Annotated in this window: 52 protein-coding genes, 1 tRNA gene and 1 pseudogene (1 of these 54 running past the window's edge); 21 read left to right on the plus strand and 33 right to left on the minus strand. The window is 69.9% G+C overall.

The annotated features are described in order from the left end of the window. Nucleotides 1-106: 106 nt before the first annotated feature. The gene (locus H7I87_RS07475; protein WP_011725287.1) at nt 107-2,182 is read right to left on the minus strand and encodes a serine/threonine-protein kinase; all 2,076 of its coding nucleotides are present in this window, start codon (nt 2,180-2,182) and stop codon (nt 107-109) included. 225 nt (nt 2,183-2,407) lie between these two features. Between H7I87_RS07475 and H7I87_RS07480 the strand changes: the two genes are divergently transcribed. The 5 genes from H7I87_RS07480 to H7I87_RS07500 all read left to right on the plus strand — a co-directional run bounded on the left by H7I87_RS07480 (nt 2,408) and on the right by H7I87_RS07500 (nt 7,776). Next, a complete protein-coding gene (locus H7I87_RS07480) occupies nt 2,408-5,008 on the plus strand; it encodes an ATP-binding cassette domain-containing protein (protein ID WP_023861760.1) in 2,601 nt (866 codons plus the stop codon). Nucleotides 5,009-5,105: 97 nt separating this feature from the next. Next, a complete protein-coding gene (locus H7I87_RS07485) occupies nt 5,106-5,570 on the plus strand; it encodes a ribonuclease FAU-1 family protein (protein ID WP_011725289.1) in 465 nt (154 codons plus the stop codon). Next, on the plus strand, nt 5,567-6,565 hold the full coding sequence (gene ligD / locus H7I87_RS07490) for a non-homologous end-joining DNA ligase (protein WP_011725290.1): 999 nt from the start codon (nt 5,567-5,569) through the stop codon (nt 6,563-6,565). Before H7I87_RS07485 ends, ligD begins: the two co-directional genes overlap by 4 nt. Beyond that, the gene (locus H7I87_RS07495; RefSeq protein WP_011725291.1) at nt 6,565-7,353 is read left to right on the plus strand and encodes an Fpg/Nei family DNA glycosylase; all 789 of its coding nucleotides are present in this window, start codon (nt 6,565-6,567) and stop codon (nt 7,351-7,353) included. The genes ligD and H7I87_RS07495 overlap by 1 nt, the downstream gene beginning before the upstream one ends. Nucleotides 7,354-7,362: 9 nt before the next feature. Next, nucleotides 7,363-7,776, plus strand: coding sequence for a hypothetical protein (locus H7I87_RS07500; RefSeq protein WP_003876239.1), 414 nt, complete (start codon nt 7,363-7,365; stop codon nt 7,774-7,776). Nucleotides 7,777-7,786: 10 nt separating this feature from the next. Here the strand turns inward: H7I87_RS07500 and coaE are convergent, their stop codons facing one another. From coaE to polA, 5 genes are all read right to left on the minus strand, one after another. Next, a complete protein-coding gene (gene coaE, locus H7I87_RS07505; RefSeq protein WP_011725292.1) occupies nt 7,787-9,010 on the minus strand; it encodes a dephospho-CoA kinase in 1,224 nt (407 codons plus the stop codon). Nucleotides 9,011-9,022: 12 nt separating this feature from the next. Continuing rightward, a complete protein-coding gene (rpsA, locus tag H7I87_RS07510) occupies nt 9,023-10,465 on the minus strand; it encodes a 30S ribosomal protein S1 (RefSeq protein WP_003876237.1) in 1,443 nt (480 codons plus the stop codon). 103 nt (nt 10,466-10,568) lie between these two features. Next, on the minus strand, nt 10,569-12,095 hold the full coding sequence (locus H7I87_RS07515; protein WP_023861762.1) for a carotenoid oxygenase family protein: 1,527 nt from the start codon (nt 12,093-12,095) through the stop codon (nt 10,569-10,571). A 17-nt stretch (nt 12,096-12,112) separates the two neighbouring features. Continuing rightward, nucleotides 12,113-12,742, minus strand: coding sequence for a TetR family transcriptional regulator (locus tag H7I87_RS07520; protein WP_011725294.1), 630 nt, complete (start codon nt 12,740-12,742; stop codon nt 12,113-12,115). 12 nt (nt 12,743-12,754) lie between these two features. Beyond that, nucleotides 12,755-15,415, minus strand: a complete 2,661-nt coding sequence (gene polA / locus H7I87_RS07525) for a DNA polymerase I (RefSeq protein WP_042791613.1) — start codon at nt 15,413-15,415, stop codon at nt 12,755-12,757. A 188-nt stretch (nt 15,416-15,603) separates the two neighbouring features. On the opposite strand from polA, the gene H7I87_RS07530 reads away from it, so the two are divergent. Next, nucleotides 15,604-16,044, plus strand: a complete 441-nt coding sequence (locus tag H7I87_RS07530) for a Zn-ribbon domain-containing OB-fold protein (RefSeq protein ID WP_003876233.1) — start codon at nt 15,604-15,606, stop codon at nt 16,042-16,044. After that, on the plus strand, nt 16,041-17,255 hold the full coding sequence (locus H7I87_RS07535) for a lipid-transfer protein (RefSeq protein ID WP_003876232.1): 1,215 nt from the start codon (nt 16,041-16,043) through the stop codon (nt 17,253-17,255). The genes H7I87_RS07530 and H7I87_RS07535 overlap by 4 nt, the downstream gene beginning before the upstream one ends. Nucleotides 17,256-17,365: 110 nt before the next feature. Here the strand turns inward: H7I87_RS07535 and H7I87_RS07540 are convergent, their stop codons facing one another. Further along, on the minus strand, nt 17,366-17,980 hold the full coding sequence (locus tag H7I87_RS07540) for an ANTAR domain-containing response regulator (RefSeq protein ID WP_009977356.1): 615 nt from the start codon (nt 17,978-17,980) through the stop codon (nt 17,366-17,368). Nucleotides 17,981-18,074: 94 nt separating this feature from the next. On the opposite strand from H7I87_RS07540, the gene H7I87_RS07545 reads away from it, so the two are divergent. After that, nucleotides 18,075-18,151, plus strand: a tRNA-Leu gene (locus H7I87_RS07545). 297 nt (nt 18,152-18,448) lie between these two features. Here the strand turns inward: H7I87_RS07545 and H7I87_RS07550 are convergent. Next, entirely contained in the window at nt 18,449-18,694 is a 246-nt protein-coding gene (locus H7I87_RS07550; RefSeq protein WP_080555747.1) for a hypothetical protein, read from the minus strand. 149 nt (nt 18,695-18,843) lie between these two features. Here H7I87_RS07550 and H7I87_RS07555 point away from each other — a divergent pair, with 149 nt between their 5' ends. The 6 genes and pseudogenes from H7I87_RS07555 to cydC all read left to right on the plus strand — a co-directional run bounded on the left by H7I87_RS07555 (nt 18,844) and on the right by cydC (nt 26,877). Continuing rightward, entirely contained in the window at nt 18,844-20,175 is a 1,332-nt protein-coding gene (locus tag H7I87_RS07555) for an adenylate/guanylate cyclase domain-containing protein (RefSeq protein ID WP_011725297.1), read from the plus strand. 27 nt (nt 20,176-20,202) lie between these two features. Beyond that, entirely contained in the window at nt 20,203-20,796 is a 594-nt protein-coding gene (locus H7I87_RS07560) for an HdeD family acid-resistance protein (RefSeq protein ID WP_010949157.1), read from the plus strand. An 86-nt stretch (nt 20,797-20,882) separates the two neighbouring features. Continuing rightward, nucleotides 20,883-22,355: a cytochrome ubiquinol oxidase subunit I gene (locus H7I87_RS07565; RefSeq protein WP_023861764.1), complete on the plus strand. Its 1,473-nt coding sequence runs from the start codon at nt 20,883-20,885 to the stop codon at nt 22,353-22,355. Between the two features lie 33 nt (nt 22,356-22,388). Further along, a complete protein-coding gene (gene cydB / locus H7I87_RS07570; protein ID WP_009977361.1) occupies nt 22,389-23,429 on the plus strand; it encodes a cytochrome d ubiquinol oxidase subunit II in 1,041 nt (346 codons plus the stop codon). 86 nt (nt 23,430-23,515) lie between these two features. Next, nucleotides 23,516-25,114: a thiol reductant ABC exporter subunit CydD gene (cydD, locus tag H7I87_RS07575; protein WP_031348035.1), complete on the plus strand. Its 1,599-nt coding sequence runs from the start codon at nt 23,516-23,518 to the stop codon at nt 25,112-25,114. Then, a pseudogene (cydC, locus tag H7I87_RS07580) lies at nt 25,101-26,877 on the plus strand (thiol reductant ABC exporter subunit CydC). The gene cydD and the pseudogene cydC overlap by 14 nt, the downstream one beginning before the upstream one ends. On the opposite strand, the gene H7I87_RS07585 reads toward cydC, so the two are convergent. The 10 genes from H7I87_RS07585 to H7I87_RS07630 all read right to left on the minus strand — a co-directional run bounded on the left by H7I87_RS07585 (nt 26,790) and on the right by H7I87_RS07630 (nt 37,865). Beyond that, nucleotides 26,790-28,187, minus strand: a complete 1,398-nt coding sequence (locus tag H7I87_RS07585) for a bifunctional lysylphosphatidylglycerol flippase/synthetase MprF (RefSeq protein ID WP_011725301.1) — start codon at nt 28,185-28,187, stop codon at nt 26,790-26,792. The pseudogene cydC and the gene H7I87_RS07585 overlap by 88 nt on opposite strands. Nucleotides 28,188-28,328: 141 nt before the next feature. Next, nucleotides 28,329-29,231 carry an acyl-CoA thioesterase II gene (locus H7I87_RS07590; protein WP_011725302.1) on the minus strand — a complete coding sequence of 301 codons (903 nt, stop codon included), beginning with the start codon at nt 29,229-29,231 and terminating at the stop codon, nt 28,329-28,331. A gap of 72 nt (nt 29,232-29,303) precedes the next feature. Next, nucleotides 29,304-30,722, minus strand: a complete 1,419-nt coding sequence (pyk, locus tag H7I87_RS07595; RefSeq protein WP_003877740.1) for a pyruvate kinase — start codon at nt 30,720-30,722, stop codon at nt 29,304-29,306. A gap of 66 nt (nt 30,723-30,788) precedes the next feature. Continuing rightward, nucleotides 30,789-31,142: a DUF2752 domain-containing protein gene (locus H7I87_RS07600; RefSeq protein ID WP_011725303.1), complete on the minus strand. Its 354-nt coding sequence runs from the start codon at nt 31,140-31,142 to the stop codon at nt 30,789-30,791. A 107-nt stretch (nt 31,143-31,249) separates the two neighbouring features. Then, the gene (locus H7I87_RS07605; protein WP_011725304.1) at nt 31,250-32,572 is read right to left on the minus strand and encodes a prolipoprotein diacylglyceryl transferase; all 1,323 of its coding nucleotides are present in this window, start codon (nt 32,570-32,572) and stop codon (nt 31,250-31,252) included. Continuing rightward, the gene (gene trpA, locus H7I87_RS07610) at nt 32,569-33,384 is read right to left on the minus strand and encodes a tryptophan synthase subunit alpha (RefSeq protein ID WP_003876219.1); all 816 of its coding nucleotides are present in this window, start codon (nt 33,382-33,384) and stop codon (nt 32,569-32,571) included. Before trpA ends, H7I87_RS07605 begins: the two co-directional genes overlap by 4 nt. Then, nucleotides 33,381-34,652 carry a tryptophan synthase subunit beta gene (gene trpB / locus H7I87_RS07615; RefSeq protein WP_011725306.1) on the minus strand — a complete coding sequence of 424 codons (1,272 nt, stop codon included), beginning with the start codon at nt 34,650-34,652 and terminating at the stop codon, nt 33,381-33,383. The genes trpA and trpB overlap by 4 nt, the downstream gene beginning before the upstream one ends. A gap of 71 nt (nt 34,653-34,723) precedes the next feature. Next, nucleotides 34,724-35,542, minus strand: coding sequence for an indole-3-glycerol phosphate synthase TrpC (gene trpC / locus H7I87_RS07620; RefSeq protein WP_003877736.1), 819 nt, complete (start codon nt 35,540-35,542; stop codon nt 34,724-34,726). 113 nt (nt 35,543-35,655) lie between these two features. Further along, nucleotides 35,656-36,336, minus strand: a complete 681-nt coding sequence (locus H7I87_RS07625; protein WP_009977372.1) for a TIGR02234 family membrane protein — start codon at nt 36,334-36,336, stop codon at nt 35,656-35,658. Then, nucleotides 36,333-37,865: an anthranilate synthase component I gene (locus H7I87_RS07630; protein WP_011725308.1), complete on the minus strand. Its 1,533-nt coding sequence runs from the start codon at nt 37,863-37,865 to the stop codon at nt 36,333-36,335. The genes H7I87_RS07625 and H7I87_RS07630 overlap by 4 nt, the downstream gene beginning before the upstream one ends. A 172-nt stretch (nt 37,866-38,037) precedes the next feature. Between H7I87_RS07630 and H7I87_RS07635 the strand changes: the two genes are divergently transcribed. After that, entirely contained in the window at nt 38,038-38,496 is a 459-nt protein-coding gene (locus H7I87_RS07635; RefSeq protein ID WP_009977375.1) for a peroxiredoxin, read from the plus strand. 3 nt (nt 38,497-38,499) lie between these two features. On the opposite strand, the gene H7I87_RS07640 is transcribed toward H7I87_RS07635, so the two are convergent. The 9 genes from H7I87_RS07640 to hisD all read right to left on the minus strand — a co-directional run bounded on the left by H7I87_RS07640 (nt 38,500) and on the right by hisD (nt 46,244). Further along, the gene (locus tag H7I87_RS07640; RefSeq protein ID WP_003877734.1) at nt 38,500-39,606 is read right to left on the minus strand and encodes a calcium:cation antiporter; all 1,107 of its coding nucleotides are present in this window, start codon (nt 39,604-39,606) and stop codon (nt 38,500-38,502) included. 102 nt (nt 39,607-39,708) lie between these two features. Further along, the gene (gene hisI, locus H7I87_RS07645; RefSeq protein ID WP_011725309.1) at nt 39,709-40,056 is read right to left on the minus strand and encodes a phosphoribosyl-AMP cyclohydrolase; all 348 of its coding nucleotides are present in this window, start codon (nt 40,054-40,056) and stop codon (nt 39,709-39,711) included. After that, on the minus strand, nt 40,053-40,850 hold the full coding sequence (gene hisF / locus H7I87_RS07650) for an imidazole glycerol phosphate synthase subunit HisF (protein ID WP_009977378.1): 798 nt from the start codon (nt 40,848-40,850) through the stop codon (nt 40,053-40,055). Before hisF ends, hisI begins: the two co-directional genes overlap by 4 nt. A 1-nt stretch (nt 40,851) precedes the next feature. Further along, nucleotides 40,852-41,652, minus strand: a complete 801-nt coding sequence (locus H7I87_RS07655) for an inositol monophosphatase family protein (protein WP_009977379.1) — start codon at nt 41,650-41,652, stop codon at nt 40,852-40,854. Between the two features lie 6 nt (nt 41,653-41,658). Next, the gene (priA, locus tag H7I87_RS07660; RefSeq protein WP_009977380.1) at nt 41,659-42,390 is read right to left on the minus strand and encodes a bifunctional 1-(5-phosphoribosyl)-5-((5-phosphoribosylamino)methylideneamino)imidazole-4-carboxamide isomerase/phosphoribosylanthranilate isomerase PriA; all 732 of its coding nucleotides are present in this window, start codon (nt 42,388-42,390) and stop codon (nt 41,659-41,661) included. Between the two features lie 20 nt (nt 42,391-42,410). Further along, nucleotides 42,411-43,031 carry an imidazole glycerol phosphate synthase subunit HisH gene (hisH, locus tag H7I87_RS07665; protein WP_009977381.1) on the minus strand — a complete coding sequence of 207 codons (621 nt, stop codon included), beginning with the start codon at nt 43,029-43,031 and terminating at the stop codon, nt 42,411-42,413. Next, entirely contained in the window at nt 43,028-43,651 is a 624-nt protein-coding gene (gene hisB, locus H7I87_RS07670) for an imidazoleglycerol-phosphate dehydratase HisB (RefSeq protein WP_003876207.1), read from the minus strand. Before hisB ends, hisH begins: the two co-directional genes overlap by 4 nt. After that, nucleotides 43,648-44,844, minus strand: a complete 1,197-nt coding sequence (locus tag H7I87_RS07675) for a histidinol-phosphate transaminase (protein WP_023863951.1) — start codon at nt 44,842-44,844, stop codon at nt 43,648-43,650. The genes hisB and H7I87_RS07675 overlap by 4 nt, the downstream gene beginning before the upstream one ends. After that, a complete protein-coding gene (hisD, locus tag H7I87_RS07680) occupies nt 44,841-46,244 on the minus strand; it encodes a histidinol dehydrogenase (RefSeq protein ID WP_011725311.1) in 1,404 nt (467 codons plus the stop codon). The genes H7I87_RS07675 and hisD overlap by 4 nt, the downstream gene beginning before the upstream one ends. Nucleotides 46,245-46,375: 131 nt before the next feature. Between hisD and H7I87_RS07685 the strand changes: the two genes are divergently transcribed. After that, nucleotides 46,376-46,789 carry a nitroreductase family deazaflavin-dependent oxidoreductase gene (locus tag H7I87_RS07685; RefSeq protein WP_009977387.1) on the plus strand — a complete coding sequence of 138 codons (414 nt, stop codon included), beginning with the start codon at nt 46,376-46,378 and terminating at the stop codon, nt 46,787-46,789. A 120-nt stretch (nt 46,790-46,909) separates the two neighbouring features. Here the strand turns inward: H7I87_RS07685 and nadC are convergent, their stop codons facing one another. The 3 genes from nadC to nadA are packed head-to-tail and all read right to left on the minus strand — an operon-like array spanning nt 46,910 to nt 50,405. Then, nucleotides 46,910-47,764, minus strand: coding sequence for a carboxylating nicotinate-nucleotide diphosphorylase (gene nadC, locus H7I87_RS07690; RefSeq protein WP_167380269.1), 855 nt, complete (start codon nt 47,762-47,764; stop codon nt 46,910-46,912). A 2-nt stretch (nt 47,765-47,766) separates the two neighbouring features. Next, a complete protein-coding gene (locus H7I87_RS07695) occupies nt 47,767-49,359 on the minus strand; it encodes an L-aspartate oxidase (protein WP_033724797.1) in 1,593 nt (530 codons plus the stop codon). Then, nucleotides 49,356-50,405: a quinolinate synthase NadA gene (nadA, locus tag H7I87_RS07700; RefSeq protein ID WP_011725314.1), complete on the minus strand. Its 1,050-nt coding sequence runs from the start codon at nt 50,403-50,405 to the stop codon at nt 49,356-49,358. The genes H7I87_RS07695 and nadA overlap by 4 nt, the downstream gene beginning before the upstream one ends. Nucleotides 50,406-50,451: 46 nt before the next feature. On the opposite strand from nadA, the gene H7I87_RS07705 reads away from it, so the two are divergent. Continuing rightward, nucleotides 50,452-51,177: an NUDIX hydrolase gene (locus H7I87_RS07705; protein WP_023869408.1), complete on the plus strand. Its 726-nt coding sequence runs from the start codon at nt 50,452-50,454 to the stop codon at nt 51,175-51,177. 161 nt (nt 51,178-51,338) lie between these two features. Continuing rightward, nucleotides 51,339-52,679 carry a lipase family protein gene (locus H7I87_RS07710; protein WP_031354158.1) on the plus strand — a complete coding sequence of 447 codons (1,341 nt, stop codon included), beginning with the start codon at nt 51,339-51,341 and terminating at the stop codon, nt 52,677-52,679. Here the strand turns inward: H7I87_RS07710 and H7I87_RS07715 are convergent. The 3 genes from H7I87_RS07715 to bioB are packed head-to-tail and all read right to left on the minus strand — an operon-like array spanning nt 52,645 to nt 54,642. Further along, a complete protein-coding gene (locus tag H7I87_RS07715) occupies nt 52,645-53,322 on the minus strand; it encodes a DUF2567 domain-containing protein (RefSeq protein WP_033724796.1) in 678 nt (225 codons plus the stop codon). The genes H7I87_RS07710 and H7I87_RS07715 overlap by 35 nt on opposite strands. Then, nucleotides 53,319-53,555 (minus strand): biotin synthase auxiliary protein BsaP, encoded by a 237-nt coding sequence (gene bsaP, locus H7I87_RS07720; protein WP_023881798.1) that lies wholly within the window; start codon nt 53,553-53,555, stop codon nt 53,319-53,321. The genes H7I87_RS07715 and bsaP overlap by 4 nt, the downstream gene beginning before the upstream one ends. Before the next feature lie 49 nt (nt 53,556-53,604). Continuing rightward, on the minus strand, nt 53,605-54,642 hold the full coding sequence (gene bioB, locus H7I87_RS07725; RefSeq protein ID WP_009977401.1) for a biotin synthase BioB: 1,038 nt from the start codon (nt 54,640-54,642) through the stop codon (nt 53,605-53,607). A gap of 130 nt (nt 54,643-54,772) precedes the next feature. Between bioB and H7I87_RS07730 the strand changes: the two genes are divergently transcribed. The 3 genes from H7I87_RS07730 to H7I87_RS07740 all read left to right on the plus strand — a co-directional run. Next, nucleotides 54,773-54,964, plus strand: coding sequence for a hypothetical protein (locus H7I87_RS07730; protein WP_011725317.1), 192 nt, complete (start codon nt 54,773-54,775; stop codon nt 54,962-54,964). 112 nt (nt 54,965-55,076) lie between these two features. Beyond that, on the plus strand, nt 55,077-56,909 hold the full coding sequence (locus tag H7I87_RS07735; protein WP_033724795.1) for a hypothetical protein: 1,833 nt from the start codon (nt 55,077-55,079) through the stop codon (nt 56,907-56,909). A gap of 3 nt (nt 56,910-56,912) precedes the next feature. Further along, nucleotides 56,913-57,076, plus strand: partial view of a hypothetical protein gene (locus H7I87_RS07740; RefSeq protein ID WP_023881800.1) — the start only. 199 nt of this gene lie beyond the right edge of the window; 164 of the gene's 363 nt are visible here — the first part of the coding sequence; its start codon is at nt 56,913-56,915; its stop codon lies off the right edge, out of view.

Genomic DNA, 57,076 nt, shown 5'->3' on the forward strand with positions numbered 1-57,076 from the left:
CCGGAAGGACAACGTGTCTCCCAAACTCGCTAGCGCATCCGCTAGCGAGTTTGAAACTCACCTCATGGTGTCCCGAGACCCGGAACCCCGAGGCGCCGAAAGACAACTACCCAGCGGGACGCGTCCACGTGCGGGTGACCGGATCGCACTGCAGCAGGTAGCCGTCACTGGAGGTGCTCATGGCGAACACCGAGGTGCCCGGCCGGTCACACGAGCTGCCGGCCGCGTGCACGCCCATGGTGATCGGCGCCTTGGCCCAGCTGCTGCCCTCGCAGACGATCTGCTCGTTGTTGGTCGGGTCGTAGGCGACCTTGCCGACATCGCTGCACAGCCCGCCCAGCACCGGCGGCGCCGGCGCGGTCGCGGTGGGCGAGGCGTTGATCACCGAAGCGGGATCGGCCACGGTCACTCCCGGCGGCACGTCGCCGACCCGGGTGGCCACCACCGGCACCCGCACCACCGCCCCCTGAGCACCGCACTCGTTGCTGAGCACCGTCTCGGTCTCGGTGCCGCGCAGCGTCCCGTCGCTCTGCGGCGCCAGCGACCGAGCGATCGTCTCCTGCTGAGTCGCCCCGGCCGGCCCGCCGGGCCGGGTGCAGCCCACCCGTTGCTGTTCGGGCGCCCCCTGCCAGTAACCGCCCACGAAGCGCAGCGTGTCCGTCTGGTCCCCGTCGGGACCGCCGGCCGCTTGATGGGTGGCGTCGTCCAACCGCGTCCCGGTGGCCGCACACCCGCTGCTGGTGCACGCCGACCGGAAGGCCCACCAGTTGGTACCGGCTCCGTCGTGGCGGATCCCGATGCCGTTGGTGGTGCGCTTGGTCTGGTCGTAGTCCAGCTTGTAGGTCCCGTTGAGCACCGGTCCGCCCGCGATGGGCGCGGCGACGGCGGCGGGCGGCGACGGTTTCGACGCGAGCGCGGGGTTGGCCGGCGGGGCACCGGGCTGAAACGAGTAGAGCACCGACCAGGTCGCCGCGACGGCGACGAGCACCGCGCACACCAACGCGGCGGCCCACCGGGTTTGCGGCGAGAACCGGTGCGTCACGGCGGCGATGACACGGCCCGGCCCGCGCCGGCGATGCGCCGGCGACGCGACGGTGCGCGACCGGGCATCAGGGCCGATCGCGGCGGCGCCGTCGCACTCCCGGCTGACGGCGGCGGCGAACGCGCGACACCGGTCGAACCTGTCCTCGGGCACCTTGGCCAGGGCCTGGCAGAACACCTCGTCCAGCGCGGCCAGCTCGGGCCGGAAATCGCTGAGCCGGGGCGGGTCCTCGTGCAGATGCTGACCGATCACCGCAATCGGGTTGGAGTGCTGGAACGGCGGCGCACCGGTGAGCAGATGGAAAGCCGTTGCGGCCAAGGCATATTGGTCTGCCCGGCCGTCGATGGGCGAACCCGTCAGCTGCTCGGGCGCGGCATACGCCACCGTCCCCACCGCGACGTTGGTTTCGGTGATCCCGCTGATGTCGCCCAGATGCCGCGCAACCCCGAAGTCCGCCAACAAGATTCGCCGCTCCCCCGCTTCGGGATGGGTGAGCAGGATGTTGGCCGGCTTCACATCACGGTGCAGTAGGCCGCGGGCGTGCGCGTAGTCCAGCGCCCCCGCCACCGCCTGCACGATGGCCGACACCTCGTCCAACGGCATGCCGTCGGCGTAGCTCTCTTTGACCAGCCGCGAGGCGTCGGTGCCCTCGACGTAGTCCATCGAGATCCACAGGTGGCCGTTGAATTCACCGCGGTCGTGGACGCCGACGATGTGCGGATGCCACAGCGTCGCGGCCAGATCGGCCTCCCGGTTGAATCTTTCGCGAAACTCGGGATCGACCGTCACCGCCTCGGCGAGCACCTTGATCACGTCGCGGCGCGGCAGCCGGGGATGCAGAGCCAGGTACACCTCGGCCATACCGCCGGCGCCCAGCTGCCGCAAAATGGTGTACCCGGCGAACGACGCTCCGTTGCCTATCGTCAGTCGCGGCCCGCCGGGCTCGCTATTCCCTTGCGCCGCTGCGGGTTCCGGGTGCGGACGGGAATCGACCGGCGGGATCCGGCGAAACAGCTGCCCGATGGGCATGCCGGGCAGCGACTGAAAGCCCGCGCGCAGCGCCGCGCGGGCCTGTCGCGGGTTGCTCAACAGTCGCCGCCCGGCCCCGATGCGCCGGGTAGTTCCCTTGTGCTCGTTCACGTCTGCCTCACCCCCTCGTCACCGGTCGCCTCCACTGTGATGCGGATCGCACCCGCGGCTGGTCCGGACGCAGTCTGCGTGCACCCCTCCCGTTCGAATAATGCCGCACGCCAGTGGGCGATTCGCCTCGGCAGGTTATGAAAGCGCTGTGAGTGACCGAACCGAAACAAAGGGAAGTCACAGCCGCTACTCATGGAGGCACTGTCGACGCGGGCCGATACTTGAGTGGTGACTCGACCCGCCCCGCCCATCCTGACAATTCGGCACGACGGGTCCCAACGATCCTTCGCGGCCGGCCACGAGGTGGTCGTCGGACGCCACGTGCAGGCCGATGTGCGCATCCCGGATCCGCGGATCTCGCGTGCGCATCTGATCCTGCGTTTCGAGCAGGGCCGCTGGCTGGCGATCGACAACGGCTCGCTCAACGGCACCTACCTCAACGGCTACCGGATGCCGGTCGTCGACATCCACGACGGCCAGAGCATCCACGTCGGAAACCCGCACGGCCCGCGGCTGACCTTCGCGCTGGGGCCGCAGCAGGGTCACGCGGGCCACCCGGGCCGGCCCCGGCCGAGTCATGACTCCGGGCCGCCGACCCTGACCTGGACCGCGATCGCCGAGCAGACCAACCCGACGCGCCCGCCGCGGCGCCCGGTGCCGCCCCGCCGGCCGGCCCGACCGCCGAGCACACCGCCGGAGGAACGCACCGTCATCGTCCCCGGCTCGCCGGCCCGATCGCGCGTCGGCCCCGCGAGCGCTCCGGCCGGGCCACCGCGGACATCGCCCACGCCGGCAACGGAATTCACCGTGATCGACGCCAAGACCGCCGACGTGTCGAACCTGGCGACGCGGTTCGTGAAACTGCTGTCCCCGCGCGCCTCCTCGGCCGCGGGCACGGCCGGCGCCATGACGATCGGCCGTGCCGCCGACAACGACATCGTCGTCGCCGACGTCCTGGCGTCGCGCCACCACGCGACGCTGGTGCCCACGGCGCTGGGCACCGAGATCCGCGACAACAGCGTCAACGGAACCTTCGTCAACGGCACCCGGGTGGGTTCGGCGATCCTGTCCGACGACGACGTCGTCACCATCGGCAACGTCGACCTGGTCTTCCGCGACGGCACGCTGACCGAACGCGGCCAAACCGCAACGCGCAGCGGCGGTCTCGAGGTGCGCAACGTCACCTACGTCGTCGACGAGGGCAAGCAGCTGCTCGACGACATCTCGCTGACCGCGCGGCCGGGAACGCTGACCGCGGTGATCGGCGGGTCGGGCGCCGGAAAGAGCACCCTGGCCCGGCTCATCGCCGGCTACACGACGCCGAGTTCGGGCTCGGTGACGTTCGAGGGGCACAACATTCACGGCGAGTACGCCTCCCTGCGCAGCCGGATCGGCATGGTGCCGCAGGACGACGTGGTGCATCGCCAGCTGACCGTCAACCAGGCGCTCGGCTACGCCGCCGAACTGCGGCTGCCGCCCGACACCGGCAAGGCCGACCGCGCCCGGGTGGTCGCCCAGGTCCTCGAGGAACTCGACCTGACCAAGCACGCCGACACCCGCGTCGACAAACTGTCCGGTGGGCAGCGCAAACGCGCCTCGGTGGCCCTCGAACTGCTGACCGGGCCGTCGCTGCTGATCCTCGACGAACCGACCTCGGGCCTGGATCCCGCGCTGGACCTTCAAGTCATGACGATGCTGCGCCAGTTGGCCGACGCCGGCCGGGTGGTGCTGGTGGTCACCCACTCGCTGTCCTACCTGGACGTGTGCGACCAGGTGCTGCTGATGGCTCCGGGCGGCAAGACGGCCTACTGCGGCGCCCCCGACCGAATCGGCCCGGCGATGGGAACTACCAACTGGGCCAAGATCTTCACTCAGGTCGGCGCCGATCCCGAGGAGGCCAACCGCCGCTTCCGGGAACAGCGCGAGGCCCAGCAACGGTCCCACAAATCCGACCGCGCCGACGAGCCCGAAGATCTGGGCGAGCCGGTGCATACCAGTCTGCGGCACCAGATTTCGACGATCGCGCGCCGGCAGGTCCGGCTGGTGGTGGCCGACCGCGCCTACTTCGTCTTCCTGGCGCTGCTGCCGTTCATCCTGGGTTCGCTGTCATTGACCGTGCCGGGCCACAACGGATTTCGCGTTCCGGCGCCCGCGGCCGGGACACCCGACGAGGCCGCGCAGATCCTGGCCCTGCTGCTGCCGGCCGCGGCATTCATGGGAACCGCGTTGACGATTCGCGATCTGGTCGGCGAACGCGCCATCTTCCAGCGCGAGCAGGCGGTGGGCCTGTCGACCACCGCCTACCTGCTCGCCAAGACCGCGGTGTTCTGCGGGTTCGCCGTGCTGCAGTCGGCGATCGTGACGGCGATCGTGGTGATCGGCAAGGGCGCCCCGACGCGCGGCGCGGTGCTGTTCGGCCATTCCACCGCCGGCGCCGTCGCCGAACTGTTCGCCACGGTCGCGGCGACGTGTGTCGCCTCGGCCGTTCTGGGCCTGGCCATCTCGTCGCTGGTCCGCTCCAGCGAGCAGATCATGCCGCTGTTCGTCGTCACCGTGATGGCGCAGCTGGTGCTGTGCGGCGGCATGGTGCCGGTGACCGGCCGGCTGGGCCTGAACCAGTTGTCGTGGGCGATGCCGGCGCGCTGGGGCTACGCCGCGGCGTCGGCCACGGTGGACCTGCGCCATCTGGTTCCCGATTCGCTGCTGTCGCAGGATCGGTTCTGGCTGCACACGCCGGGGACCTGGCTGCTCGACATGGGCATGCTGGCCGCGCTGGCGCTGTGTTACGCCGTCTTCGTGCGGTGGAAGATCCGGTTGCGCCGGTGAGGAATCGGTGAACGGCCGGTAGGGTGACATCATCCACCCTCCCAAGCATGAGACGTTCGACCTGCGGGCCCGCACCAACACCGATCCGAAGGGCATCGTGCGGACCGTCGACGAGTATGCGGTGCGGCCGTGGGGCCTGTACCTTGCCCGCCCCACCCCCGGCCGCGTCCAGTTCCATTACCTCGAGTCGTGGCTGCTGCCGTCGTTGGGCTTGCGCGCCACGGTTTTTCACTTCAATCCTGGGCACGAACGCGATCACGACTACTACCTGGACGTGGGCGACTACCTGCCCGGGCCCACGGTGTGGCGTTCGGAGGACCACTACCTGGACATCGAGGTCCGCACCGGCATCCGCGCCGAGCTGACCGATGTCGACGAGTTGCTCGATGCCCTCCGGCACGGCCTGCTCACCCCGGAGGTCGCCGAACGGGCGATCCAACGTGCGGTGGCCGCCGTCGACGGGCTGGCCCGCAACGGCTATGACTTGACCCGGTGGCTGAGCGAGATCGGCATGGAACTGACCTGGCGGGGACGCGCCGCGGCGCCGGAGCCGGCGCCGTGACCGACTTCGCCGCGCTGCCCGATTCCGTGCGTGCCGCGCTGCGCGACGAGCCCGTGCCCCAGTGGTGCTCGCCCACGCTGGCCACCCTCACCGAGCAGCGATTCTCCGACCCGCACTGGATCTTCGAGCGCAAGTTCGACGGCATGCGCTGCCTGGCCTTCCGCGACGGCGACCGGGTCCGGCTGCTGTCGCGAAACCGCAAGCCGCTCAACGGGACCTACCCGGAATTGGTGGAGGCGCTGGCCGCGCAGCGCGAGACGCGCTTCGTGCTGGACGGCGAGGTGGTGGCGTTCGAGGGCCGCCGCACCAGCTTCGCCCGGTTGCAGGGCCGGCTGGGCATCACCGACCCCGACGTGGCCCGGGCATCGTCGGTGCGTATCTACTACTACGTGTTCGACCTGCTGCATCTCGACGGCAAGTCGACCGTCGCGGTGCCGCTGATCTGGCGTAAGAGATTGCTGCGCAAGGCAATCGACTTCACCGATCCGCTGCGCTATGCACCGCACCGGGTCGGGGACGGGATGGCCGCGTACCGGGCGGCGTGCGGTCGTGGTGACGAGGGTGTGATCGCCAAGCGGGCCGAATCGGCCTATGACGGCCGCCGCTCGGAGAACTGGTTGAAGTTCAAATGCGTGCGCGACCAGGAATTCGTGGTCGGCGGCTACACCAGCCCCAAGGGCAAGCGGCTCGAGTTGGGCGCCCTGCTGCTGGGCTACTACCAGGGGGACCAGTTGCGCTACGCCGGCAAGGTGGGCACCGGTTTCGACGAGGCGACGCTACACCGCTTGCACCAGCTGCTGTCCGGGATCGCTTGCGACACAACGCCGTTCACCCGGAGTTTGGTGCCCGAGGCCGGCGCGCACTGGGTGCGCCCGGAGCTTGTGGTCCAGATCGGGTTCACCGAGTGGACCCGCGACGGAAAGCTACGTCACCCCCGCTATCTCGGCATCCGCACCGACAAGGATCCCACCGAGGTGATCCGGGAGACGCGCTGATGCCGGAACTGCCCGACGTGGAGGGATTCCGGCGGCAACTGGCCGACGCGTTGCCGGGGCGACGCGTCCGGCGGGTGAAGGTGCACGATCCCGGGATCCTGCGCAACACCACCGCGACGACGCTGGCCCGCCGGCTGACCGGGCGGCGGTTCGCCGGCCCGCGACGACACGGCAAGTGGCTGGTACTGCCCACCGACGGCCCGACGCTGCTGATCCACAGCGGAATGACCGGCCGCCCCTACTATTGCGCCGACGGTGCCGCCGAGGACCGCTACCAGCGCCTCGTGGTGTCGCTGGACCAGGGCGAACTGCGCTACACCGATCTTCGCAAATTGCGGGGAGTGTGGCTGGCCGACGATCCCGACGATCTGGTGCCCATCACCGGCCGGCAAGGCCCCGACTCGCTGGGTCTTGGCCTGCGCGATTTCCGCGACGCGCTGACGGCGCGCTCGGCCCGGAGGCGGCAGCTCAAATCCGCGCTGATGGAACAGTCGGTGCTCGCCGGGCTGGGCAACCTGCTGGTCGACGAGATCTGCTGGCGGGCCCGGATCCGCCCCACCCGCGCGGTCGCGGACCTGGATGACGACGAGGTGAAGGCGCTGCACCGCGCGATGACGCAGGTGCTGCGCACCGCGGTGCGGCATGGCCGGGTGCCGGGCCTGCCGCGCTGGCTCACCGGCGCCCGCGACGCGCCCGACCCGCACTGCCCCCGCTGCGGCGGCCGCCTGGACCACGCCCGGGTGGGCGGCCGGACCACCCTGTGGTGCCCGCGCTGTCAGCCCGGGTAATCTCGGCGCATGAGCGCCAGCAACCACAGGTTGATGCCGATCGCCGCCCTGATCATCATCGCGGCCGGCTCCCAGCTAAGTCCGGCACCGGCACGGGCGGATCTGCACAACATCACCTACCGGGCCAGGATTGACGCCGTCACCACCGGCAGTCAGGCCACCTTCGTGACCAACGGCGGCCAGACCAACACCGCCGCGCTGAGTTCGATGCCCGGCAACGCCTTCGAGGCCGACACGGTGCTGCCCGACCCGCAGCAGGCCGGGATGCGCATCGTGCTGCACTTCCCCTACGCGGCGAACGTGCACTGCGAAATCGACGTGGACGACGACGTTTTCGTGCAGACCGATCAGATGGTCAGGCCGGCGCCGGGCAACACCGACCCCATGAACGGGGCCCTGCAGTGCGGCGCACCGCTGCCCTGAGGCCCCGCGGCTAGGGTTTCCAGCCCGTCGAGTCGGCCCAATCCCAGGCCCGCCGGTAGGCGTCGCGAAACCACGGCTCCTTGACGGCGACGTAGGCGTCGATGTCACCGTCGGCCTGCTGTTCGGCGCTGCGCTTGACGGCCAGATAGTCCGCCCGAGCATCGGGGTCGGCGGTCAACCAGTCCACGAACAGCAGGGCGAACTGCTGGCCGGGCCAGCCGTCCACCCGGATGTGCACGTTGGTGGGCCGGCCCGGGTCCGCCGAGGCGTGAATCCGCTTGTGCCACAAGGCCGGATCGTCGGTGTGATCGTAGCGCTCGACGGTGCTGCGGGCGTCGGGCTTGGCGACGTCGGCGGTGATGTGTTCGAGGCGAGGGTATCCGGCGGCCAGCAACGGTTCGACGAGTTCGTCGGCGGCGGCCAGGGATTCCACGGTGATCTGGATGTCGATGACGTCCTTGGCCGCGAAATCCGGATCCCCGGGCAACGCCGTGGAGCCGACGTGGTCGACGCGCAGCGCCCGATGGCCGGATGCGGTCTTGAGCCGGTTGACGATTCGCTGCGCCTGGGCCGGCCACTCGGGATCGGGCGGCACCAACCGCACCGGCGCCCGGGCGATCTGACGCGTGCTCAGGTTGTGGGCGAACGGCACGATGCGCTCGTTCCACACCTGCTGGGCCCGTTGCACCAACTCCGCCGGGCTGCCCGAGTTGTCCAGCCAGATGTCGGCGACGGCGCGGCGCTGCTCGTCGCTGGCCTGAGCGGCGATCCGGGCGCGGGCGTCGGCTTCGGCCATGCCGCGCTGCTCGACCAGCCGCCGCAGCCGCACCTCGACATCGGCGTACACGATGACGACGAGCGGGAACAGCGGCGCCATACCGGATTCCACCAGCAGCGGAATGTCCTCGACCACAACGGAATCCGCGGGCACCGACGCGATTATCTCGGCGCGGCGCGCACCCACCAGCGGATGCACGATCCCGTTGAGCGTCTGACGAGCGGCGTCGTCGGCGAAAGCCTTGGCCGCCAACGCCGGCCGGTCCAGCGATCCGTCCGCGAGCAGGATGTCGCGTCCGAACGCCTCGACCAGCGCCGCCAGGCCCTCGGTACCGGGCCGGACCACCTCACGGGCGATGACGTCACCGTCGACGATGACCGCACCGCACTGCGCGAACGCGGAGGACAGCGCCGACTTGCCGGCGCCGATGCCGCCGGTCAACCCGATGCGCAGCATCAGCGAGCTGAATCAGGCGTTGCCGGCGAGCTTTTCCCGCAGCGCGGCCAGTTGGGCGTCGCTGGCCAGCGAACCGCCCGCCTTCTCCGCCGGTGCGCCGTTGCCGGGCGACTGCTCGCCGCCGGCGTGCCCGGCCGCCTCGGCCGCGGCGAACTTCTCCATCTGCGCGGTGTGCATCTTGTGCCGGCGCTCGGCCTCGGCGTAGCGGGCCTCCCACTCGGCGCGCTGCTTCTCGAATCCCTCGAGCCATTCGTTGGTTTCGGGGTCGAATCCCTCGGGGAAGATGTAGTTGCCCTGCTCGTCGTAGGAGTCGGCCATGCCGTACTTGGCGGGGTCGAACTCCTCGGTGTAGTCCTCGTTGGCCTGCTTGAGGCTCAACGAGATCCGGCGCCGCTCCAGGTCAATGTCGATGACCTTGACCATCGCGTCGTCGCCGACCGCGACCACCTGGTCGGGCACCTCGACGTGGCGCTCGGCCAGCTCGGAGATGTGCACCAGACCCTCGATGCCCTCCTCGACGCGCACGAACGCGCCGAACGGAACCAGCTTGGTGACCTTGCCGGGCACGATCTGGCCGATGGCGTGGGTGCGGGCGAAGTGGCGCCACGGGTCTTCCTGAGTTGCCTTGAGCGACAACGAAACCCGCTCGCGGTCCATGTCGACGTCGAGCACCTCGACGGTGACCTCGTCGCCCACCTGCACCACCTCGGACGGGTGGTCGATGTGCTTCCAGGAGAGCTCGGAGACGTGCACCAGGCCGTCCACACCGCCCAGGTCGACGAACGCGCCGAAGTTAACGATGGAGGAGACCACACCCTTGCGGATGGCGCCCTTCTGCAGCTGGTTGAGGAACTCGCTGCGCACCTCGGACTGGGTCTGCTCCAGCCAGGCGCGGCGGCTCAGCACCACGTTGTTGCGGTTCTTGTCCAGCTCGATGATCTTGGCCTCGATCTCCTTGCCGATGTAGGGCTGCAGATCGCGGACCCGGCGCATCTCGACCAGCGAGGCGGGCAGGAAGCCGCGCAGGCCGATGTCGAGGATCAGGCCACCCTTGACCACCTCGATGACGGTGCCCTTGACGGCCTCGTCCTTCTCCTTGAGCGCCTCGATGGTGCCCCAGGCGCGCTCGTACTGAGCGCGCTTCTTGGACAGGATCAGGCGGCCCTCTTTGTCCTCCTTGGTGAGGACCAGGGCTTCCACCTCGTCTCCCACGGAAACGACCTCGTTGGGGTCGACGTCGTGCTTGATGGAGAGCTCGCGGGCGGGGATGACCCCTTCGGTCTTGTAGCCGATGTCGAGGAGCACCTCGTCCCGGTCCACTTTGACGATCGTGCCCTCGACGATGTCGCCATCGTTGAAGTACTTGATCGTTTTGTCGATTGCGGCGAGAAAGTCCTCGCTGGAGCCAATGTCGTTGACGGCTACTTGGGGCGAGGTGACGGCGGGACTCGGCATGTTGTTGGGTTGCTCCGGACAGGTTTGGTCGTAGGGACAATTGGGATTTACCTGTCGAGGCTACTCGACTGTGCGCAAGCTGGCCAAACCCGGACCCGCCGCGTCACCCGGTCCGCTGCGCCACCCGGGTGGTGAAGGTGCCGTGATAGCTCATCGGGACATGAAACTGCAGCCACGCCTCCGCGACCGGCCCGTCGGCCACGTGCGCCGCGTCCACCACCATCAACCTGCTGCGATGCCGCGATTCGTCATAGCCGACGGTGAGCAGCCACCCGTCGTCCTCGGCGGTGCCGCCGGGCCGCGGCACGAAGATCGGCTCCACCAACACGTGCCCGGGTGGGCAGTACGTTTGCGCCTCGCCGGTGCGGTGGTCGACGCGGGCTATCCCTTGTCCGGGGAACTTGGCCGGGTCCTGGACGGTCAGGTAGGAGACGTGGTGGCGCATGGTGCCGCGGCGGGGGTCGATCTGGGGGAATTCGCAGCCGAAATCGGCCAGTGGCTCGCGGGTCACCCGGCCCGACGCCGCGATCCGGAACCGGGTGAGCACCACGGCGTCCTCGATGGCTCCGTAGTCGTCGACCTGCGCGATGTCCGAGCGGATGTGCGCGGTGTAGTTCTTCATGCCGGCGTAGGTCTGCGGCGCGAACCGCGGCAGTTCGACGACGACGTCGTCGCCGTCGTCGTAGGCGTTGGTGAAATGCCAGTGATAGAACGGGTCGGTCTCGACCACCCGGACCGCCCCGCCGTCGCGTGGGGCGAGCACGAAATACGACGGCGCGTCCGGCTTGAAACGTATGGATTCCCAATAAGATTGGCGGCCGGTCAACGCCCACGGGTTGATCCGCAGCGGGGACAGCACGAAGACGGCGTAGCGCGTGGTCAACGCCATGTCGTGCACCACGCCCATGCCCGGCAACGGCACCGCGCGCAGGTATCGCGTCACCCCGTCGGCGCCGGTCTCATACAGGCGCAGCCGCACCCGGGGCACCGCCTCGGCGGCCAGCTCCCGCAGCCGCCGCAGCCGCCGGGGACCGCGCAGCGCATGGCCGGGGTCGATGCGCGGGACGTACGGGTCGAAGCCGAAGTTGACCTTGGTGTTGGTCATCGGGTCGTAGCGGTAGTGCGCCGAATAGGCGCGCACCGGACCCCGCAGCGCCCCGCCCAGGTTGCACGGCCCGATGGTGTCCAGCGTGTCGAGGTCGAGTTCGTGCGGTGGCCCGCCCTCCCACAGCGCCAGCAGCTGGTTGCGGTTGACCATGACGCTGGTGTTGGCGGTGTTGGCCGGCAGCCGCAGCGCATTGGCCCGCGGGCCGCCGGGTCGCTGGTAGGCGAACCCGCGGTCGACCAGCCGCCCCGCAGCGGTCGACCTCAGGTAGTGGCGGGTGCGGACGAACCGGTTGCGGAACCGCACCCCGGACCCGTCGAGCACGAACGCGCTGACCATCCCGTCGGCGTCGAAAATGCTCTCGACCTGCGTCGATCCCACTGTCCAGCGGCCCGAGCCGTTGCGGTACAGGGTGCCGACGAGGCCGTCGGGCAAGGTGCCGGTGATGTCGGTGACGTCGAGGTCGGTTTCGCCGACGATGTTTTCCCAGTAGCGCGACGGCGCTTGCACGTCTGCCAGAACCATAAAAGACAGTGTGTTTATTAATGGGGTCCGCTGTCAATGGTTCTGATGTCGTCGGCGTTGAACGGCAGCGCCGCGCCGCCGTCCCAGCACAGCGCGGTCAGGTGTTCGACGAGCTCGGCGCGGGGCATGGTGCCGGCGCGGCACCACCATTCGGCGGCCGACACCGCCGACCCGACGATGGCCCGCGACCACGGCGCGGCCGCCCGGCGGGCCTGCTCCGACCCCGAGGAGGTCGTGAGCATCTGTTCGACCGCCCCGGCCAGTTGTTCGAAGACGCTGGTGGACGGTTCGCCGGTCAGCGCCCGGTACAGGTTGGGCTCGGCCTGCATCCACGCGCTGATCACGTCGAAGAACAGCGCCATCCGCTGCCGTAGATCGGTGGAACCCGCTGCGCGCGTGGTGATTTCGCCGAGCAGCCGCTGCGCGGTGCGCCGGCTCAGCTCGGCCAGCAGCGCGTCCCGCCCGGGATACATGGCGTAGACCGCCGACCGGACGAAGCCCGCCTCACCGGCGATGTCGACCAGCCCGGCGGACGGGCCCTTGGCCCGGATGGCCCGCTCGGCGGCGTCGAGAAGCGCGGTGCGCCGCTCGTCGGGATCGACCCGGGAACCGGCCGGGCGACCGCGACGGCGTCTCGCCGCAGGCATGGGCGGTGGTCCTCAATGCGCCGCAGCGTCCCAGCTGCGGCCGTAGCCCACGGACACCTCCAGCGGGACGTCGAGCGGGTAGGCGCCGCCCATCTTGTCGCGGGCCAGCGCTTCCAGCTGCTCCCGCTCGCCGGCCGCGACCTCGAAGAGCAGCTCGTCGTGCACCTGCAGCAGGATCCGCGACTGCAGGCCCGCCTCCTTGATCGCCTTGTCGACCTCGATCATGGCCACCTTGATGATGTCGGCGGCGCTGCCCTGGATGGGCGCATTCAGCGCCGCCCGCTCGGCGGCTTCGCGCACCTGCCGGTTGCTGCTGTCGAGCTCGGGCAGGTACCGGCGGCGGCCCAGCACCGTCGAGGTGTAGCCGTCCTTGCGGGCCTGTTCGACGACGGCGTGCAGGTAGTCGCGCACCCCGCCGAACCGGGCGAAGTAGGCGTCCATCTGCTCCTTGGCCTCCTCGGTGGAGATCTTGAGCTGTTGCGACAGCCCGTAGGCGCTCAGCCCGTAGGCCAGCCCGTAGGACATGGCCTTGACCCGGCGGCGCAGCTCGCCGGTGACCTCCTCGATGGGCACCCCGAAGGCGCGGGAGGCCACGAACGAGTGCAGGTCCTCCCCCGTGTTGAAGGCTTCGATCAGCCCGGCGTCCTGGGACAGGTGGGCCATGATCCGCATCTCGATCTGGCTGTAGTCGGCGGTCATCAGCTCGGCGTAACCGTCGCCGACCACGAACGCGTCGCGGATCCGCCGGCCCGCCTCGGTGCGGATCGGAATGTTCTGCAGGTTCGGCTCGGTCGACGACAATCGGCCCGTCGCCGCGATGGTTTGGTTGAAGGTGGTGTGGATGCGCCCGTCGGAGGCCACCGAGTTGAGCAGCCCGTCGACGGTGACCTTGAGCCGGGTGGCGTCCCGGTGGGCCAGCAGATGCTGCAGGAACGGGTGGCCGGTCTTGTCGAACAGCGACTGCAGGGCATCCGCGTCGGTGGTGTAGCCGGTCTTGGTGCGTTTGGTCTTCGGCATCTGAAGCTCGTCAAAGAGCACCGCCTGCAACTGTTTTGGCGAGCCGAGGTTGATCTGCTTGCCGATCACCGCGTACGCCGCCTCTGCCGCGTCGCGGATCTGGTGGGCGAAATCGCTCTGCAACTCGCTGAGCAAGTCCAAATCGACTGCGATACCGGCCTTTTCCATTCCGGCGAGCACCCGCTGCACCGGCAGCTCCATGCCGCTCAACAGCGAGGTGGAGTTGATGCGGGCCAGTTCCTCGTCGAGCGCGTCGGCCAGATCCAGCACCGCCACCGCCCGCAGGATCAGCGTCTGCACCGCCTGGTCGTCGGTGCCGTCGGTGTCATCCAGCAGCGAAAGCTGTTGCTGCTGAGGGTTTTCCGCGCGCAGCTCGCGGCGCAGATAGCGCAGCGCGAGATCGTCGAGGGAGAAGCTGCGCTGACCGGGCCGCACCAGGTAGGCGGCCAGCGCGGTGTCGGAGGTGACGCCGGCCAGCGTCCAGCCCCGCCCGGCCAGGTCGTGCATCGCCAGCTTGGCCTCGTGCAGCGCCTTGGGCGGACCGGGGTCGGCCAGCCAGGACGCCAGCGCGGCTTCGTCGTCGGGATCCAGCGCCGAGGTGTCGATGTAGCGGCCCTCGCCGTCGGCGGAGACGATGGCCAGCGCGGTGCAGTCGGCGTCGTAGGCCAGGTGGGTGCCGGCGACGGCCAGCCCGAAGCGCTTGCCGGAGCTGTGCTCGGCCAACCACACCGCCAGTTCGCCGGCTTCCAGCGCGCCGCCGCGCACGTCGAAACCCTCGTCGACCTCGGGCTCCACGGCGGCCAGGGTTTCGAACAGCCGGTCGCGCAGCACCCGGAACTCCAGGTCGTCGAAGAGCCGGTGGATCTGGTCGCGGTCCCAGGGCTGCAGCCGCAGCGTGTCGGGCGTCTGGGCCAGCGGCACGTCCTTGATCAGATCGGTCAGCTCGCGGTTGCGGATCACGCTGGCCAGGTGTTCGCGCAGCGCGTCGCCGACCTTGCCGCGTACCGAGTCGACGTTGTCGACCAGCGCCTGCAGCGACCCGTATTCGGCGATCCACTTGGAGGCGGTCTTCTCCCCCACACCGGGAATGCCGGGCAGGTTGTCGCTGGGGTCGCCGCGCAGGGCGGCGAAGTCGGGGTACTGCTGGGGGGTCAGCCCGTATTTTTCGACGACCGCCTCGGGGGTGAAGCGGGTCAGCTCGCTGACGCCCTTGCGCGGGTAGAGCACCGTCACATTGTCGCTGACCAACTGCAGCGAGTCGCGGTCCCCGGTGACCACCAGCACCCGGTAGCCCTCGTTCTCGGCCTGGGTGGCCAGGGTGGCGATCAGGTCGTCGGCCTCGAATCCCGGCTCGGCGAGCACCGTGATGCCCAGCGCCGCCAGGACTTCCTTGGTGATGTCGATCTGGCCGTGGAACTCGTCTGGGGTCGCCGAGCGGTTGGCCTTGTATTCCGGGTAGCGATCGGAGCGGAAGGTCTGCCGGGACACGTCGAAGGCCGCGGCGATGTGGGTCGGGGCCTCGTCGCGCAGCAGGTTGATCAGCATCGCGGTGAAGCCGTAGACCGCGTTGGTGGTCAGCCCGCCGCGGGTCTTGAAGTTCTCGGCGGGCAGCGCATAGAACGCCCGGAACGCCAGCGAGTTGCCGTCCAGCAGCATCAGTGTCGGCCGGTTTTGTTCCTCGCCGGCCCCGGCGGCGGTTTTGGTGGCGGTTTTCGTCGCGGCTTTCGTGGCGGGCACGGCTCTCACTTTAGGCACCCACTACGACGAGTTCCGCCCCGCGACCGCGCCGCCGGCAGAACTGCAACACGTTTCAGTTTTGTGCTGCCGCTGGGTACGCTGACCCGGTGCCCGAAGTCATCCGACAACAACCGGCGGTCGAGGGATGGTTCGCCACCGACGAGGCCGGCGCCCCGCACCTGATCGGCAGCAAATGCCCCCAGTGCGGCACCTACGTCTTCCCGCCCCGGGAGAACAACTGCCCCAATCCGGGTTGCGACGGCGACGCGCTGGAATCGACTCCGCTGTCCAGGCGGGGAACGCTGTGGAGCTACACCGAGAACCGCTATGCCCCGCCCCCGCCCTACCCGTCCCCGGACCCGTTCGAGCCGTTCGCCGTCGCCGCCGTGGAGTTGGCGAAGGAGGGTCTGATCGTGCTGGGCAAGGTGGTCGAGGGCACGCTGGCCGCCGACTTGAAGGTCGGCATGGAGATGGAGCTGACCACGATGCCGCTGTACACCGACGACGACGGCGTGCAGCGCATGGTGCACGCGTGGAGGCGCGCATGACAACCCCGAGCACCCCGCCCGAACCGCTCTACATCCTCGGGGCGGGCATGCACCCCTGGGGCAAGTGGGGCAACGATTTCACCGAGTACGGCGTGGCGGCGGCGCGCGCGGCTCTGGCCGAAGCCGGCCTGGACTGGCGTCAGATCCAGTTGGTGGCCGGCGCCGACACCATCCGCAACGGCTACCCGGGATTCGTCGCGGGCGCGACGTTCGCCCAGAAGCTGGGATGGAACGGCGTGCCGGTCAGCTCCAGCTACGCCGCGTGCGCCAGCGGGTCGCAGGCGCTGCAGAGCGCCCGGGCACAAATCCTCGCGGGCTTCTGCGATGTGGCCCTGGTGATCGGCGCCGACACCACGCCCAAGGGCTTCTTCGCCCCGGTCGGCGGTGAGCGCAAGAACGATCCCGACTGGCAGCGGTTCCACCTGATCGGCGCCACCAACCCGGTCTACTTCGCGCTGCTGGCGCGGCGGCGGATGGACCTCTACGGCGCCACACTCGAGGACTTCGCCCAGGTGAAGGTGAAGAACTCGCGCCACGGCCTGCAGAACCCGAATGCCCGCTACCGCAAGGAGGTGTCCGTCGAGGACGTGCTGGCCAGTGCGGTGGTGGCCGACCCGCTGCGGCTGCTGGACATCTGCGCCACCTCCGACGGCGCGGCCGCGCTGGTCGTGGCCAGCGCGAAGTTCGCCCGCGAACACCTCGGCTCGCTGGCCGGTGTGCCGTCGGTGCGCGCGGTCAGCACGGTGACTCCGCGCTACCCGCAGCATCTGCCCGAATTACCGGATATCGCAACGGATTCCACGGCCGCGGTGCCCGCGCCGGATCGGGTGTTCAAGGACCAGATCATCGACGCGGCCTACGCCGAGGCCGGTGTCGCGCCCGAGGACCTGAGCCTGGCCGAGGTGTACGACCTGTCCACCGCGCTGGAGCTCGACTGGTACGAGCACCTGGGCCTGTGCCCCAAGGGTGAGGCCGAGGCGCTGCTGCGCAGCGGCGCCACCACCCTCGGCGGCCGGGTGCCGGTCAACCCGTCCGGCGGGCTGGCCTGTTTCGGCGAGGCCATTCCCGCGCAGGCGATCGCTCAGGTCTGCGAGCTGACCTGGCAACTGCGGGGTCAGGCCACCGGCCGGCAGGTGGAGAACGCCACGGTCGGCATCACCGCCAACCAGGGCCTGTTCGGCCACGGCTCGTCGGTGATCGTAGCGCGATAGGGATTGCCGGCGGCCTGGGCTTCGAGTGTGAAGCCTGGGCGAGCCCCCTCGGCGTGTCGTCGCCAACGATGCACACTCAACGCCAACGATTCACACTCGACGGCGGCGGGCTACTCCTTGGGCGTGCCCAGCGTCTCCAGCACCACCTCGGCCACCCGCTTCATCGTGGTCCGCCGGTCCATCGCGGCACGCTGGATCCACTTGAACGCCTCGGGTTCGGTCATGCCCTGCTCGGTCTGCAGCAGGCCCTTGGCCCGCTCCACCAGCTTGCGGGTCTCCAGCCGCTCGGACAGCGTGGCGACCTCGCGTTCCAGCTCGGCGATCTCGCTGAACCGGCTGACGGCCAATTCGATCGCCGGGATCAGATCGCTGATGGTGAACGGCTTGACCAGGTAGGCCATCGCCCCGGCATCGCGGGCGCGCTCCACCAGATCGCGCTGACTGAACGCGGTCAGCACGACGATCGGCGCGATGCGCTTGCTGGCGATCTCGGAGGCCGCGTCGATCCCGTCGCGGCGCGGCATCTTGACGTCCATGATCACCAGGTCCGGGCGATGGCGCTCGGCGAGCTCGACGGCTTCCTGCCCGTCGCCGGCCTCCCCGACGATCTCGTACCCCTCCTCCCGGAGCATCTCGGCGAGATCCAGTCGAATGAGCGCTTCGTCTTCAGCGATCAGGACCCGGCGCGGCACAGCAGCGTCGGTGTCGGTCGTGGGGCCTGTCATGACGGACATTGTGTCGTGAACGCCTCAGACCAGCGAGCGCGGGGGCGGTGTGACGGGTGAGGACACCAAATCCTCTAAGGTGGTAGGCCGATAAGCCCTCGTATCCCAACTGGCAGAGGAAACGGATTCAAAACCCGTACAGTGTGAGTTCGAATCTCACCGAGGGCACCACCGCTACCCGCCGCACGCCGCCGGTCCGCCGCGTCCGGAATTTGCATTCATCCGATCCCACGGTCTGCGAAATCAGCCAAATACCGACCATGGGTATGAAATCAGCGCAATTTTTAAACCTGGCGCCACCAAAAGCTCGAATTTGTCGCATTCCGGCGAAATAGCTGAGGCGCGACAAATGAATTCATCAAATCCTTTCGCCGGGACCCTCGAAAACACCGGCCGGGCTGGCGCGCAGACCCCTCGACAGCGCGGTCGCAGCCCAGTGGTGGGCACCGATCGAGACGGGCGGTCGAGTCAGCCGCCGATAGAACCGGTGACGCAAACCTGGTTTGCCGCAGACACATTCAGCCCCGGCGTATCGTTGCCGATCGAATCGCCGGCCACCCGAAGCAGCCAACTCGGCTGACCGCACGCGGCGCTGCAGCCGCCCATCAGCACCGCGGTGAGAACAAGGATTAACGCAAAAACGAATCTTTTTAGACCCGCCATCAGGCACCCCTTGGTCGAGGCGAACGCACGTCCGACACAGCCGTCGAACATGTGTCAGATAACCCAAACGAATGACGCGCAAACCCGATTACAACCCGATAACGAAAGTCGTATCAGACTTGGGAAACTTACGGGGGCGAAAACGGCGATATTCGTCCGACAGTCGACAAGATTGCCTGCTCAGCGGTTAGGCTTGCTGCGTGGCGGCCAAGAGTTGTGGTGCCGCACCGTTATGGCCAACCGGCTCGTCGAAGCGCCCGGACTGTGTAGCCGCGGCGCGGGCCCAGTCGCGTGCCCGCAACCAGCACTACGCCGACAGCGCCGCGCGCCAGTCCCGCGTGCTTGCCATTGCCGCGTGGCTGGCCGTGCTGGTCTGCGCCGACTTCATCCTTCTGCAAGTGGTCACCGGGGCGTGGACCTGGCAGATCGTTTCGCTCAACGTCGTCGCCGCGTTGATTTTCGCGATCGTCCCGTGGCTGCACCGGTTCGGTGACCTGGTCGCCCCGCTGACCTTCCTCGGCGCGGCCTACGTCACCGTCTTCGTCAGCTGCTGGGACGTCGGCACGGCATCGGGCGGGCAGTACTTCTTCCTGGTGGGCGCCTGCCTGGTGCTGCTGGTGATGGGCATCGAACACACCGTGCTCGCGGCCGTCCTGGCCGCGATCGGTGCCGGGCTAGTGATCGCCGTCGAGTTCGCCTTTCCCCGAGACACCGGGCTGCAGCCGGCCTGGGCGCAGTCGATGTCCTTCGTGGTGACCATCGTCTCGGCCTGCATCATGGTCTTCGTCGCGGTGTGGTTCGCGCTGCGCGACACCCAGCGCGCCGAGGCGGTGATGGAGTCGGAGTACCAACGCTCAGAAGCGCTGCTGGCCAACATGTTGCCGGGCAGCATCGCCGAGCGGCTGAAGCACTCCGACGGCGACATCATCGCCGACAAATACGACGACGCCTCGGTGTTGTTCGCCGACATCGTCGGGTTCACCGAACGCGCCAGCGGTACCGCCCCGGCCGACCTGGTGCGGTTCCTGAACCGGCTCTACATCGCCTTCGACGAGTTGGTGGACAAACACGGCCTGGAGAAGATCAAGGTCAGCGGCGACTCCTACATGGTGGTCAGCGGCGTGCCGCGGGTCCGGCCGGACCACGCCACCGCTCTCGCCGACTTCGCCCTCGACATGGTCAAAGTTGCTGCGGCACTGAAGGATCCGTACGGCCGACCGGTGCCGCTGCGGGTGGGGATGGCCTGTGGACCGGTGGTCGCGGGTGTGGTGGGCTCGCGCCGGTTCTTCTACGACGTGTGGGGCGACGCGGTCAACGTGGCGTCACGGATGGAATCCACCGACTCGGTGGGCCGCATCCAGGTACCCGAGACGATGTACGAGCGGCTCGCGTCCGAATTCGTGCTGCAGGAACGCGGCCGCATCGAGGTCAAGGGCAAGGGTGTGATGCGCACCTGGTATCTGATCGGCCGCAAGCCGGCCGAAGCGCCCACCGATCTGGTTGCCGAGCAACCGCACACCGCGCACGTCTGACCAAAGTCCCTGTACCACGGCCAGCGTTTGTGCCAGACTGCGGCCATGACTATGTCCCCTGGCTCCCCTGTTCCAAGCTTGCTGCCGCATCTGTGGAAATCCGCTCTGCTGTCGGGAATTCTGTCGCTTGCCCTCGGTGTCCTGGTGCTGGTGTGGCCGGGAATCTCCATCCTGGTCGCCGCAGTCGCCTTCGGCGTCTATCTGCTCATCACCGGTATCGCGCAGGTGGTATTCGCCTTCTCGCTGCATGTTTCGGCGGGAAGCCGGGTCCTGTTGTTCATCAGCGGCGCCGCCTCGCTGATTCTGGCGCTGCTGGCGTTCCGCCATTTCGGCCAGGGCTACGCAATTCTGCTGCTGGCCATCTGGATTGGTATCGGGTTCATCTTCCGCGGCGTGGCCACTACGATCTCGGCGGTCAGCGACCCGAACCTGCCGGGCCGGGGCTGGAACATCTTCCTCGGGGTGATCAGCCTGCTGGCCGGCATCGTCGTGCTGGCCTCGCCGTTCGAATCCATTGTCACGCTAGCGATTGTGGTGGGCGCGTGGTTCGTGGTCATCGGGGTGTTCGAGATCATCTCCTCGTTCGGCATCCGCAAGGCGTCCAAGACCCTCGCCGGCTGAGGCCGGCCGGTAGCGGAGGCCCGGGCCTATCTACTACACTCTGTCGTAGCCGTTGGTTCGGGCCTCCGCAGTTCGGGAGATGACGGATGAATGTCGTCGATATTTCGCGCTGGCAGTTCGGTATTGTCACCGTCTACCACTTCATCTTCGTGCCGCTCACCATCGGTTTGGCCCCGCTGCTGGCCATCATGCAGACGGCGTGGGTGGCCACCGGGAACACCGCCTGGTACCGGTTGACCAAATTCTTCGGCAAGCTGTTTCTGATCAACTTCGCCATCGGCGTGGCCACCGGGATCGTCCAGGAATTCCAGTTCGGCATGAACTGGAGCGAGTACTCGCGGTTCGTCGGTGACATCTTCGGTGCGCCACTGGCGATGGAGGGACTGTTCGCGTTCTTTTTCGAATCCACCTTCATCGGCCTGTGGATCTTCGGCTGGGGCCGACTGCCCAAGCTGATTCACTTGGCGTGCATCTGGATCGTGGCCATCGGCGTCAACGCGTCGGCCTTCTTCATCATCGCCGCGAACTCCTTCATGCAGCATCCGGTCGGCGCGCACTACAACCCGGCGACGCGGCGTGCCGAGTTGGACGACATCTTCGCGCTGCTGTCGAACAACACTGCGCAGGCGGCGTTTTCACACACCGTGACCGGAGCGTTGCTGACGGCGGGCACCTTCGTCGCCGCCGTCAGCGCCTGGTGGATGGTGCGCTCCCGCGCCGGCGGATCCACCACGCCGGCCGCGGAAACCGAGGCCCGCACCATGTTTCGTCCGGCGGCCATCCTGGGCTGCGGGGTCGTGTTACTGGCCACCGTCGCCCTGTTCTTCACCGGTGACCGCCAGGGCAAGCTGATGTTCGTCCAGCAGCCGATGAAGATGGCGTCGGCAGAATCGTTGTGCCACACCCAAACCGACCCCGACTTCTCGGTGCTGACCATCGGCACCCACAACAACTGCGGCAGCGTCACCGAAGTGATCAAGGTGCACTACGTGCTGCCGTGGCTGGCCGAGGGCCGGTTCAGCGGCGTGACGCTGCGCGGAGTGAACGAGCTGCAGCAGCAGTACCAGCAGCGCTTCGGCCCCGACGACTACCGGCCGAATCTGTTCGTCACCTATTGGTCGTTCCGGCTGATGATCGGATTCCTAGCGATCCCGGTGTTGTTCGCGCTGACCGTGCTGTGGGTGACCCGCCGCGGGCGCACACCGCGGCAACGCTGGATGTCGTGGTTCGCGCTGCTGACCATTCCCACCCCCTTCCTGGCCAACATCGCGGGGTGGGTATTCACCGAAATGGGGCGCCAGCCCTGGGTAGTGGTGCCCAACCCGACCGGCGACCAGGCGGTCCGGATGACGGTCCGCGAGGGCGTGTCCAACCATGTGCCCGGCATGGTGATCACGTCGCTGGCGACCTTCACCCTCGTCTACGCGGTGCTGGCGGTGGTCTGGTTCTTTCTGCTGAAGCGCTACACCGTCGAGGGTCCGTTGGAACACGACGCGGAACCCGCTCCGCCGCGGGCACCCAGCGATGACGAGGTGGCGCCGCTGTCCTTCGCCTACTGACGGGGCACACCTACCACGTAAGGAGCTGAACCGATGGGACTGCAAGAGGTGTGGTTCGGCATCATCGGGATGCTGTTCCTGGGTTTCTTCATCCTGGAGGGCTTCGACTTCGGCGTGGGCATGTTGATGGAACCGTTCGCCCGGGTCGGAATCGGTGAGCCAGAACCGTTGCGCCGCACCGCACTCAACACCATCGGCCCGGTGTGGGACGGCAACGAGGTGTGGTTGATCGTCGGCGGCGCGGCCATGTTCGCGGCCTTTCCCGGCTGGTACGCCACCGTATTCTCCACGCTGTACCTGCCACTGTTGGCGATCCTGTTCGGGATGATCCTGCGCGCCGTGGCGATCGAGTGGCGCGGCAAGATCGACGACACCAAGTGGCGCGGCTGGGCCGATTTCGGCATCGCCGCCGGGTCGTGGCTGCCGGCGGTGCTGTGGGGGGTGGCGTTCGCCGTCCTGGTCCGCGGGCTGCCGGTGGACGCCGACGGCCACATCCACCTCTCCGTCACCGACGTGCTCAACCCCTACACGCTGTTGGGTGGCCTGGCCACCGCCGGGCTGTTCCTGTTGTACGGGGCGGTGTTCGTGGCGTTGAAGACGTCCGGTGCGATCCGCGACGACGCCTACCGCTTCGCCGTCTGGCTTTCGCTTCCGGTGACGGGACTGGTTGCGGGCTTTGGGCTTTGGACCCAGCTCGGCTACGGCAAGGACTGGACCTGGCTGGTGCTCGCGGTGGCGGTGGTGGCGCAAGTGGCGGCGGTGCTGTTGGTGTGGCGGCGCGCGTCCGACGGCTGGGCGTTCACCTGCCTCGCGCTGGTGGTCGCCGCCGTGGTGATCCTGCTCTTCGGCGCGCTGTATCCGAACCTGGTGCCGTCCACACTGGACAGCCGGTGGAGCCTGACCATCTACAACGCGTCCTCGACGCATTACACCCTCAAGGTCATGACGTGGGTGACGGCGATCATGGCCCCGGTGACGGTGGTGTACCAGGCGTGGACGTATTGGGTGTTCCGGCAACGGCTTTCGGCCGACCGGATCCCGGCGCCCGTCGGGCTGACAAGGCGCCCGTCCTGAGCGGTGAACACGGCACCAGCCGGGCGCCGCTGGACCCGAGACTGTGGCGGTCCTCGAGGCCGGTGCGCCGCTACCTGGTGGCGGCGGTGGGCTGCGGGGTGCTGATCTCGGGCTGCGCGATCGGCTCGGCCGTTGTGCTGGCCGGCATCGTCGCGCGCGTCGTCGGCGATACCTCCGCCGGCGAGATGCGCTCCTGGCCGGCGCCGCTGTCAATCCTGTTGGCGCTGTGGGCCGTCCGGGCGGTGGCGCATTGGCTGCAGGCCCGGCTGGGGCAGCGGGGAGCCAGCGCGGTGATCGCCGACCTGTCCGGGCAGGTGCTCGCCGCGGTCACCGCCCGCCCGCCCGCCGAGCTGGCCGCGCAACGCGACGAAGCGGCGGTGGTGGTCACCCGCGGCCTGGACGGGCTGCGGCCCTACTTCACCGGATACCTGCCGACGCTGATGCTGGCCGCCATCCTGACCCCGGCCACCGTGGCGGTGATCGCGGCCTACGACGTGAAATCCACGGTGATCGTGGCGATCACGCTGCCACTGATCCCGATCTTCATGGTCCTGATCGGGCTGGCGACCCGTGACCGCTCCGCGGCGGCGCTGGCCGCGATGACCACCCTGCAGGCCCGGCTGCTCGACCTGATCGCCGGCATCCCCACCCTGCGCGCGCTGGGACGAAGCTCGGGTCCCGACCGGAGCATCGCCGAACTCGCTGCCGCGCACCGCCGCTCGGCGATGGCGACGCTGCGGATCGCCTTCCTGTCGGCGCTGGTGCTGGAATTGCTGGCCACGCTGGGGGTGGCGCTGATCGCCGTCGGCATCGGCCTGCGCCTGGTGTTCGGCGAGATGACACTGACCGCCGGTTTGACGGTGTTGCTGCTGGCGCCGGACGTGTACTGGCCGCTGCGCCGCATCGGTGTGGAATTCCATGCCGCTCAAGACGGAAGAACCGCCGCCGGCGCGGCGTTCGCCCTCATCGGCGAGCCGGGCGGGCCGAGCGCCGCGAAGGTTCGCACCCGCACCGTCACCGCCCGCGGCGCGCCGATCCGTCTGGAACACCTCAGCGTGGCGGGTCGCGACGGCCAGGCGCCCTGCGATCTGAGCGCGGTGATCGAACCCGGCGCGGTGACCGTGCTGACCGGGCGCAACGGCGCCGGCAAGAGCACCACGCTGCAGGCGATTGCCGGCATCACGGCGCCGTCGTCGGGCCGGGTCACCGTGGGCGGTGTCGACGTCGCCGACCTGGCGCCGCGCGGGTGGTGGGCGCAGTTGTCCTGGCTGCCGCAGCGCCCGGTGCTGGTGCCGGGCACCGTCGACGAAAACCTGCGGCTGTTCGGCGAACTCGACGACATCGAAACCGCCTGTGCCATCGCGGGTTTCGACACTGTGCTGGCCGAGCTGCCCGATGCGGGCGCCACCCTGCTGGGCCGCGGCGGAGTCGGCCTGTCCCTGGGGCAGCGGCAGCGGCTGGGCCTTGCCCGCGCGCTCGGATCGCGGGCCGCCGTGCTGCTGCTCGACGAGCCGACCGCGCACCTGGACGCGGGCACCGAAGAACGCGTGTTGCGGGCTGTCGTCGAACGGGCCCGCGCCGGCGCCACCGTCGTCGTGGTGGGGCACCGCGAGCCGGTCCTGGCCATCGGCGACCGGGTCGTCGCGGTGTCCGCCGACCGTGGAGCACGTTGTGCCGCGGCCTGATTCGTTCGCGTCCGCCTCCAGCGGCAGGCCGCTGCTGGCGGCCGCGGGCCTGCTGTCGCCCCGGCTGCCGCGCCTCGCCGCGGCGATCACGCTGGGGGTGCTGTCGCTGGGCAGCGCGCTGGCGTTGGCCGGGGTGTCCGCGTGGCTGATCACCCGCGCCTGGCAGATGCCGCCGGTGCTGGACCTGTCCGTCGCCGCGGTCGCGGTGCGGATGTTCGCGATCTCCCGCGGCGTGCTGCACTACTGCGAGCGACTGGTCACCCACGACACGGCCCTGCGGGCGGCCGGCGCCGCGCGGGTGGCGGTATACCAGCGGCTGACGCGCGGCGGCGCGGCAGCCGCCGTCCGGCTGCACAGCGGCGAGCTGGTGGCCCGGGTGGGCGCCGATGTCGACGAACTGGCCAACGTGCTGGTGCGCGCACTGGTGCCGATGGGTGTGGCGGCGGTGCTGGCGGCGGCGGCGACCGCGGTCGTCGCCGCGATCTCACCGGCGGCGGGCGGGGCATTGGCGATCTGCCTGCTGGTCGCCGGCTTCGTCGCGCCCCGCCTGGCGGGCCGGGCCGCCGCGACTCAGGAAGACATTGCGCGCCAACAGCATTCGCAGCGCGACAGGGCGGCGATGCTGGCGCTCGAACACGCCCCCGAGCTGCGCATCGCCGGTCTGCTGCCCGAGGTCATCGCCGAATCGCAACGCCGCCAACGGGCGTGGGGCGCCGCCCTGGACGCGGCGGGCAAGCCGGCCGCCGTGGCCGAGGCGATGCCCACCGCGGCGATCGGGGCCAGCGTGCTGGGCGCGGTGGTGGCCGCCATCGGCATGGCGCACGCCGTCGCGCCCACCACCCTGGCGGTCCTGATGTTGCTGCCGCTGTCCGCCTTCGAGGCGATGACGCCGCTGCCGGCCGCTGCCGTCCAGTTGACCCGGTCACGGATCGCCGCGCGCCGCCTGCTCGAGCTCACCGCGACCGAACCCCCGCGCCCGGCCGGCTCCGTACCCCGGCCGACGGGTCCGGGCCGGCTGACCGCCGACATCCATTCCGGTCACGACGGCGCGGCCCGCGAGTCCCGCGTGACGCTGGACCTGCGGCCGGGGGCGCGGCTGGCCGTCACCGGCGCCAGCGGCTGCGGAAAGACGACGCTGCTGATGACGCTGGCCGGTCTGCTGCCGCCGCTGCAGGGACAGGTGGTGCTGGACGGCGTCGCGTTGAGCGAGTTCGATGAATGCGAGTTAGCAAGGGCCATCGTCTTTTTCGCCGAGGACGCGCATGTCTTCGCCACCACCGTCCGGGACAACCTGCTGGTGGCCCGCGGCGACTGCCCCGACGACGAACTGACCGACGCGCTGGGGGCGGTCGGGCTGGACGACTGGCTGGCCGGGTTGCCCGACGGCCTGTCCACGGTGTTGACCGGTGGCGCGCAGGCGATTTCGGCGGGCCAGCGGCGCAGGCTGTTGCTGGCCCGCGCGGTGATCTCCCCCGCCCGCATCGTGCTGCTCGACGAGCCCACCGAGCACCTCGACGCCGGCGACGCCGAGCGGCTGCTGCGCGACCTGCTGGCGCCGGATTCGCGGCTGCTGTCCCCGCCGCGCACCGTGGTGGTGGCCACCCATCACCTGCCGGAGGGAATCGGCTGTCGCGAACTTCGCGTCGATCGGGGCCCGGCCGCCGGCTAGCGATGCCTACAGGTGCCGGCGGCGCGGCAGGAATTCCAGCGACAACAGCACGAACAGCAGCGGGACGATCTGGGTCATGGAGATCACCGCGTAGCGCCGCCCGTCCAGTGCATGCCACTTGCGCACGTACCGGTACAGCGACTCCAGCGCGATCAACGGGTCGAGCACGTGGGTCAACCGGTAGAAGATGCGCCGGGTCCAGCCGCGGTTCTTGTCCTCGAAGATCTCCGGGAACGCGGCGAAGGCCAGCGATACCCGTTGCGCCCCACGGTCTTTGCCGGCCATGACCATGTCGACGCTGAGCCGCTCGTCGAGTCCGTTGGGGGCGCCGCGGCGCCGCCACGGCACGTCGAGGGTGATGTCGCTGCCGCCGCCGGCGGTGGCGTAGCGGTGAAACGCCTGCACCTTGCCCGTCGCGTCCCTGGCGATGATCAACAAGATTCCGGGGAACCGCCCTTCCAGCACCCCGTCGAGGTTCATGTGGAAGCCGCGATCGGCGTGGGCCCCCTTGGACGACTCCCGCACCACCTCGGTCAGCTCGGCCAGCAGCTCGTCGCTGAGTTCCTGCTCGGCGACGATTTCGGTTGTGACGCCGCAGTTGTGGGTGCGTTTGACGGCCTGACGCAGGTTGCGGAACTTGCGGCCGACCATGTCGAAGCTGCTCACGTCGACGACCACGTCGCGCCCGATCGGTATGGGCCGCAACGTTTGTCCCAGGACCGCCGAGTCCTTCCACAACTCGAGGCGCCGCTCGCTGCAGCCCACCACGGCGATGCGCCATCCGTGGGCGTGGCAGGTGGCGGCGAAATCGGCGACCAGTTCCGGGAAGTGGGCTTCGTCGCCGATCGGGTCCCCGCTGACCACCGCGATCCCCAGCCGCGTCCGGTAGGCCAGCGCGGCGCTGCCATCGGCGCTGAAGTGGTAGCTCTTGCCGGTCTGCATGGTGAACGGCGCCAGCGCGTCGTCGCGGGTGGCGTTGATCAGCTCCCATATTCGCGGCAGGTCGGCGGGCCGCGGGTGCGACGACGTCGGCCACATCAACACCATTCCCGAGCCGGCGATCAGCACGTCGCCCAGCAGGTCGAAGGACAACACGTGCAGCCCCAGCCCCGCCAGCACGAAAAAGGCGGCGACGGCGGCGTGCATCGTCGTCACCGGCCGGCCCAGGAAGATCCCGCGCGCGATCCAGGCCACGGCGACCAGGACGGTCAGCGACCAGGCCAGCCGATCGGCGTAGTGCCAACTCGGATTGCTGTGGTGGTGCACGAGGATCTGGATCAACCAGCACGCCGCGCAGAACAGTCCCAGGGCTCCGATCAACCGGGCCGCCCGTGAATCGGCGGAAACCACAACGCGTTCCCCCGCGCGCGGTTTCGGTGCGACGTCCACCACCGGCCCGTTCACCCTCACCTCCCGATGCGCTGACAACAGCCGGGCGGCTGTGCGCCGCCTCTGCACCGAATACCCGGCACCGTCAAAATTACGCCCGATCCCGCTCGTATCGGCCGGTTTCGGGCCGATATCCTGCAGCTTTTGCGTAACGGTTTACCGGCGGGCGGAGGGAAAGTATTTCAGCACACCCTCCTGCATGACGGTGGCCAGCGGTTGCCCGGACCGGTCGAAGAAATGCCCGGTGCCCAGCCCGCGCGAATCGGCGGCCACCGGCGACGACGTGGAGTACAGCACCCAGTCGTTGAAGTCGACCTGACGGTGAAACCAGATGGAATGGTTGGCCGAGGCGGCGAAAATGCGGTCGAATCCCCAGGAAAGACCGTGCGTGGTGATGACGGAGTCCAGCACCGTGGTGTCCGAGGAGTACACCATGGCCGCGGTGTGCAGGACCGGGTCGTCGGGAAGCTTGCCCAGCGCCTTGACCCAGACCCGATTGTGGGGCAGCCGCTCCCCTTTCGTCCGCATCACCCACGCCGGGTCGTTGGTGTAGCGCCATTCGATGGGCTGCAGCGCGTTGACGAAGTGCGGCACGGTCTCTTCGTAGCCGCGCAGCAGTTCGACGATCGTGGGTTGGGTCTCTGGGTCGGCCACCCGTGGCGGGTCGACGCCGTGCTCGAGTCCGCGGCCACCGGCCATGTAGGAGATCAGTGCCGAGCACAGCAGCGTGCCGTCCTGCACCGCGTCGACGCGGCGGTTGGCGAACCGCCGCTCGTCGCGCAGCCGGGTGACGCGGTATTCGATGTCCTTGCCGGTGTCGCCGCCGTTGATGAAATGCACCGAGAGCGCGCTGGGGGGCAGGTCGTCGCGAATCAGGCTGCGGCTGCTGGCCACAAACGACTGCGACATGAGCTGTCCGCCGAACGTTCGCATCGGATTCTTGCTGGGATGCGATCCGACGAACAGATCGTCGGCGACGCGCCGGAGGTCCAGCGTCGCCAGCAGCTCCTCGAAGTCGGCCGTGGTGTTCGGCTCCTGGGATTCAGCGCCGGCTGGCACGAGCTCTCCTCTGGTTCGATGCGCCCGCCCGTTTCTCAGGCCGCGCAGCGGCCCGTGTCGTCGCCGGGCGGGCTAGACGTCGTCCTCGCCGATCCGGTGCACGTGGATCAGGTTGGTTGACCCTACTGTGCCAGGTGGCGCACCGGCGACGATCACCACCAGGTCACCACGCCGGTACCGACCGAGTTCCAGCAGCGACTTGTCCACCTGGCGGATCATGCCGTCGGTGGAGGTCATCATCGGCACGATGAACGTCTCGGTGCCCCAGGTCATGGCCAGCTGGCTGCGCACCTCCGGCCATGCCGTGAAGGCCAGCAGCGGCAGCGGGGTGTGCAACCGCGCCAGCCGCTTGACGGTGTCGCCGGACTGGGTGAACGCGACCAGCGCCTTGGCGTCCAGGCGTTCGCCGATGTCGCGGGCCGCATACGAGATCACCCCGCGTTTGGTGCGGGGCACGTGGGTGAGCGGCGGGGCGGCCGTGGAGTTGTCCTCGACCGCGCAGATGATGCGCGCCATGGTCCGCACGGCCGCCAGCGGGTACTTGCCCACCGAGGTCTCCCCGGACAGCATCACGGCGTCCGCGCCGTCCAGCACGGCGTTGGCGACGTCGGAGGCCTCGGCCCGGGTCGGCCGTGAGTTCTCGATCATCGAATCGAGCATCTGGGTTGCCACGATGACGGGTTTGGCGTTCTCCCGGGCCATCTGGATGGCCCGCTTCTGCACCAGCGGAACCTCTTCCAGGGGAAGTTCGACACCGAGGTCGCCGCGGGCCACCATGATGGCGTCGAAGGCCAGCACGATGGCTTCCAGGTTGTCGACGGCCTCCGGCTTTTCCAGTTTGGCGATCACGGGCACCCGCCGGCCGACGCGGTCCATCACCTCGTGCACCAGCTCGACGTCGGAGGGCGAACGCACGAAGGACAGCGCGACCAGGTCGACGCCCAGCTCGAGCGCGAAGGTGAGGTCCTCGATGTCCTTGTCGGACAAGGCCGGTGCGGAGACGTTCATGCCGGGCAGCGAGATGCCCTTGTTGTTGCTGACCGGGCCGCCCTCGACCACGGTGCAGATGACGTCGTCGCCCTCGATGCCGTCGACCACCAGGCCGACCTTGCCGTCGTCGACCAGGACCCGGTCCCCGACCGCGGCGTCCTGGGCGAGTTGTTTGTAGGTGGTCGACACCCGGTCGTGGCTGCCTTCGCAGTCGGCGACGGTGATGCGGACCGTTTCGCCGTCGGCCCAGTAGGTGGGCCCGGTGGCAAAGCGCCCTAGGCGGATCTTGGGGCCCTGCAGATCGGCGAGCACGCCGACGGCGCGGCCGGTGGCGTCGGAGGCCACCCGCACCCGTTCGTAGGCGGCTTTGTGGTCGGCGTAGTCGCCGTGGCTGAAGTTCAGTCGGGCGACGTCCATTCCGGCCTCGACCAGCGCCAAAATCAACTCGTCCGAATTGGTCGCCGGGCCAAGGGTGCAGACGATCTTCCCGCGTCTACTCACGCCGACCCAGCATAGTCGTGTGCCCGCGTCCCGGCCCGCACATAACGCACGGCGCGCAGTGTGCTGTTACCCACCGAGAACAGTCGGAAACAGGGGGAAGGCGGGCAGGTTACGCAGCACTGTCCACACCAGGGTGGCGACGACGACCGCCGGCACCGCCGCCGCGGGCAGCGCTCGCCGGCCGCGGGCGCGCCGAACCAGCAGGAACGCGGCCAGCGTCGGGACGGCGGCCAGCAGGAAGACGTTGTCGTGGACGGCGGCCCACAGGTCGCCGTGCAGCAGGTCGTGTGTCATGCGCAGGCCGCCGCAGAACGGGCAATTCCAGCCGGTGAGCCATTTGAACGGACACGGCGGGTAGATCGACGCCGGATCGTGAGGGTCGGCCAGCCCGATGTAGCCGAGCGCTCCGCTGAGTGCCACGGCCGTTCCGGCCGCGACGTGGCGGCGATGACGGCCACCGCGCGCGAGCGGCTGGGATGGCATCACCTGCCCAGCATGCCAGATCGACGCCGGGTCGTTGCCTGCCGCTAGCGGCCCGAGAGCCGGTCGCGCAGTCGCGCACCCCAGCGCCGTTTCGTTTCCGGCTGCTGCGGGGCGGGTTCGGGTTCCTCGGCGACGGGTTGCTCGGGCGCTTCGCCGGATTCCTCTTCGGGCTCTTCGTCGGAATCCGCTTCGGGCTCTTCGGTTTCCGGCTCTTCGGGCTCTTCAGCTTCTGGCTCTTCAGGTTCCTCGGCTTCCGGCTCGCCCGGCTCTTCGGCCGCTTCCGTTTCTTCGGATTCCGGCTCTTCGGCCGCTTCCGCTTCCGTTTCTTCGGATTCCGGCTTCTCGACGTCCGGCTCCGCCGATTCTTCGGGCCGCTGCGCCGTCGCGTCGGCGCCGGCGGCTTCGGCGCCGTCCGCCGGCGCCGCCACACCCTCGGTCGCCGCCTCGGTCGTCGCCGCCACCGTCGCCGGCTCGGGCTCGGCGGGTTCCTCCTCGACGTATTGGTTGCCGCGCAAGCTCTCCGGGTCCTCGCGGCCCTTCGGCGCCGCCATCAGATACACCACGGCCCCGATGAACACGAACGTCGAGGTGAACGAATTGATCCGGATGCCGGCGATGTGGGTGGCGGTGTCGTCACGCAACAGCTCCACACAGAAGCGGCCCACGCAGTAGCCGGCCACATACAGCGCGAACAGCCGGCCGTGGCCCAGCGTCAGCCGTCGATCCGCGTACAGCAGGGCGACGAAAATCAAAAGATTCCACAGCAATTCGTACAGGAACGTCGGCTGCACCACCAGCGCGACCTGGCCCGTCGAGACGCCGTCCAGCGAATGCGGGTCGATGTATCCCGACGGGTCACGCCGGTAGAAGATCTCCAGGCCCCAGGGCAGGGTGGTTTCGCGGCCGTAGAGCTCCTGATTGAAGTAGTTGCCGAGCCGGCCGATGGCCTGCGCCAGAATGATGCCCGGCGCCAACGCGTCCGCGAACGCCGGCAGCGGAATGCCATGTCGCCGGCACCCGATCCAGGCGCCGACCGCGCCGAGCGCCACCGCGCCCCAAATGCCCAGGCCGCCGTCCCAGATCCGCACCGCCGCACCGAATCCGGCGCCGCCGGGGCCCCAGTAGGTTCGCCAGTCGGTGGCCAGGTGATAGAGCCGCCCGCCGACCAACCCGAACGGCACCGTCCACAACGCGATGTCATAGATGACGCCGCGTTCGCCGCCGCGCGCCTCCCAGCGGCGGTCACCGATCAGCAGCGCCGCCACGATCCCGGCGATGATGAACAACGCGTAGGCCCGAATCGGCACCGGGCCCAGATGCCAGACGCCCTGCGGCGGGCTGGGGAAATAGGCGAGCAGCTTGGTCACGAGGCGGCCGCCCTCTGCCGAACACCAGCGGCGAGTTCTTCAGTCAGCGCACGCAATGCGGTCAAACCTCCGTCCCCCAGCGCCGACACCAGCGCCGACCCGACGATGACACCGTCGGCGTAGCCGCCGATCTGGGCGGCTTGCTCGCGCGAGCGCACGCCGAGCCCGACCCCGACGGGTATGTCCGAGATCTCCCTGACCCTGCTCACCAACTCCGGCGCGGCATGCGACACCGCGTCGCGCGCCCCGGTGACGCCCATCGTCGAAGCCGCATAGACGAATCCGCGCGACGCCTCGACCGTCAGCGCCAACCGCTGCGGCGTCGACGACGGCGCCACCAGGAAAATCCGGTCCAGCCCGTGCCGCTCGGAGGCCGCCAGCCACTGCCCGGCTTCGTCGGGGATGAGGTCGGGCGTGATCAGGCCGTAGCCGCCGGCCGCGGCCAGGTCGCGGGCGAACGCGTCGACCCCGTAGCGCAGCACCGGGTTCCAGTAGGTCATCACCACCGCGCGCCCGCCCGCCGCGCTGATCGCCTCGACCGCGGCCAGTGTGTCGCGCACCCGCACGCCGCCGTGCAGCGCGGCCTCAGTGGCCCGGGCGATGGTCGGGCCGTCCATCCCCGGATCCGAGTACGGCACCCCGACTTCGACGATGTCGCAACCCGATTCGACCAGCGCCACCATCGCCTGCACCGAGGTCGGCACGTCCGGGTAACCGGTGGGCAGGTAGCCGATCAGCGCCGCCCGATCGTCGTCGCGGCACGCCTCGAAGATCGGCGACAGCCGGCTCGCCTGGCTCTGCTTGACGGTCATCGGTCGCTGGACCCCAACAGCCCGAACCACTTTGCCGCCGTCTCGACGTCCTTGTCCCCGCGCCCGGACAGGTTCACCACGATGATCGCGCCGCGGCCCAGCTCGGGCCCCAACTTCAGCGCACCCGCCACGGCGTGCGCGGACTCGATGGCCGGGATGATCCCCTCGGTGCGGCACAGCACCCGAAACGCGTCCATCGCCTCGGCGTCGGTGATCGGACGGTATTCGGCACGGCCGGTCTCGCGCAGATACGCATGTTCTGGACCGACTCCGGGATAGTCGAGACCCGCTGAGATGGAATGGGATTCGATGGTCTGCCCGTCTTCGTCCTGCAGCAGGTAGGAGAACGACCCCTGGAACGCCCCGGGCGAGCCGCCGCTGAAAGTCGCGGCGTGCCTTCCGGTTTCGACGCCGTCACCGGCCGCCTCGAATCCCACCAGCCGCACGCCGGGGTCGTCGATGAACGGATGGAAGATCCCGATGGCGTTGGAGCCGCCGCCGATGCAGGCCACCACCGCGTCGGGCAGCCGGCCCGCCTGCGCCTGGATCTGGGCGCGGGCCTCCAGCCCGATGATGCGCTGGAAATCGCGGACCATGGCCGGAAAGGGATGCGGCCCGGCCGCGGTGCCGAAGCAGTAGAACGTGTTGTCGGCGTTGGTGACCCAGTCCCGGAAGGCTTCGTTGATGGCGTCCTTGAGCGTTTTCGAACCGCTCTGCACCGAGACGACCGTCGCACCCAGCAGGCGCATCCGCGCCACGTTGAGCGCCTGGCGCTCGGTGTCCACCGCGCCCATGTAGATCACGCATTCCAGGCCCAGCAGGGCGCAGGCCGTGGCGGTGGCCACGCCGTGCTGGCCGGCCCCGGTCTCGGCGATCACCCGCTTCTTGCCCATCCGCTGGGCCAGCAACGCCTGACCGAGCACGTTGTTGATCTTGTGAGAACCGGTGTGGTTCAAGTCTTCTCGCTTGAGGAAGATCCGCGCGCCGGCCTGCTCGGACAGCCGCGGGGCCTCGTACAACGGCGACGGCCGCCCCGCGTAGTTCGCCTGCAGATAGTCCAGCGTGTCCAGGAAGTCCTGGTTGACGCGCTCCTTCTCGTAGGCGGTGGTGACCTCTTCGATGACGGCCATCAGCGCCTCCGCGACGTAACGGCCGCCGTACACGCCGAAATGCCCACCGGCGTCGGGTTCATGACGGGTGGGTTCGGCGATCGCTGCGCTCGGAAGCGGAAGGTCCGGACGGGTCCGGGGGGAGATGTCCACCGTCACCAGGGCTCTACGCGGGGATGGCTCATCGGGTTCAACGTTTCGGCGGGGCGGCTCTTCACTGACGTGAGCGGTTAGCGAGCCGGTTTCGGACAGGACGGATGGGTGCCCGCGGTAACCAGGTCGGCGACCGCGGCGCGCGGGTCACCGCTTTTCACCAGGCCCTCGCCCACCAGGACGGCGTCGGCGCCCGCGCCGGCATACGCCAGCAGGTCGCCGGTGCCGCGCACGCCGGACTCGGCGATCCGGATCACGTTGCTGGGCAAGCCGGGAGCGATGCGGGCGAAGCAATCCCGGTCCACCTCCAGCGTCGCCAGATCGCGGGCGTTGACGCCGATCACCTTGGCGCCGGCCCGCAGCGCCCGGTCGGCTTCTTCCTCGGTGTGCACCTCGACGAGCGCGGTCATGCCCAGCGATTCGGTGCGGTCCAGCATCGACACCAGCGCCGACTGCTCCAGCGCGGCCACGATGAGCAGCAGCATGTCGGCGCCGTGCGCACGCGCCTCGTGGATCTGATACGGCTGCACCACAAAGTCTTTGCGCAGCACCGGGATGGAGACCGCGGCCCGGACCGCGTCCAGGTCGTCGAGCGAGCCGTGAAAACGCCGCTCCTCGGTCAACACGCTGATGATGCGGGCGCCGCCGTCTTCGTAGGCGCGGGCCAGTTTGGCCGGATCGGCGATGGTCGCCAGGGAACCCGCCGACGGGCTGGCGCGCTTGACTTCGGCGATGACGCCGATTCCGGGCTCGCGCAACGCGGCCATCACGTCGAGTGGCGGTGGCGCGGCGGCCGCGGCGGCTTTGATCTCCGACAGGCTGATCAGGGCTTCGCGCGCGGCAACGTCGGCCCGGACTCCTTCGAGGATGGAGTCAAGCACGGTAGCCGGACTCATGCCTGTCGTTTCCCTTCGCCCTGTCGCCCGCCGTCATCCCACGGCCACTTCGTTGTTCCCCAGCCGATTGCGACGACGTCAATGAAGGGTAGCGGCCCGCGGCTCGCGTCCCGTCACCGACCCTCGGTGTCGGACCCGCTGGGTCGATCGGTCGGGTCGCGCCCCTCGTCAAGGGCGTCCCAGATCATCCGCTCCGACATTTCCGGCGTCTCCGGCTGCTCCAGCATCGCTCCGTCGGCCGCGTTACGTCGCGTAATCGAGCGGCGCGTCGCCGGTGTCGCGTACTTCAGTGCGCTCGACCGGGCGGACTTCGGGTCCGACGCGGAACGCATCAGCAGCACGGCGGCGATCAGCGTGAGCGCGGCGGCGGCCACCGTGATCCCGGCGCCCAGGTACCGCCGCTCGCTGCCGACCAGCGAGATCACCGACAGGTGCGCCAGCTCGGTGCCGCGCACCGCGACGTCGGGCAGCACCCATAGGCTGACGCCCAGGTAGCCGACCGCCAGGCTGGCCACCGCCAGCAGGCCGGCCAGCGCGCGCAGCAGCCACCCGCGCACCGCGATCGCGGCGACCGCGGCGGCCAGCAGCAGCAACGCCAGCGGCAGCAACGCCGTCGACCACGTCCCGCCGGACAGGGTCACCGCCTTGGGCGGCCCCAGCCCGTCGAACGAGCGGATCACCACCCACGGCAGGCGCGCGGCCACCCACAACCCCACGGCCGCGATCACCAGCAGCAGCTGGGCGATCCGGATCAACCAGCGGCCGTCCAGCCTCCGCGCGCGGGCCTCGGTCATCGCCGCGCGCCCGGTTCGGTCAGCGTCTCGGCGGCCGCGATCGCGCCGAGCACCGCGCGCGCCTTGTTGGTGGCCTCCGTGTATTCGTAGGGGCCGTTGGAGTCCGCCACCACCCCGCCACCCGATTGCACGTAGGCGGTGCCGCCACGCATCAGCGCCGTGCGGATGGCGATGGCGAAGTCGGCGTTGCCGGCGAAGTCCAGGTAGCCGACCACGCCGCCGTAGAGGCCGCGGCGCGTCTTCTCCACCTCTTCGATCAGCTCCATCGCCCGCACCTTCGGCGCACCCGATAGGGTGCCGGCCGGGAAGCAGGCCGTCACCGCGTCCAGGGCGGTCCTGCCCGCGTCGAGCACGCCGGTCACCGTCGAGACCAGATGCATGACGTGGCTGTAGCGCTCGATGTGGCTGTAGTCGTCGACCCGGACGGTGCCCGGCGCGCACACCCGGCCCAGATCGTTGCGGCCCAGATCGACCAGCATCAGATGCTCGGCGCGTTCCTTCTCGTCGGCCAGCAGCTCCTTTTCCAGCAGCTGGTCCTCTTCGTCGGTCTGCCCGCGCCACCGGGTCCCGGCGATCGGGTGGGTGGTCGCGACGCCGTCGGCCACCGTGACCAGAGCCTCCGGGCTGGACCCGACGATTGAAAAGTCCGTTCCCCCAGCATCATTCGGTACATGCAGCAGATACATGTAGGGGCTGGGGTTGGTGACCCGCAACATCCGGTACACGTCGATCGGGTCGACGTCGGTGTCCATTTCGAACCGCTGCGAGGGCACCACCTGAAACGCCTCACCGGCGGCGATCTGCTCGACGAGGTAGTCGACGATCTTGCCGTACTCCTCGACGCTGCGCTGCGCGCGGTAGCGCGGCTCGGGCCGCTCGAAGGTGGCTACGGTGGAGGCCAGCGGCTGGCCCAGCGCCGCGGTCATCACGTCCAGCCGGGCGACGGCGTCGTCGTAGGCCTCGTCGACCCGTTCGTCGGTCCCGTTCCAGTTCACCGCGTTGGCGATCAGCGTGATGGTGCCCTCGTGGTGGTCGACGGCCGCCAGATCGGTGGCCAGCAGCAGCAGCATGTCCGGCAGGCCCAGGTCGTCGACGGCCAGCTCGGGCAGCCGCTCCAGGCGCCGCACCAGGTCGTAGGCGAAGAAGCCGACCATGCCGCCCGACAACGGCGGCAGCCCGCTCAGCGGCCCGGTGGCCAGCAGGTCCAGGGTGGCGCGCAGTGCCTGCAGCGGATCGCCGCCGGTCGGTGCGTCCTGCGGCACCACCCCCAGCCAGCCGGCTTCCCCGTCGCGCACGGTCAGCGCCGACGGCGACCCGGCGCCGATGAACGACCACCGCGACCAGGACCGGCCGTGCTCGGCCGACTCCAGCAGGAAGGTGCCCGGGCGGTTGGCGGCGAGTTTGCGGTAGGCCGACAGCGGCGTCTCGCTGTCGGCCAGCACCTTGCGGGTCACCGGGACCACGCGGTGCTCGGCCGCCAGCTGGCGGAAATCCTCTCGTGAGGTCGTCGCGGCGAGGTGGGCGTGCACCGACCCATCCTCCCAGACGCGGCCCGGTGGCTCGGCCCGCCCGCGCCCGCTGGCTCGGCCCGCCCGCGGCCCGGTGGCCCGGCCCGTCCGCGGATGTAACGCCACGGCGAATTCGCGGCCCATTTTCCGCCGTGGCGTTACGACCGGCGGCGGCGCGCGTAGCGTGTCGCCCATGAAACCTGGTGACACCGTCGCGGACTTCGAACTGCCCGACCAGACGGGAACGCCGCGCAAGCTCAGCGACCTGCTCGCCGCGGGGCCCGTCGTCCTGTTCTTCTACCCGGCGGCGATGACGCCCGGGTGCACCAAGGAGGCGTGTCACTTCCGCGACCTGGCCGCCGAGTTCGCCGCCGTCGGCGCCAACCGGGTGGGCATCAGCGCCGACCCGGTGGACAAGCAGGCCAAGTTCGCCGAGCTGCAGAAGTTCGACTATCCGCTGCTGTCGGATACCGATGGCGCGGTGGCCGCCCAGTTCGGCGTCAAGCGTGGACTGCTGAGCAAGCTGCTGCCGGTCAAGCGCACCACGTTCGTCATCGACACCGACCGCACCGTGCTCGACGTGATCTCCAGCGAGTTCAACATGGACACCCACGCCGACAAGGCGCTGGCCACGCTGCGCGCCCGGGCCTGACCGTCACGGGCTGACCGCCAGGAAGACGTAGGCGGCCAGCAGCACCAGATGCACCTCGCCCTGCAGCCGGGTGGCCCGCCCGGGCACGACGGTCAGCACGCTGATCACCACGGTCAGGGCCAGCAATACCAGCTGGATGGCGCCCAGCCCGAGCACCAGCGGACCCTTCAGCCAGATCGAGGCCAGCGCGATCGCCGGGATGGTGAGCCCGATGCTGGCCATCGCCGAGCCGTAGGCCAGGTTCAGGCTGATCTGGATGCGGCCCTGGCGGGCGGCCCGCACGGCCGCCAGGGTCTCGGGCAGCAGCACCAGCGCCGCGATGATCACACCCACGAACGTCTGCGGGAAGCCCACCGCGGTGACCGCCCGCTCGACGGCCGGTGACTCCTCCTCGGCCAGCCCCACCACCGCCACCAGCGCACACAGCAGCAGCACCAGGCTGACCAGCGCCTCGCGGGTGCTGGGCGGATCCGCGTGGCTCTCGTCCTCGAACAGGCTCTTCTGCCCCTTCTGCGCGATCGGCAGGAAGAAGTCGCGGTGCCGCACCGTCTGCGTGAACACGAACAGCAGGTAGACCAGCAGCGAGGCGACCGCGGCGAAGGTGAGCTGGCCGGGCGAGAACTCCTTGCCCACCTGGGTGGTGGTGAACGCCGGCAGCACCAGGCTGAGCGTCGCCAGGGTGGTCAGCGTGGCCAGCGCGGCGCCGCTGCCCTCGGCGTTGAACAACGTGACGCCGTAGCGGCGCGACCCGAGCAGCAGCGACAGCCCGGCGATGCCGTTGGTGGTGATCATCAGCGCGGCGAACGCCGTGTCCCGGGCCAGGGTCGCCGTCTCGTTGCCGCCGGACGCCATCAGCTCGACGATCAGCGCCACTTCGATGATGGTCACCGCGGCCGCGAGCACCAGCGACCCGAACGGCTCGCCGATCCGGTGCGCGACCACCTCGGCGTGATGCACCGCGGCCACCACCGCGCCGATCAGGAACAGCGCGGCCAGCGCGACCAGCACCGGCCCCAGTCGCTCGCCCCAGATCAATGCCAGCACGACGACGGCGAGCACCGGCACCACCACGGTCCAGGACAACACGTTCCGGGACAACCATTTCGACATTGCGTGCCATTCTCGTCCAAGTGATGCGCCGACGCCCCCGGAAGTGACTCCCGACACGCTGGTCAGGCGCCGGGCTCGACCTGCCGCCGGCCTGACCCCGCCCTAGTCCTGCGGGTGCAGCAGCACGTCGGCGTCGAAGCAGCTGTGGTCGCCGGTGTGGCAGGCGCCGCCGACCTGATCGACGGTCAACAACACGGTGTCGCCGTCGCAGTCCAACCGCACCGAGTGGACGTACTGGGTGTGCCCCGACGTCTCCCCCTTGACCCACTGCTGGCCGCGTGAGCGCGAATAATAGGTTGCCTCACGGGTTTCCAGCGTGCGGGCCAATGCCGCGTCGTCCATCCAGGCGACCATCAGCACGTCCCTGCTGCCGCGCTCCTGCACCACCGCCGTGACCAGGCCGTCGGCGTTGCGCTTCAGCCGAGCGGCGATCTGCGGGTCGAGCATCATCGCACCATCCTCACCGGTATGCCCGCCTCGGCCATGGCGGCCTTGACCTGTCCGATGGTCAGCTCCCGGAAGTGGAAAACGCTGGCCGCCAACACCGCGTCAGCCCCGGCCTCGATCGCGGGCGCGAAGTGTTCGGCCGCCCCGGCGCCGCCGCTGGCGATCACCGGCACGGTGACCGCGGACCGCACCGCCTGCAGCATCTCCAGGTCGAACCCGGCCTTGGTGCCGTCGGCGTCCATCGAGTTCAGCAGGATCTCCCCCACGCCCAAATCGGCTCCGCGGGAAGCCCATTCGACGGCATCGATGCCGGTGCCGCGCCGTCCGCCGTGGGTGGTGACCTCCCAGCCCGACGGGGTGGGCACCGCGCCCGGCGGCACCGTGCGGGCGTCCACGGACAGCACGATGCACTGGGAGCCGAACTGCCGCGCCATCTCCTCGAGCAGCTCGGGGCGCGCGATCGCGGCGGTGTTGACCGAGACCTTGTCGGCTCCGGCCCGCAGCAGCACGTCGACGTCGGCCACCGTGCGCACCCCGCCGCCGACGGTGAGCGGAATGAAGACCTGTTCGGCGGTGCGGCGCACCACGTCCAGCATGGTGGCGCGGCCCGACGACGACGCGGTCACGTCGAGGAAGGTGAGCTCGTCGGCGCCCTCGGCGTCGTAGACGGCGGCAAGTTCGACGGGATCGCCTGCGTCCCTGAGGTTTTCGAAGTTGACGCCCTTGACCACCCGCCCGTCGTCGACGTCCAGGCAGGGGATCACGCGTACCGCCAGGCCGCTGGAGTTCGGGCTCATCTCAGTAGTCCTCCGGTCGCCCGATATTGCCCAGGATGTCCAGGATCTCGGCGTGCGCGCCGGGTCCGGCGGCCAGCGCCGAATCCGAGGCCGGGGTCCACGGCCGCCCGGCCAGGTCGGTCACCACGCCGCCGGCGGCCCGCACCAGCGCCACCCCGGCGGCGTGGTCCCACACGTGTCCGCCGAAACTGACCGCCGCGCCCAATATCCCGTCGGCGACATAGGCCAGATCCAGGCCGGTGGAGCCGTGCATGCGCAACCGGGACGAGACCCGGCTGAGGTTTTCCAGCACCGCCATCCGGTAGCGCCCCGGGAACCGGCCGCGGGCGTCCGCGCTGAACGATCCGGCCCCGACCAGGGCGTCGGCCAGGTCGATGGAAGTCAGTGGCGGACGCGGGATTTCGTTCTTGCGCAGCGGGCCGCCGGTCACCGCGGTGTAGCGCTGGTCGAGGAACGGCAACCAGGTCAGCCCGGCCACCGGGTCGCCGTGGTGCAGCAGGGCCAGCAGGATCCCGGCCATCGGGGACCCGGCCGCGTAGTTGAACGTGCCGTCCACCGGGTCGAGCACCCACACCCATTCCGAGTCGACGGCCGAACCGCCGAACTCCTCGCCGTGCACCCCGATCCCGGTGGCGTCCACCAGCGCGGCGACCACCTGCCGCTCGATGGCGAGGTCGACGTCCGTGGCAAAGTCGTTGCCCTTCTTGCGGACCGCGGAGTCGGCGCGGTGACCGGCGAGGAAGGGCTTCGAGGCGTCGTCGAGGATCGCCGACGCCCGCGCCACCAACGCGTCCAGGTCCATGCGGCGTTACTCCGCGACCGCGGCCAGCGCCTGGGGCAGGGTGAATCGCCCGGCGTAGAGGGCCTTGCCGACGATGGCGCCCTCGACCCCGCGGCCGGTGAGCGTGGCTATGGCACGCAGGTCGTCCAGGCTGGACACCCCGCCGGAGGCGATCACCGGTGCGTCGGTGCGGTCGGCCACCGCGCCCAGCAGGTCCAGGTTCGGGCCGCCCAGCGTGCCGTCCTTGGTGACGTCGGTAACCACGTACCGCGAACAGCCTTGCCGCTCAAGGCGTTCCAGCACCTCCCACAGGTCGCCACCGTCGGTTTCCCAGCCGCGGCCGCGCAGCCGGTGCTGCCCGTCGATGGTCTGGACGTCCAGCCCGACGGCGACCTTGTCGCCGTGCTCGCCGATCGCCCGGGCGCACCACTGCGGGTTCTCCAGCGCCGCGGTGCCCAGGTTCACCCGGGCGCAGCCGGTGGCCAGCGCCGCGGCCAGCGAATCGTCGTCGCGAATCCCGCCGGACAGCTCCACCTGCACGTCCAGCTTGCCGACCACCTCGGCGAGCAGCTCGCGGTTGGACCCGCGTCCGAACGCCGCGTCCAGGTCCACCAGATGGATCCATTCCGCGCCGTCGCGCTGCCAGCCGAGCGCGGCGTCCAGCGCCGAGCCGTATTCGGTTTCACTGCCCGCCTTGCCCTGCACCAAACGCACGGCGCGGCCGTCGACCACGTCGACCGCGGGCAACAAGATCAACACATTCCCTCCTGAGCTGCTTTTCACAGGCGCTCAATCCAATTGCGCAGCACGGCCGCGCCGGCATCCCCGCTCTTCTCCGGGTGAAACTGCGTGGCCGACAGCGGGCCGTCCTCGACCGCGGCCAGAAACGGCCCCTCGTGGCGCGACCAGGTCAGCACCGCCTCGGGCGAACCCTCCCACTGTTGGGCGGCGTAGGAGTGCACGAAGTAAAACCGGGTGTCGGCGTCCAGGCCGCGGAACAGCACGCTGCCCGGCCCGGATTCGACCACGTTCCAGCCCATGTGCGGGATCACCGGCGCCTGCAGGCGTGTCACCGATCCCGGCCACTGCCCGCATCCGGAGGTCTCCACCGAGAATTCGACGCCGCGGGCGAACAGGATCTGCATCCCGACGCATACGCCCAGCACCGGACGCCCCGCCGCGACCCGCTCGGCGATGATGCGGTCCCCGCCGATCTTGCGCAGCCCGGTCATGCATGCCTCGTAGGCGCCGACGCCGGGCACCACCAGTCCGTCGGCGGCCGCGGCGGCGTCGGCGTCGGCGGTCACCTGCACCGAGGCGCCGACCCGCTCCAGCGCGCGCTGCGCCGACCGCAGGTTGCCCGAGCCGTAGTCGAGGACAACAACCGATTTACTTGTCACAGAACACCTTTGGTGGACGGCACGTCCGACACCCGCGGGTCGGGCTCGACGGCCTGACGCAGCGCACGGGCCACCGCCTTGTACTGCGCTTCGGTGATGTGGTGCGGGTCGCGCCCGTAGAGCACCCGCACGTGCAGCGCGATGCGGGCGTTCATCGCCAGCGACTCGAACACGTGCCGGTTGATGACGGTGTGGTAGGGCACCGAGCTGCCGGCGATCGTGCTGTGCTGCAGGTGATCCGGCTCGCCGCTGTGCACGCAGTAGGGCCGGCCGGACACGTCGACGGCGGCGTGGGCCAGCGTCTCGTCCATCGGGATGAAGGCGTCACCGAAGCGGCGGATGCCCCGCTTGTCGCCGAGCGCCTGGCCCAGCGCGGCGCCCAGCGCGATGGCGGTGTCCTCGATGGTGTGGTGTGCCTCGATCTCGACGTCGCCCGTGGTGCGCACGGTCAGATCGAAGCTGGCGTGGCTGCCCAGTGCGGTGAGCATGTGGTCGTAGAACGGCACACCGGTCTCCACGTCGACCCGGCCGGTGCCGTCCAGGTCGAGTTCGATGACGATGTCGGATTCCTTGGTGCGGCGCTCGATTCGCGCGCGACGGGCAGCTTGCACGGCGGTCATGGGGCTCCTAACACATGGTCGCGACCCGCTGCGCGCGGCTCGGCCGCGCTTGCGATCGCTCCTACGTTGACGGGGGCCAGCTCGGTGGCGGCGAGTTGGGCGCTGGCCCGCAGGAAGGCGTCGTTCTCCTCGGCCAGGCCGGTGGTGGCCCGCAGGAAGCCGGGGATGCCGACGTCGCGGATCAGCACGTCGGCATCCAGGTAGCGCTGCCAGCTGGCCGGCGCATCGGTGAACTCGCCGAACAGCACGAAGTTGGCGTCGCTGGGAATGACTCGAAAACCCATGCCGGTCAAGGCCGTTGACACGCGTTCGCGTTCGGCGATCAGCGCGGCGACGCTGCCCAGCGTGTCGTCGGCGTGCCGCAGCGCGGCCCGCGCGGCGGCCTGGGTCACCGACGACAGGTGGTAGGGCAACCGCACCAGCAGCATCGCCTCGATCACCGCCGGTGTGGCGATCAGGTAGCCGAGCCGGCCGCCGGCGAAGGCGAACGCCTTGCTCATGGTGCGGGTGACGACGAGCTTGGTCGGATACTCGCCCACCAGCTGCACCGCGCTGGGCTGTGACGAGAACTCGCCGTACGCCTCGTCCACGATCACGATGCCCGGCGCCGCGTCGAGCAGCCGGCGCAGGCCGGACAGCGAAACGCTTTGCCCGGACGGGTTGTTCGGGCTGGCGACGAACACCACGTCGGGCGTGCGCTCGGTCACGGCGGCCACCGCGGCATCGACGTCCAGGCTGAAGTCGTCGGCGCGGGCGGCCTGCAGCCATTCGGTGCGGGTGCCGTCGGAGATGATGGGGTGCATCGAGTAGGACGGAACGAACCCGATGGCGCTGCGTCCGGGGCCGCCGAACGCCTGCAGCAGCTGCTGCAGGATCTCGTTGGAACCGTTTGCCGCCCAGAGGTTTTCGACTCCCAGTTGGACGCCGGTCTGGGCGGTGAGGTAGCGGGCCAGGTCGCTGCGCAGCTGCACCGCGTCCCGGTCGGGGTAGCGGTGCAGGTCCGCGGCGGCCCGCGCCACCGAGCGCACCACGTCGTCCACCAGCGCCCGGCTGGGCGGGTGCGGGTTCTCGTTGGTGTTCAGCCGCACCGGGACCGCCAATTGCGGTGCGCCGTAAGGCGATTTGCCGCGCAGGTCATCGCGCAGCGGCAGGTCGTCCAGCGTGGGTTGGGGGGTGGCCCGCTGGCCGGTCACCGCTCGAACCTCCGCCGTATCGCCTCGCCGTGCGCCGGCAGGTCTTCGGCCTGCGCCAGGGTGATCACGTGCCCGGACACGTCTTTCAGCGCCGCCTCGGTGTAGTCGACGACGTGGATGCCGCGCAAGAAGGTCTGCACCGACAGGCCGCTGGAATGGCGGGCGCTGCCCGCGGTGGGCAGGACGTGATTGGAGCCGGCGCAGTAGTCGCCCAGGCTGACCGGCGAGTATGGGCCGACGAAAACGGCTCCGGCCGCGCGGATCCGGCCGGCCACGGCCGCCGCGTCGGCGGTCTGGATCTCCAGGTGCTCGGCGGCGTAGGCGTTGACGACCGTGATCCCGGCGTCCAGGTCGTCGACCAGGATGATCGCCGACTGGCGTCCGCCCAGCGCGGCGGTCACCCGCTCGCGGTGCACGGTGGTCGGCAGCTGGGCGGCCAGTTCCGCGTCGGTGGCCGCGGCCAGCTCCTCGCTGGGGGTGACCAGCACGCTGCCGGCCATCTCGTCGTGCTCGGCCTGGCTGATCAGGTCGGCGGCCACGTGCGCGGGGTCGGCGGTGTGGTCGGCCAGGATCGCGATCTCGGTCGGCCCGGCCTCGGCGTCGATGCCGACCCGCGACCGGCACAGCCGCTTGGCGGCGGTGACGTAGATGTTGCCCGGCCCGGTGATCATGTCGACCGGCACCAGCTCGGCGTCTGCCCCCGGCGACGATGCGGATCGTGCGCGATCCGAGGAGAAGCCGGGCCATTCGGCCCCGGTATCGGTCCCGCCGTAGGCCAGCAGCGCCACCGCCTGCGCGCCGCCGACCGCCCACACCTCGTCGACGCCCAGCAGCCGGGCCGCGGCCAGGATGGTCGGATGCGGCAGCCCGTCGAACTGAGCCTGCGGCGGGCTGGCCACCACCAGCGACGCGACGCCGGCGGCCTGGGCGGGCACCACGTTCATCACCACGCTGGACGGGTAGACGGCGTTGCCGCCGGGCACGTACAGGCCCACCCGCTCGACCGGCACCCAGCGCTCGGTCACCGTCGCGCCCGGTCCCAGCGTGGTGGTGACGTCGGTGCGGCGCTGGTCGGCGTGCACGGCGCGGGCGCGGTCGATCATCACCCGCAGGGCGTCGGCGACTGCCGCGTCCAGGTCGGCCAGGGCCTTGTCCAGCGCCGCCTCCGGCACCCGGACCGCCGCCGGGCGGACACCGTCGAAGGAGGCCCCGAACTCCAGCGCGGCGTCGGCGCCGCGCTCGGCCACCGCCTGCACGATGGGTCGCACCTTGGGCAGCACTGTCTCCACGTCGGCGCCGCCGCGCGGCAGCGCCGACCGCAATCGGGCAGCGGTCAGCTCGGCGCCCCGCAGGTCGATGCGGGCCATCGGTGACGCTGGGGTGGGACTCACGGTGTCCATTGTCCCAGAGGAACTCAAGTCGATATCCGGCCGGTACAGCGCCTGGATCGCGGCCGGTACAGTGCCCGTATCGAGGCCGGGATCGAGGCCCTACCCGCGCCGACAGCACGAGCCGACCCCACGGAGCCGCCATGTCCGCCAAGGATCATCCCAACAACGCCCCGGGCGTCCCGATGGTCTTTCCAGTCTGGTTTGAGAACCTTCAGGTCAAGTACCTGAATTCGGCGATCAAGCCGCTCGCGCGTTTTCTTCCCGGGACCGCGACCATCAAGCATCGTGGCCGCACGTCCGGCAAGCAGTACGAGACCGTCATCACGCCCTATCGCAAGGGCAACACCCTGGCGATCGCGCTGGGCCACGGCAAGACGAACTGGGTCAAGAACGTGCTGGCCGCCGGCGAGGCGGACGTGGTGTTCGGCCGCGACCGCTCGGTGCACCTGATCAACCCGCGGATCCTGCCGGCCGGTTCCGACGGCGCAGGCCTGCCGTTCATGGCCCGCGTCCAGCTGCGCTGGATGGGGGTTTTCGTCGCCGACATCGCCTGAGCCGATCGGCGTCGAGTGTGCGCTGGCGGCGCCGACACGCCGAGAAGTCGCTACCTGGTGCTACACCGAACGCCCAGGATGCCCACTCGGGCGCCCAAGGCGCCCAGGATGCCCAACCCGCTACATGTCCAGGCCGATGTCGAGCACCCGCACCGAATGGGTCAGCGCGCCGACGGCCAGGTAATCCACCCCGGTCGCGGCGTAGTCGGCGGCGTTCTCCAGGCTGAGGCCGCCGGAGGACTCGAGCAGGACCGCGGGGGCGCGCGCGTCGCGCCGCTGCACGGCCATCTGCGTCTGCCACACCGGGAAGTTGTCCAGCAGCACCAGTTCGGGCTTTTCCGGCAGCACCTCGTCGAGCTGCTCGAGCGAGTCGACCTCCACCTCGCAGGGCAGCTCCGGCGCCGCGTCCCGCACCGCCCGCAGCGCGTCGACCACCGACCCGGCGGCCACCACGTGGTTGTCCTTGATCAGCGCGGCGTCGCCGAGACCGAGCCGGTGGTTGACGCCGCCGCCGACCCGGACCGCGTATTTCTGCAACGCCCGCAGGCCGGGCAGGGTCTTGCGGGTGTCGCGCACCTGGGCCTTGGTGCCTTGCACGGCGGCCACCCAGTGCGCCGTCGTGGTGGCGATCCCGGACAGGTGGCAGATCAGGTTCAGCATGGTGCGCTCCGCGGTCAGCAGACCGCGGGTTTCGGCCCGCACGGTCAGCAGCGACTGGCCCGGCTGCAGGCGGGCACCGTCCTCGACGCGGTCGAGCACCTGGTAGCCGCGGGCGCCGAGCACCTCGTCCAGCACCAGCAGCGCGATGTCCACCCCGGCGATCACGCCGGGCTGCCGGGGCACCATCGACGCGGTGGCCACCGCCTCGGCGGGCACCGTCGCCAACGTGGTGACGTCGGGCCCGTAGCGCAGGTCCTCGACCAGGCCGCGCCGGATGATCTCGCGCGCCGCGGTGAGCTCGCAGTCCGAGATCATCGTCACACCACCGCCGCCAGCGAGTGCACCAGCACCGAGTTCTGGTCGTCGGCCAGTCGCAGCAGGTTGCTGCGCGCCTGCTCGGGCGCGGCCTGCGGATGCTCCTCGCGGTGGTGGCAGCCGCGGCTCTCGGTGCGGGCCAGGGCCGCGGCCGCGACCGCGCGGGCGGCGACGGCCAACGCCACGTCCTCGAAGTCGCGGCGGCCGCCGATGCTGCGGGCCGGCGCCTGCGACAGGGCGGCCGACAACCGGGTCAGCCCGGCCGCGTCGCGCACCACCGACGCGTCGCGGTTCATCGCGGCCTGCAGCTCCGCGCGCGGCGGCGCGGTGTGCGCGACGGGCTCGGGCGCCAGCGCGCGGGGGCGGCCGGCCTCCGCCGCATGCGCGGCCGCCGCCCTGCCGGCCCGGCCCCCGACCACCAGGCCTTCCAGCAGGCTGTTGGACGCCAGCCGGTTGGCGCCGTGCAGCCCGGTGCGGGCCACCTCGCCGGCGGCGAACAGGCCGGGCAGCTCGGTCCGGCCGTACACGTCGGTGACGACGCCGCCGCAGCTGTAGTGCGCCCCGGGCACCACGGGGATGGGTTGGCGCACCGGGTCGATGCCGGCGGCCCGGCAGGCCGCCGTCACGGTCGGGAACCGGTCGGCGAAGTCGAAGATGTGCCGCGCGTCCAGGTAGACGCAGGCGTCGCCGGTGGCTTTCAGCCGCGCGTCGATGGCGGCGGCGACCACGTCGCGCGGCGCCAGGTCGCCCATCGGGTGCACCCCGGCGGTCACCGAATCACCTTGGGAATCAATCAGTTTCGCTCCCTCGCCGCGGATGGCCTCGGTGACCAGCGGGCGCCGACCGCCACCGGCGCCGGGGGCGAAGAGCATGGTGGGATGGAACTGGATGAACTCCAGGTCGCTGACCGCGACGCCGGCCCACAGGCCCAGCGCGATGCCGTCGCCGGTGGAGCCCTCCGGGTTGGTGGTCGCGCCGTAGAGGTGTCCGAGACCGCCGGAGGCCAGGATCACCGACGGCGCGCTGATGATCCCGCAGCCGTGCGGGTTGCCGACCAGCACGCCGGTGACGGCTTCGTCGCCCATGGAGCCGTCGTGCAGCACCCGCAGCGCCACGTGCCCGGTGCGGATGTCCAGCATCCGTGCGGCGTGGTCGAGCGCGCGCTGCACCTCGGCGCCGGTGGCGTCGCCGCCGGCGTGCACGATGCGGCGCCGGGAGTGCCCGCCCTCGCGGGTCAGCGCCCACTGGCCGGGGGCCGATTCGTCGAATCGCGCTCCGTCACCGACCAATTCGGAGACCGCCGCGTACCCGTCGGCCACGATGGAGTAGACCGCCTGCGGGTCGCACAGGCCCGCGCCCGCGACGACGGTGTCGGCGACATGGGCCTCGACCGAATCGTCGTTGTGCGGCAACACCACCGCGATGCCGCCCTGCGCGTAGTGGGTGGCGGTGGCCCCGCGCGCCTGGTCGGCCTTGCTCAGCACGACGACGCTGCGGCCGACGCGGTGGGCGGCCAGCGCGGCGGCCAATCCGGCGACGCCGGTGCCGATCACGACGACGTCGGCGCTGTGTGTCCACTGGGGACGGGTGATCATTCGCCACCGCCCGGCTGGCCGATCTCGATCATGCGCTGCACGCTGCGCCGGCCGGCAGCCGCGATGCCGGGGTCGACGTGCACCTCGTCGGCGCCCTCGACCAGGCAGCGCAGCAGAGCCGCCGGGGTGATCATCTTCATGTACCGGCAGGAGGCGCGGTCGTTGACGGCCTGGAAATCGACTTGCGGTGCGGCCCGGCGCAATTGGTAGAGCATGCCGACCTCGGTGGCCACCAACACCTTGCGCGCGCTGGTGGTGTTCGCGGCGTCCAGCATGCCGCCGGTGGACAGGATTTTGACCCGGTCCGCGGGGAAGGCTCCCTCCCCCGCAAGGTACAAAGCCGAAGTGGCACAACCACATTCGGGATGGACGAACAGCTCGGCATCGGGGTTGGCGCGCGCCCGCTCACCCAGTTCGTCGCCGTTGATGCCGGCGTGCACGTGGCATTCGCCGGCCCACACGTGCAGGTTTTCCCGGCCCGTCATCCGGCGCACGTGCGCGCCCAGGAACTGGTCGGGGCAGAACAGCACCTCGCGGTCGGGGTCGATGGAAGCCACCACGTCGACCGCATTGGACGAGGTGCAGCAGATGTCGGTGAGCGCCTTGACCGCCGCGGTGGTGTTGACGTAGGAGACGACGACCGCGCCGGGGTGTTCGTCCTTCCAGGCGCGCAGGTCCTCGGGCGTGATGGAGTCGGCCAGCGAGCAGCCGGCGCGCTGGTCGGGGATCAGCACCGTCTTGTCGGGGCTGAGGATCTTGGCGGTCTCGGCCATGAAGTGCACCCCGCAGAACACGATGGTGTCCTCGGGTGCCTCGGCGGCGATCCGCGACAGCGCCAGCGAGTCGCCCACGTGGTCGGCCACGTCTTGGATCTCGGGCAGCTGGTAGTTGTGCGCCAGGATGGTGGCGCCGCGCAACTTCGCCAGGCGGCGAACCTCGGCGGCCCACTGCGCATCGCCGTCCACACCGGTGTAACCGGTGGGCGAGTCGGTGATGTCGGCAACCATGTCTTCAGCGAGCGTGTCCATGCGATTGAGCACCGTCATGGCGGCTCCTTTCCGGCCAGGAGGTTTTCGACTTATAATCGAAAACATGGCCCATGGTAGCACCGCGCACGAAGTGCTCGCGGTCGTGTTCCAGGTTCGCGAAGCAAGCGAACCGGTTACGAAGGGGCGCCATCGGGCGAAACCGCAGCTGAACGTGCTGTTATGGCAGCGGGCCAAGGAGCCGCAGCGCGGGGCGTGGTCGCTGCCGGGCGGGCGGCTGCGCAACGACGAGGACATGACCACCTCGGCGCGGCGCCAGCTGGCCGAGAAGGTCGACCTCAAGGAACTGGCGCACCTGGAACAGCTCGCGGTGTTCTCCGACCCGCACCGGGTGCCGGGCACCCGGATGATCGCGTCCACGTTCCTGGGCCTGGTGCCCTCCCCCGCCAGTCCGGAGCTGCCGCCGGACACCCGCTGGCACCCGGTGAACTGCCTGCCGCCGATGGCCTTCGACCACGGTCAGATGGTGGACAACGCGCGGGCCCGGCTGATCGCCAAGCTCTCCTACACGAACATCGGATTCGCTTTGGCGCCAAGGGAATTCGCCCTGTCCACGCTGCGCGACATCTATGGCGCCGCGCTGGGCTATCAGGTCGACGCGACGAACCTGCAGCGGGTGCTGGCCCGGCGCGGGGTCATCACCGCGACCGGCACCATCGCCCAGTCCGGGCGCAGCGGCGGGCGTCCGGCCGCCCTGTACCGGTTCACCGACGCGGCGCTGCGGGTCACCGACGAATTCGCCGCACTCAGGCCGCCCGGCCTGCCAGGCTAGGCTGGCACAACAGCGTCGTCAGGCGACGCGGTGCTCGACCACACCGGTGGCGCAGGCGACCACGGCCGTAGTGTCGAGAAGTCGCTCACAATGCGGCGATTACGTTTTGGCCACCCGCTGTTCGTACGCGACAATGCCGGATGGCCATGAAGGGAGCCTCAATGGCGGAGCTCGGCAACCTGGCAGGCACGCACGGCGCGGAATGGATCGCCCGGCCGCCGCACGAGGAACTGCAGCGCAAAGTGCGTCCGCTGCTGCCCTCCGACGACCCGTTCTACCAGCCCCCGCTGGGCTTCCAGCATGCCGAACCCGGCACGGTGCTGCGTTCGCGCGACGTCGAGCTGGCGTTCCTCGGCCTGATTCCCCAGCCGATCAAGGCCGTCCAGCTGCTCTACCGGACCATGGACATGAACGGCGAGCCGGAGGCGACCGTCACGACGGTGATCGTCCCGGCCGACGCCGTGCCGGGCCGGCCCTGCCCCCTGCTGTCCTACCAGTGCGCGATCGACGCCGTGTCGTCGCGCTGCTTCCCGTCCTACGCGCTGCGGCGTCGGGCCAAGGCCCTCGGGTCGATCGGCCAGTTCGAACTCTTCCTGATCACCGCCGCGGTCGCCGAGGGCTGGGCGGTCTCGGTGCCCGACCACGAGGGCCTGCGCGGCCTGTGGGGCGCGCCGTACGAACCGGGTTACCGGGTCCTCGACGGCATCCGGGCCGCCCTGGGCTCCGAACGCCTCGGGCTGTCCCCGTCCGCCCCGATCGGGCTGTGGGGCTATTCCGGCGGCGGGCTGGCCAGCGCCTGGGCCGCCGAGACGTGCGCCGAGTACGCGCCCGAACTCAACGTGGTGGGCGCGGTGCTGGGCTCGCCCGTCGGCGACCTGGGCAACACCTTCCGCCGGCTCAACGGCAGCTTCCTATCCGGGCTGCCGGCGCTGGTGGTGGCCGCGCTGGCGCACATCTATCCCGACCTGGACCGGGTGATCAACGAGCACGCCAACGAGGAGGGGCGCGCCCTGCTGGACTCGCTGGAGAAGATGACGACCGTGGAGGCCGTCATCCGGATGGCCGGCAAGAACATGGGCGACTACCTCGACGCGCCGCTGGAGCAGATCCTGTCCACGCCGGAGGTCACCTACGTCTTCGACCACATCAGGCTGGGGGCCGCCGTCCCGACGCCGCCGGTGCTGATCGTGCAGGCCGTGCACGACTACCTGATCGACGTGCACGACATCGACGTGCTGGCCGACGCCTATTCGGCCGGCGGCGCGCAGGTCACCTACCACCGTGACGCCTTCAACGAGCACATGATGCTGCACCCGCTGTCGGCGCCGATGACGCTGCGCTGGTTGACCGATCGCTTCGAGGGCCGCCCGGTGACCGAGCACCTGATCCGGACCACCTGGCCGACGATGTTCAACCCGATGACCTACGTGGGCATGGCCCGGCTGCTCAAGATCGCCGCCAAGGTGGTCACCGGCCGAAAGATTCACCGCCGCCCGCTGTGACGGCCGCTTCCGCGGCGCGCGCATCGGTCGGCGCGGTCGGCGGCAGCGCACCCAGGTCGTCGCGGGCGTCGGCGGCCGCCCGCACGGCGTACACCAGGGCGGCGATCCCGGCCGGCCACATCAGGCTGACCGCGATCTGCAGCGGACCGTCCGAGAAGAACACCGGCGGCGCCTGGATCACGTAGGCGACCGACGGGCTCTTGCCCAGCGACACCGCGTCGAAGTCCAGGGCGCCGTAGCGCAGCCGCACCAGCCCGGCCCCCACCGCGGCGGCGACGAGGGCGGCCGTCACCATCGCGACGGACAGCGCCGCCACCATGGCGGGTCCCCGGTGCCGGCGCGACTGCCAGGCCGCCACCGAGGCCACCACCGCCAACACGGTCAGCAGGCCCAGCAGCAGGGTGGGTGCGACGAAGAAGTGCTCGGACTCGTTGCCCAGGTAGTCGTGCACCCGCTCGCCGGAGCGGGTCAGCGCCACCACCGCGCGGATCGGCGGGGCGATCCACGCCCACAGCGCGCCGAGCGACGCGCCGACGACCGCCGACCCGGCCACCACGACCAGCAGCGCGCGCCGCTCGGCCCGCCCGGGCAGCCCGACGGCGGCGACGTCGCCGGTCGGCGCGGCATCGGGTTGCCCGCTCACCGCCGCGTCTCCAGCTCGGCGGAGTCGACCTGACCATGTCTCGAGCAGCGCGCCCGCCAGCCGTCGGGGCGAACCTGGACCACCATCCGGCGCCCGCACGCCGCGCAGAACCGGGGAGGCTCCAGACCCAACTGGGCCGCCGTCGGCACCACGGTGCCCCCTAGTTCCCCGGTGTAGACGTTGTAGACGCCGGCGCCGACGACTTCGCCCAGGGCGCCCAGATCACCAACCACAAGTTTCCAACCCTAGCCGCGCGGGCGACAAACCGGCGTGCGGGCCGGCTCAGAGGCTGGCATTGAGCCCCTTGAGGGGCATTTGCAGATCGTCCAGCAATTCCAGGTCGGATTCGGCCGGACGCCCCAGCGTGGTCAGGTAGTTGCCGACGATCACGGCGTTGATGCCGCCCAGGATGCCCTTCTTGGCGCCCAGGTCACCGAGGGTGATCTCGCGGCCGCCCGCGAACCGCAGCATGGTGCGCGGCAACGCCAGCCGGAAGGCGGCCACCGACTTCAGCGCCTCGGTCGCCGGCATCACCTCCAGGTCGCCGAACGGGGTGCCCGGGCGCGGGTTGAGGAAGTTCAGCGGCACCTCGTCGGGGCCGAGCTCGGCCAGTTCGGCGGCGAATTCCGCACGCTGCTCGAGGGTTTCGCCCATGCCGAGGATGCCGCCGCAGCAGACCTCCATGCCGGCGTCGCGCACCATCGACAAGGTGTCCCAGCGCTCTTCCCAGGTGTGGGTGGTCACCACGTTGGGGAAGAACGACCGGGCCGTCTCCAGGTTGTGGTTGTAGCGGTGCACGCCCATCTCGGCGAGCTGCTCCACCTGCTCGGCGGTCAGCATGCCCAGCGAGCAGGCGATGTTGATCTCGACCTCGTTGCGGATGGCCTCGATGCCGGCCGCGACCTGGGCCAGCAACCGCTCGTCGGGGCCGCGCACGGCGGCCACGATGCAGAACTCGGTGGCGCCGGACTTGGCGGTCTGCTTGGCCGCCTCGACCAGGCTGGGGATGTCGAGCCGGGCGCTGCGCACCGGGGACGCGAACAGCCCCGACTGCGAGCAGAAGTGGCAGTCCTCGGGGCAGCCGCCGGTCTTCAGGCTGATGATGCCCTCGACCTCGACCTCCGGGCCGCACCAGCGCATCCGCACCTCGTGAGCCAGCGCCAGCAGGTCGTCGAGCCGGTCGTCGGGCAGCCGCAGCACCTGCAGCACCTGGTCGCGGCTCAATCCCTGGCCGCCCTCCAGCACCTGGCGCCGCGCCACCGCCAGGATGTCCTCGTCGTTGCCGGTCTCGGCCGTCGGTCGCGTCGCCGCTTGCGTCACCAGGTACTCCCCTGCCTCTTGCGGGTGCCCGCGCGTGCGGGCACGTCTGCCATCGATGGCAGCCTGAACGAAAAGGTGTTCAAAGTAGGGTAACGGCCGAGCAACTCCAACTACCCCTGGGTATACGACCATGGTGACCGCGCACGCCCAATTCCTGGCGCACCACTATCTGCTGCTGGCGGTGCCGGCGTTCCTGCCTGCGGTGATCGTGGTGGCCGTGGTGCTGTACGTGGCGCTGCGCGACCGGCGGGCCGACCGGACCAGCACGTCGGCCGGAGCGGAGCCGGTCGGCCCCGACACACCGGACGAAAACCGTGATTGACGCGCCGTGGATCTGGGCATTAAACAATCAATCACGAACCTACTTGGCAGTAATGAGCGGTTGACTTAATCGGATCCTCCGGGGTGGCCCGGCGCGGTTGGGAGGCACGACGATGCGGTCGGACGAACTGACGATTGTTGCTGAGGCACCGGCGCGCGGTGCGGGGTTGAACCAGGTGATCGGGCTCTCGCTCGCCGCGGTGGTGATCACGCTGCTGATGCTGTGGGTCGGCCACGCGCACCGCACCCACCGCATCCAATGGCTGACCCGCATCGCCGACAAGATGGGCGAGAAGTTCCACCGGCCCAACTGGGTCGCCCTGCCGGTGCTGATCTTCACCACGTCGATCATCTGCGCGCTGTTCGGCTTCATCTGGGACGTCAGCTGGCACATCGGCAACGGCCGCGACCCCGGCCCGCTGGCCAACCCGGCGCACTACTTCATCATCATCGGCCTGTTCGGAGTGTTTTTGGGCGGCATGGTGTCGGTGGTGCTGCCGTTCGACAAGCCTGGCCCGGCGGCGGTGCGCATCACCCGCAACTGGTACGCACCGGTCGGCGGTGTGCTGATGGCCGGCTGCGGGCTGTACGCGATGATCGGCTTCCCCCTCGACGACATCTGGCACCGCATCTTCGGGCAAGACGTAACACTGTGGGGCCCAACGCATTTGATGATGATCGGCGGCGCCGGCTTTTCGCTGTTCGCGGTGTTGATGCTGGAGCGCGAAGGCGAGGCCGCCGAGGGTGAGGACGTCTACCACAGCGTCTTCATCAGGTTCTTGCGCTACCTGTCCTTCGGCGGCATGTTCATCGGCCTGTCGGTCTTTCAGATCGAATACGACTTCGGCGTCGAGCAATTCCGGCTGGTGCTGCAGCCGATGATGATCGCCGGCGCGGCGGCGCTGGCCGCGGTCGCCGCCCGCATCACGATGGGCCGCGGCGCGGCGCTGATCGCGGCCGTCTTCGCCATCGCGCTGCGCGGCGCCGTCGCGGTGCTGGTCGGGCCGGTGCTGGGCGCCCCGCTCAACTGGTTCCCGTTGTATCTCGGGCCCGCGCTGGCCGTCGAGTTGGTCGCATTGACGCCAATCTTCAAGCGCCCCATCGTCTTCGGCGCGGTGTCCGGCCTGGGGGTGGGCACCCTCGGGCTGTGGTTGGAGTCGCTGTGGATCTCGGCGGTGTACCACTACCCGTGGCCGGTCAGCATGTGGGCCGAGGCGCTGGCCATGGCGGTGCCGGTCGCCGTGCTGATGGGCATGTGCGGCGCCATGTTCGGCATGGTGCTCACCGGGCAGCGGCTGCCGGGCCGGGCCATCGGCATCTCGGTGGTGGTGGCCACGGTGTTGGTGATCGGCGGCGCGGTGGCCAACGGCCTGCACATCCTGGTGCCGCGGCAGAACAACGCCACCATCCTGCTGACCGACCTGCCCAGCCCACCCGGGCAGCGGATGGTCTCCGCCGACATCCAGCTCATGCCGGCCGACATGGTCAGCCCGGATCCGGAGTGGGTGACGGTGCTGTCCTGGCAGGGCCGGATGCAGAACCACCGCGGCCTGCAGATCGACCACCTGGCCAGGGTCGGCCCCGGCCACTACCGGTCGACGCAGCCGCTGCCGGTGTGGGGCACCTGGAAGACGCTGCTGCGAGTGCAGGACGGTTACACCATGACCGCGGTGCCGATCTACGAGCCGGCCGACGACGCGATTCCGGCGGCCGAGGTTCCGGCGCTGTCGGCGATGAACCGCCCGTTCGTCCAGGAGATCACCATCCTGCAGCGGGAACGCGACCAGAACGCGCCGGTGTGGTTGTTCACCGCCGGCTCGATCGTGGTGCTGTGTTTGACCCTGATGGTGATCGCCAGCCTCACCTGGGGCGCCGGCCGGCTCAACAACGCCGTCGGCGAGCCGGAACCCGTCGAGGACAAGCAGCCGATCCCCCGGGCGGCGTAACCGATGACGCTTCGAGGCACCCTCATCGCGGCGTGGGTGGCGGCGCTGACGTGCGGCCTGGTCGGCTGCGGCGGCTCCCCCGATAAGTCCGCGGCCGCGCCGCTGGTCATCGACGTGACCATCGCCCAGGGACAGGTGACGCCGACCAACGCCACCCTGCAGGCCAA

Origin of the sequence: Mycobacterium timonense, assembly GCF_025821985.1 — a bacterium.
GTDB classification, from domain to species: domain Bacteria; phylum Actinomycetota; class Actinomycetes; order Mycobacteriales; family Mycobacteriaceae; genus Mycobacterium; species Mycobacterium avium.

Bases quoted from the DNA above. Each gene is read 5' to 3' on its own strand.
- H7I87_RS07495 (WP_011725291.1), top strand. From the start codon at position 6,565: ATGCCGGAACTGCCCGACGTGGAGGGATTCCGGCGGCAACTGGCCGAC.
- H7I87_RS07500 (WP_003876239.1), top strand. From the start codon at position 7,363: ATGAGCGCCAGCAACCACAGGTTGATGCCGATCGCCGCCCTGATCATC.
- coaE (WP_011725292.1), bottom strand. From the start codon at position 9,010: ATGCTGCGCATCGGGTTGACCGGCGGCATCGGCGCCGGCAAGTCGGCG.
- rpsA (WP_003876237.1), bottom strand. From the start codon at position 10,465: ATGCCGAGTCCCGCCGTCACCTCGCCCCAAGTAGCCGTCAACGACATT.
- H7I87_RS07515 (WP_023861762.1), bottom strand. From the start codon at position 12,095: ATGGTTCTGGCAGACGTGCAAGCGCCGTCGCGCTACTGGGAAAACATC.
- H7I87_RS07520 (WP_011725294.1), bottom strand. From the start codon at position 12,742: ATGCCTGCGGCGAGACGCCGTCGCGGTCGCCCGGCCGGTTCCCGGGTC.
- polA (WP_042791613.1), bottom strand. From the start codon at position 15,415: ATGCTGCTGGACGGCAACTCGCTGGCGTTCCGGGCGTTCTATGCGCTG.
- H7I87_RS07535 (WP_003876232.1), top strand. From the start codon at position 16,041: ATGACAACCCCGAGCACCCCGCCCGAACCGCTCTACATCCTCGGGGCG.
- H7I87_RS07540 (WP_009977356.1), bottom strand. From the start codon at position 17,980: ATGACAGGCCCCACGACCGACACCGACGCTGCTGTGCCGCGCCGGGTC.
- H7I87_RS07550 (WP_080555747.1), bottom strand. From the start codon at position 18,694: ATGTTCGACGGCTGTGTCGGACGTGCGTTCGCCTCGACCAAGGGGTGC.
- H7I87_RS07565 (WP_023861764.1), top strand. From the start codon at position 20,883: ATGAATGTCGTCGATATTTCGCGCTGGCAGTTCGGTATTGTCACCGTC.
- cydB (WP_009977361.1), top strand. From the start codon at position 22,389: ATGGGACTGCAAGAGGTGTGGTTCGGCATCATCGGGATGCTGTTCCTG.
- trpA (WP_003876219.1), bottom strand. From the start codon at position 33,384: ATGACCGTCAAGCAGAGCCAGGCGAGCCGGCTGTCGCCGATCTTCGAG.
- trpC (WP_003877736.1), bottom strand. From the start codon at position 35,542: ATGAGTCCGGCTACCGTGCTTGACTCCATCCTCGAAGGAGTCCGGGCC.
- H7I87_RS07625 (WP_009977372.1), bottom strand. From the start codon at position 36,336: ATGACCGAGGCCCGCGCGCGGAGGCTGGACGGCCGCTGGTTGATCCGG.
- H7I87_RS07635 (WP_009977375.1), top strand. From the start codon at position 38,038: ATGAAACCTGGTGACACCGTCGCGGACTTCGAACTGCCCGACCAGACG.
- H7I87_RS07640 (WP_003877734.1), bottom strand. From the start codon at position 39,606: ATGTCGAAATGGTTGTCCCGGAACGTGTTGTCCTGGACCGTGGTGGTG.
- hisI (WP_011725309.1), bottom strand. From the start codon at position 40,056: ATGATGCTCGACCCGCAGATCGCCGCTCGGCTGAAGCGCAACGCCGAC.
- hisF (WP_009977378.1), bottom strand. From the start codon at position 40,850: ATGAGCCCGAACTCCAGCGGCCTGGCGGTACGCGTGATCCCCTGCCTG.
- H7I87_RS07655 (WP_009977379.1), bottom strand. From the start codon at position 41,652: ATGGACCTGGACGCGTTGGTGGCGCGGGCGTCGGCGATCCTCGACGAC.
- hisB (WP_003876207.1), bottom strand. From the start codon at position 43,651: ATGACCGCCGTGCAAGCTGCCCGTCGCGCGCGAATCGAGCGCCGCACC.
- hisD (WP_011725311.1), bottom strand. From the start codon at position 46,244: ATGGACACCGTGAGTCCCACCCCAGCGTCACCGATGGCCCGCATCGAC.
- H7I87_RS07685 (WP_009977387.1), top strand. From the start codon at position 46,376: ATGTCCGCCAAGGATCATCCCAACAACGCCCCGGGCGTCCCGATGGTC.
- nadC (WP_167380269.1), bottom strand. From the start codon at position 47,764: ATGATCTCGGACTGCGAGCTCACCGCGGCGCGCGAGATCATCCGGCGC.
- H7I87_RS07695 (WP_033724797.1), bottom strand. From the start codon at position 49,359: ATGATCACCCGTCCCCAGTGGACACACAGCGCCGACGTCGTCGTGATC.
- nadA (WP_011725314.1), bottom strand. From the start codon at position 50,405: ATGACGGTGCTCAATCGCATGGACACGCTCGCTGAAGACATGGTTGCC.
- H7I87_RS07705 (WP_023869408.1), top strand. From the start codon at position 50,452: ATGGCCCATGGTAGCACCGCGCACGAAGTGCTCGCGGTCGTGTTCCAG.
- H7I87_RS07710 (WP_031354158.1), top strand. From the start codon at position 51,339: ATGGCGGAGCTCGGCAACCTGGCAGGCACGCACGGCGCGGAATGGATC.
- H7I87_RS07730 (WP_011725317.1), top strand. From the start codon at position 54,773: ATGGTGACCGCGCACGCCCAATTCCTGGCGCACCACTATCTGCTGCTG.
- H7I87_RS07735 (WP_033724795.1), top strand. From the start codon at position 55,077: ATGCGGTCGGACGAACTGACGATTGTTGCTGAGGCACCGGCGCGCGGT.